Origin of the sequence: Streptomyces sp. 2323.1, assembly GCF_900221035.1 — a bacterium.
GTDB lineage: Bacteria > Actinomycetota > Actinomycetes > Streptomycetales > Streptomycetaceae > Streptomyces > Streptomyces sioyaensis.
In genome coordinates this window covers 7838239-7894149 of the sequence record NZ_LT907981.1, presented here as the reverse complement: position 1 = coordinate 7894149, position 55911 = coordinate 7838239, and the positions used below count along the sequence as shown (strand labels likewise).

At 70.2% G+C, this 55911-nt stretch carries 54 protein-coding genes and 2 pseudogenes (1 of these 56 only partly in view); 23 read left to right on the top strand and 33 right to left on the bottom strand.

Going from position 1 to position 55911, the window contains the following annotated elements; translation table 11 throughout:
- Positions 1 to 227: 227 nt before the first annotated feature.
- Positions 228 to 1622, bottom strand: coding sequence for a tetratricopeptide repeat protein (locus CPH93_RS33825; protein WP_093648382.1), 1395 nt, complete (start codon positions 1620 to 1622; stop codon positions 228 to 230).
- A 306-nt stretch (positions 1623 to 1928) separates the two neighbouring features.
- Between CPH93_RS33825 and CPH93_RS33820 the strand changes: the two genes are divergently transcribed.
- From CPH93_RS33820 to CPH93_RS33810, 3 genes are all read left to right on the top strand, one after another.
- On the top strand, positions 1929 to 3599 hold the full coding sequence (locus CPH93_RS33820; protein WP_231977059.1) for a purine-cytosine permease family protein: 1671 nt from the start codon (positions 1929 to 1931) through the stop codon (positions 3597 to 3599).
- A 266-nt stretch (positions 3600 to 3865) separates the two neighbouring features.
- Entirely contained in the window at positions 3866 to 4105 is a 240-nt protein-coding gene (locus tag CPH93_RS33815; RefSeq protein WP_093481521.1) for a chaplin, read from the top strand.
- 188 nt (positions 4106 to 4293) lie between these two features.
- Positions 4294 to 5025 (top strand): class I SAM-dependent methyltransferase, encoded by a 732-nt coding sequence (locus CPH93_RS33810; protein WP_096215040.1) that lies wholly within the window; start codon positions 4294 to 4296, stop codon positions 5023 to 5025.
- A gap of 48 nt (positions 5026 to 5073) precedes the next feature.
- On the opposite strand, the gene CPH93_RS33805 is transcribed toward CPH93_RS33810, so the two are convergent.
- The 3 genes from CPH93_RS33805 to CPH93_RS33795 form a co-directional block, all read right to left on the bottom strand.
- Entirely contained in the window at positions 5074 to 5988 is a 915-nt protein-coding gene (locus CPH93_RS33805) for an MBL fold metallo-hydrolase (protein WP_093481523.1), read from the bottom strand.
- Positions 5989 to 6267: 279 nt separating this feature from the next.
- Positions 6268 to 6738, bottom strand: coding sequence for an SRPBCC family protein (locus CPH93_RS33800; protein ID WP_096215701.1), 471 nt, complete (start codon positions 6736 to 6738; stop codon positions 6268 to 6270).
- Positions 6735 to 7490, bottom strand: a complete 756-nt coding sequence (locus tag CPH93_RS33795) for an alpha/beta fold hydrolase (protein WP_231977058.1) — start codon at positions 7488 to 7490, stop codon at positions 6735 to 6737. The genes CPH93_RS33800 and CPH93_RS33795 overlap by 4 nt, the downstream gene beginning before the upstream one ends.
- 63 nt (positions 7491 to 7553) lie before the next feature.
- On the opposite strand from CPH93_RS33795, the gene CPH93_RS33790 reads away from it, so the two are divergent.
- Positions 7554 to 8144: a TetR/AcrR family transcriptional regulator gene (locus tag CPH93_RS33790; protein WP_093648390.1), complete on the top strand. Its 591-nt coding sequence runs from the start codon at positions 7554 to 7556 to the stop codon at positions 8142 to 8144.
- Positions 8145 to 8352: 208 nt separating this feature from the next.
- Complete coding sequence (locus CPH93_RS33785; RefSeq protein WP_093481527.1) at positions 8353 to 9030, top strand: hypothetical protein; 678 nt, start codon at positions 8353 to 8355, stop codon at positions 9028 to 9030.
- 363 nt (positions 9031 to 9393) lie between these two features.
- On the opposite strand, the gene CPH93_RS33780 is transcribed toward CPH93_RS33785, so the two are convergent.
- From CPH93_RS33780 to CPH93_RS33770, 3 genes are all read right to left on the bottom strand, one after another.
- On the bottom strand, positions 9394 to 10476 hold the full coding sequence (locus CPH93_RS33780) for a cytochrome d ubiquinol oxidase subunit II (RefSeq protein ID WP_096215039.1): 1083 nt from the start codon (positions 10474 to 10476) through the stop codon (positions 9394 to 9396).
- Positions 10473 to 11993: a cytochrome ubiquinol oxidase subunit I gene (locus CPH93_RS33775; RefSeq protein WP_096215038.1), complete on the bottom strand. Its 1521-nt coding sequence runs from the start codon at positions 11991 to 11993 to the stop codon at positions 10473 to 10475. Before CPH93_RS33775 ends, CPH93_RS33780 begins: the two co-directional genes overlap by 4 nt.
- A 274-nt stretch (positions 11994 to 12267) precedes the next feature.
- Positions 12268 to 12750 (bottom strand): MarR family winged helix-turn-helix transcriptional regulator, encoded by a 483-nt coding sequence (locus tag CPH93_RS33770; RefSeq protein WP_093649013.1) that lies wholly within the window; start codon positions 12748 to 12750, stop codon positions 12268 to 12270.
- A gap of 126 nt (positions 12751 to 12876) precedes the next feature.
- On the opposite strand from CPH93_RS33770, the gene CPH93_RS33765 reads away from it, so the two are divergent.
- Positions 12877 to 13599 carry a dienelactone hydrolase family protein gene (locus CPH93_RS33765; RefSeq protein WP_443031417.1) on the top strand — a complete coding sequence of 241 codons (723 nt, stop codon included), beginning with the start codon at positions 12877 to 12879 and terminating at the stop codon, positions 13597 to 13599.
- A gap of 186 nt (positions 13600 to 13785) precedes the next feature.
- Here CPH93_RS33765 and CPH93_RS33760 read toward each other — a convergent pair whose 3' ends face one another.
- The 5 genes from CPH93_RS33760 to CPH93_RS33740 all read right to left on the bottom strand — a co-directional run bounded on the left by CPH93_RS33760 (position 13786) and on the right by CPH93_RS33740 (position 16910).
- Positions 13786 to 14133: a hypothetical protein gene (locus tag CPH93_RS33760; protein WP_006606957.1), complete on the bottom strand. Its 348-nt coding sequence runs from the start codon at positions 14131 to 14133 to the stop codon at positions 13786 to 13788.
- Between the two features lie 154 nt (positions 14134 to 14287).
- On the bottom strand, positions 14288 to 14452 hold the full coding sequence (locus CPH93_RS33755; protein ID WP_159032195.1) for a hypothetical protein: 165 nt from the start codon (positions 14450 to 14452) through the stop codon (positions 14288 to 14290).
- A 57-nt stretch (positions 14453 to 14509) separates the two neighbouring features.
- Complete coding sequence (locus CPH93_RS33750) at positions 14510 to 14761, bottom strand: non-oxidative hydroxyarylic acid decarboxylases subunit D (protein WP_093481532.1); 252 nt, start codon at positions 14759 to 14761, stop codon at positions 14510 to 14512.
- A 99-nt stretch (positions 14762 to 14860) separates the two neighbouring features.
- A complete protein-coding gene (locus CPH93_RS33745; RefSeq protein WP_096215036.1) occupies positions 14861 to 16288 on the bottom strand; it encodes a non-oxidative hydroxyarylic acid decarboxylases subunit C in 1428 nt (475 codons plus the stop codon).
- A 31-nt stretch (positions 16289 to 16319) separates the two neighbouring features.
- Complete coding sequence (locus CPH93_RS33740; protein ID WP_096215035.1) at positions 16320 to 16910, bottom strand: non-oxidative hydroxyarylic acid decarboxylases subunit B; 591 nt, start codon at positions 16908 to 16910, stop codon at positions 16320 to 16322.
- 242 nt (positions 16911 to 17152) lie between these two features.
- On the opposite strand from CPH93_RS33740, the gene CPH93_RS33735 reads away from it, so the two are divergent.
- Both CPH93_RS33735 and CPH93_RS33730 read left to right on the top strand, forming a co-directional pair.
- A complete protein-coding gene (locus CPH93_RS33735) occupies positions 17153 to 18037 on the top strand; it encodes an AraC family transcriptional regulator (protein WP_096215034.1) in 885 nt (294 codons plus the stop codon).
- 363 nt (positions 18038 to 18400) lie between these two features.
- Complete coding sequence (locus CPH93_RS33730; RefSeq protein ID WP_096215033.1) at positions 18401 to 19732, top strand: M64 family metallopeptidase; 1332 nt, start codon at positions 18401 to 18403, stop codon at positions 19730 to 19732.
- Between the two features lie 296 nt (positions 19733 to 20028).
- Here CPH93_RS33730 and CPH93_RS33725 read toward each other — a convergent pair whose 3' ends face one another.
- On the bottom strand, positions 20029 to 21036 hold the full coding sequence (locus tag CPH93_RS33725; protein WP_096215032.1) for an NADP-dependent oxidoreductase: 1008 nt from the start codon (positions 21034 to 21036) through the stop codon (positions 20029 to 20031).
- 256 nt (positions 21037 to 21292) lie between these two features.
- On the opposite strand from CPH93_RS33725, the pseudogene CPH93_RS33720 reads away from it, so the two are divergent.
- A pseudogene (locus tag CPH93_RS33720) lies at positions 21293 to 21839 on the top strand (DinB family protein).
- Positions 21840 to 21869: 30 nt separating this feature from the next.
- Here CPH93_RS33720 and CPH93_RS33715 read toward each other — a convergent pair.
- Positions 21870 to 23384 (bottom strand): sigma-70 family RNA polymerase sigma factor, encoded by a 1515-nt coding sequence (locus tag CPH93_RS33715; protein ID WP_096215031.1) that lies wholly within the window; start codon positions 23382 to 23384, stop codon positions 21870 to 21872.
- Between the two features lie 366 nt (positions 23385 to 23750).
- Here CPH93_RS33715 and CPH93_RS37110 point away from each other — a divergent pair, with 366 nt between their 5' ends.
- On the top strand, positions 23751 to 24671 hold the full coding sequence (locus CPH93_RS37110) for a CAP domain-containing protein (protein WP_231977056.1): 921 nt from the start codon (positions 23751 to 23753) through the stop codon (positions 24669 to 24671).
- Positions 24672 to 24748: 77 nt separating this feature from the next.
- On the opposite strand, the gene CPH93_RS33705 is transcribed toward CPH93_RS37110, so the two are convergent.
- On the bottom strand, positions 24749 to 25558 hold the full coding sequence (locus CPH93_RS33705) for an alpha/beta hydrolase (protein WP_159395105.1): 810 nt from the start codon (positions 25556 to 25558) through the stop codon (positions 24749 to 24751).
- A gap of 172 nt (positions 25559 to 25730) precedes the next feature.
- On the opposite strand from CPH93_RS33705, the gene CPH93_RS33700 reads away from it, so the two are divergent.
- Complete coding sequence (locus tag CPH93_RS33700; RefSeq protein ID WP_093481543.1) at positions 25731 to 26240, top strand: MarR family winged helix-turn-helix transcriptional regulator; 510 nt, start codon at positions 25731 to 25733, stop codon at positions 26238 to 26240.
- Positions 26241 to 26265: 25 nt separating this feature from the next.
- Here CPH93_RS33700 and CPH93_RS33695 read toward each other — a convergent pair whose 3' ends face one another.
- The 8 genes from CPH93_RS33695 to CPH93_RS33660 all read right to left on the bottom strand — a co-directional run bounded on the left by CPH93_RS33695 (position 26266) and on the right by CPH93_RS33660 (position 34524).
- Positions 26266 to 27525 (bottom strand): amidohydrolase family protein, encoded by a 1260-nt coding sequence (locus CPH93_RS33695; protein ID WP_231977055.1) that lies wholly within the window; start codon positions 27523 to 27525, stop codon positions 26266 to 26268.
- A complete protein-coding gene (locus CPH93_RS33690) occupies positions 27522 to 28049 on the bottom strand; it encodes a nuclear transport factor 2 family protein (RefSeq protein ID WP_093648400.1) in 528 nt (175 codons plus the stop codon). Before CPH93_RS33690 ends, CPH93_RS33695 begins: the two co-directional genes overlap by 4 nt.
- An 85-nt stretch (positions 28050 to 28134) precedes the next feature.
- Complete coding sequence (locus CPH93_RS33685; RefSeq protein ID WP_096215029.1) at positions 28135 to 28800, bottom strand: O-methyltransferase; 666 nt, start codon at positions 28798 to 28800, stop codon at positions 28135 to 28137.
- On the bottom strand, positions 28797 to 29738 hold the full coding sequence (locus CPH93_RS33680; protein ID WP_096215028.1) for a TauD/TfdA family dioxygenase: 942 nt from the start codon (positions 29736 to 29738) through the stop codon (positions 28797 to 28799). The genes CPH93_RS33685 and CPH93_RS33680 overlap by 4 nt, the downstream gene beginning before the upstream one ends.
- Complete coding sequence (locus CPH93_RS33675; RefSeq protein WP_096215027.1) at positions 29735 to 31306, bottom strand: AMP-binding protein; 1572 nt, start codon at positions 31304 to 31306, stop codon at positions 29735 to 29737. The genes CPH93_RS33680 and CPH93_RS33675 overlap by 4 nt, the downstream gene beginning before the upstream one ends.
- Positions 31293 to 31943, bottom strand: coding sequence for a thermostable hemolysin (locus CPH93_RS33670; protein WP_093481550.1), 651 nt, complete (start codon positions 31941 to 31943; stop codon positions 31293 to 31295). Before CPH93_RS33670 ends, CPH93_RS33675 begins: the two co-directional genes overlap by 14 nt.
- Positions 31944 to 31972: 29 nt before the next feature.
- The gene (locus CPH93_RS33665; RefSeq protein WP_159395104.1) at positions 31973 to 32974 is read right to left on the bottom strand and encodes a methyltransferase; all 1002 of its coding nucleotides are present in this window, start codon (positions 32972 to 32974) and stop codon (positions 31973 to 31975) included.
- A gap of 938 nt (positions 32975 to 33912) precedes the next feature.
- A complete protein-coding gene (locus tag CPH93_RS33660) occupies positions 33913 to 34524 on the bottom strand; it encodes a flavodoxin family protein (RefSeq protein WP_093481552.1) in 612 nt (203 codons plus the stop codon).
- A 352-nt stretch (positions 34525 to 34876) separates the two neighbouring features.
- On the opposite strand from CPH93_RS33660, the gene CPH93_RS33655 reads away from it, so the two are divergent.
- Both CPH93_RS33655 and CPH93_RS33650 read left to right on the top strand, forming a co-directional pair.
- A complete protein-coding gene (locus CPH93_RS33655; protein ID WP_096215025.1) occupies positions 34877 to 35179 on the top strand; it encodes a hypothetical protein in 303 nt (100 codons plus the stop codon).
- 199 nt (positions 35180 to 35378) lie between these two features.
- A complete protein-coding gene (locus CPH93_RS33650) occupies positions 35379 to 35690 on the top strand; it encodes a DUF4326 domain-containing protein (protein WP_006606939.1) in 312 nt (103 codons plus the stop codon).
- 64 nt (positions 35691 to 35754) lie between these two features.
- Here CPH93_RS33650 and CPH93_RS33645 read toward each other — a convergent pair whose 3' ends face one another.
- Both CPH93_RS33645 and CPH93_RS33640 read right to left on the bottom strand, forming a co-directional pair.
- Positions 35755 to 36243 (bottom strand): SAM-dependent methyltransferase, encoded by a 489-nt coding sequence (locus CPH93_RS33645; protein WP_096215024.1) that lies wholly within the window; start codon positions 36241 to 36243, stop codon positions 35755 to 35757.
- Between the two features lie 56 nt (positions 36244 to 36299).
- Complete coding sequence (locus tag CPH93_RS33640; protein ID WP_093488331.1) at positions 36300 to 36719, bottom strand: DUF3662 domain-containing protein; 420 nt, start codon at positions 36717 to 36719, stop codon at positions 36300 to 36302.
- Positions 36720 to 36901: 182 nt separating this feature from the next.
- Here CPH93_RS33640 and CPH93_RS33635 point away from each other — a divergent pair, with 182 nt between their 5' ends.
- Complete coding sequence (locus CPH93_RS33635) at positions 36902 to 37468, top strand: GNAT family N-acetyltransferase (RefSeq protein WP_231977506.1); 567 nt, start codon at positions 36902 to 36904, stop codon at positions 37466 to 37468.
- Between the two features lie 161 nt (positions 37469 to 37629).
- On the opposite strand, the gene CPH93_RS33630 is transcribed toward CPH93_RS33635, so the two are convergent.
- Positions 37630 to 38253: a hypothetical protein gene (locus CPH93_RS33630; RefSeq protein WP_159395103.1), complete on the bottom strand. Its 624-nt coding sequence runs from the start codon at positions 38251 to 38253 to the stop codon at positions 37630 to 37632.
- 245 nt (positions 38254 to 38498) lie between these two features.
- On the opposite strand from CPH93_RS33630, the gene fabV reads away from it, so the two are divergent.
- Positions 38499 to 39707, top strand: a complete 1209-nt coding sequence (fabV, locus tag CPH93_RS33625) for an enoyl-[acyl-carrier-protein] reductase FabV (protein ID WP_096215021.1) — start codon at positions 38499 to 38501, stop codon at positions 39705 to 39707.
- 430 nt (positions 39708 to 40137) lie between these two features.
- Here fabV and CPH93_RS33620 read toward each other — a convergent pair whose 3' ends face one another.
- Together CPH93_RS33620 and CPH93_RS33615 are read right to left on the bottom strand one after the other, a co-directional pair.
- Positions 40138 to 40644, bottom strand: a complete 507-nt coding sequence (locus CPH93_RS33620; protein ID WP_096215020.1) for an ATP-binding protein — start codon at positions 40642 to 40644, stop codon at positions 40138 to 40140.
- A 640-nt stretch (positions 40645 to 41284) separates the two neighbouring features.
- A pseudogene (locus CPH93_RS33615) lies at positions 41285 to 43078 on the bottom strand (coagulation factor 5/8 type domain-containing protein).
- Positions 43079 to 43444: 366 nt separating this feature from the next.
- Here CPH93_RS33615 and CPH93_RS33610 point away from each other — a divergent pair.
- Entirely contained in the window at positions 43445 to 44080 is a 636-nt protein-coding gene (locus CPH93_RS33610; RefSeq protein ID WP_096215019.1) for a hypothetical protein, read from the top strand.
- Between the two features lie 4 nt (positions 44081 to 44084).
- Here CPH93_RS33610 and CPH93_RS33605 read toward each other — a convergent pair whose 3' ends face one another.
- Both CPH93_RS33605 and CPH93_RS33600 read right to left on the bottom strand, forming a co-directional pair.
- On the bottom strand, positions 44085 to 45920 hold the full coding sequence (locus CPH93_RS33605; RefSeq protein WP_096215018.1) for a glycoside hydrolase family 15 protein: 1836 nt from the start codon (positions 45918 to 45920) through the stop codon (positions 44085 to 44087).
- Positions 45921 to 46193: 273 nt separating this feature from the next.
- The gene (locus tag CPH93_RS33600) at positions 46194 to 47180 is read right to left on the bottom strand and encodes an ArsR/SmtB family transcription factor (protein ID WP_096215017.1); all 987 of its coding nucleotides are present in this window, start codon (positions 47178 to 47180) and stop codon (positions 46194 to 46196) included.
- Between the two features lie 273 nt (positions 47181 to 47453).
- On the opposite strand from CPH93_RS33600, the gene CPH93_RS33595 reads away from it, so the two are divergent.
- The 5 genes from CPH93_RS33595 (at position 47454) to CPH93_RS33575 (ending at position 52755) form a co-directional block, all read left to right on the top strand.
- A complete protein-coding gene (locus CPH93_RS33595) occupies positions 47454 to 48692 on the top strand; it encodes an alpha/beta hydrolase family protein (protein WP_096215016.1) in 1239 nt (412 codons plus the stop codon).
- Positions 48693 to 48846: 154 nt separating this feature from the next.
- Positions 48847 to 49806: a trypsin-like serine peptidase gene (locus CPH93_RS33590; protein ID WP_096215015.1), complete on the top strand. Its 960-nt coding sequence runs from the start codon at positions 48847 to 48849 to the stop codon at positions 49804 to 49806.
- Positions 49807 to 49938: 132 nt separating this feature from the next.
- Positions 49939 to 50436 (top strand): potassium channel family protein, encoded by a 498-nt coding sequence (locus CPH93_RS33585; protein ID WP_436843532.1) that lies wholly within the window; start codon positions 49939 to 49941, stop codon positions 50434 to 50436.
- Positions 50437 to 50829: 393 nt separating this feature from the next.
- Positions 50830 to 52239, top strand: a complete 1410-nt coding sequence (locus tag CPH93_RS33580; protein ID WP_231977054.1) for a DUF2079 domain-containing protein — start codon at positions 50830 to 50832, stop codon at positions 52237 to 52239.
- 171 nt (positions 52240 to 52410) lie between these two features.
- The gene (locus tag CPH93_RS33575; RefSeq protein ID WP_096215013.1) at positions 52411 to 52755 is read left to right on the top strand and encodes an MmcQ/YjbR family DNA-binding protein; all 345 of its coding nucleotides are present in this window, start codon (positions 52411 to 52413) and stop codon (positions 52753 to 52755) included.
- Between the two features lie 30 nt (positions 52756 to 52785).
- Here CPH93_RS33575 and CPH93_RS36320 read toward each other — a convergent pair whose 3' ends face one another.
- A complete protein-coding gene (locus CPH93_RS36320) occupies positions 52786 to 52944 on the bottom strand; it encodes a hypothetical protein (RefSeq protein ID WP_173909932.1) in 159 nt (52 codons plus the stop codon).
- A gap of 441 nt (positions 52945 to 53385) precedes the next feature.
- Here CPH93_RS36320 and CPH93_RS33570 point away from each other — a divergent pair, with 441 nt between their 5' ends.
- A complete protein-coding gene (locus CPH93_RS33570) occupies positions 53386 to 53850 on the top strand; it encodes a hypothetical protein (RefSeq protein ID WP_231977053.1) in 465 nt (154 codons plus the stop codon).
- Positions 53851 to 53895: 45 nt separating this feature from the next.
- Complete coding sequence (locus CPH93_RS33565) at positions 53896 to 54300, top strand: nitroreductase/quinone reductase family protein (RefSeq protein WP_093481568.1); 405 nt, start codon at positions 53896 to 53898, stop codon at positions 54298 to 54300.
- Positions 54301 to 54388: 88 nt separating this feature from the next.
- Here the strand turns inward: CPH93_RS33565 and hemC are convergent, their stop codons facing one another.
- Entirely contained in the window at positions 54389 to 55324 is a 936-nt protein-coding gene (gene hemC / locus CPH93_RS33560; protein WP_093488339.1) for a hydroxymethylbilane synthase, read from the bottom strand.
- A 285-nt stretch (positions 55325 to 55609) separates the two neighbouring features.
- Positions 55610 to 55911 carry the 3' portion of a class F sortase gene (locus CPH93_RS33555; RefSeq protein ID WP_093481569.1) on the bottom strand. 403 nt of this gene lie beyond the right edge of the window, so only the last 302 of its 705 coding nucleotides appear in the window; the start codon falls outside the window, past its right edge — the gene reads right to left on this strand; its stop codon occupies positions 55610 to 55612.

Sequence of the window (55911 nt, the reverse complement as noted above, 5' to 3'; positions counted from 1 at the left end):
CGCACGCTACCCCTTCTTTTGCTATCAGCGAAGCCCTGACTTCGCACAAAATACGAGAAGGATTGCGCTGGCTCCCCGCAGGTGGGCCGCGGCCGCTCCCCGTCCGCCCGCCTGGGCACACCCCGGCCCTCACCTGGGGCTTCGTGGGGGTACTGCTGTTCATGACCGGCGACGGGGGTGGAGACCGGCTGCTTCTCGTCACACCTCCCCGGCGGGTCACCTCGGGCTCAGGCCGATGCCTGCGCCGCGGCACGCCGGCGGGCGGCCGCGGCTCGCTCCGGGTCTCCGAGTTGGTCCGCCAGCCGGGCCTTGGCGGACCAGTTGTACGGGCAGACCGGGCGCAGCCGGCTCCGTTCGCTGAGCAGGGTCCCGGCAAGTTCGGTGCGGCCTGCGCGCAGGGAGGCCTCGACCAGGGTCCGCTGGATCGCGTCCCGCTGGGCGTGGCTGCCGCCGAAGTCGTTCAGCCGGTGGCGGACGGGCAGCAGCAGATCGGCGGCCCGGCCGTACTCCTGCTGTCCATAGGCGATCAGTGCGCGGCACACGGGCAGGCCGATCCCGGCCGTCATGGCGCCGTTGGCGCCACCGGGCTCCCCCGCCAGCCAGTCTTCCCGTTCCTGGACCAGGCGCTCTGCCCGCGCGATCCGGCCCGCGCCCACATAGGCCATGACCGCATGGGCGTCGTTGAAGGCGTAGTGGGGGCCGTCGTGACGGCTCTCCCAGGCGTCCGCGAGCCGGGCCCATCGGGCGCTCTGTTCCTCCTCGGCCAGATACAGGCGCCACAACAAGGCTGCGGCGTCCAGCAGTTCCATCGCCACGCCCGCCGACCGGTCGTGGTGGAGGGCGGCGTCGTAGATCTCCAGCACCCGGGCGGTGTCGCCGGACTCCAGGGTGAACAGGGCGTAGTGCCACCAGTTGTGGACGGTGAGCAGGCTGCCGTTCGCCCAGTCCTCCGTACGGGCGTCGAGGAAACGGATCCCGTCCGTGAAGCGTCCCCGCATCTCATAGGTGTGCACCACGCTGTGGATCCCCCACACATCGCCCGGGTGCTGCGCGAGAGCCGCCAGGCCGACCTCCTCGGCGCGTGCGTAGTGGCCGGACTCCTCCAGGCCGAAGGCGTACATGCCGAGCAGCGGCCCGTGGTGCGGATCGTCGTCCGGCCAGGCGTCGAGCGCTCCGCCAATACGGTCGCGGAGGCGTTGGGCGTCGCCGGTGAGGAAGTCGTGCTGGTGGCCCGCGAAGAGCGCCAGCGCATCGCGCGGGAAGGCGATGCTGAGCTCCCCGAGGGTGCGGCCGGCGCCGTACAGATCGCCGTCCAGCCATGCCGTCGCGGCGGCGAGATGCATCCGTTCCCGGGGCGTGAGCCGCTCGGTGTCCAGGCCGGAACGGAAGCGGAGGAAGGCGTCCCGTGCCGCGGCCGCGTCCTTCTGCTCGGTTCCCAGCACGCCCAGATACGCGGCCAGCACCTGCCCCATCGCCGACCGCGGCGAGGCGGCCAGTACCGACCGTGCCGTCTCCGCGACCCGGGGCCGGAAGAACATCAGGTCGTCCAGGGCCTGTTCGTACTGGACCACGGCCTCGGCGCCGGTGTCGCTCATCGGGTGTCCGTGTCGGTCCGCTGTCACGGTGACTCCTGCGGGGAGAGTACGGGGGATCCGGGGTGCCGGCCGGTGCACCCGGTTGCCGGCTGCCGCTGGGTTCCTATGGTTACCCACTCCGCGGCAGGAGAGACGGAGCCGTGGCACGTATGACGCCTTTCGTTTGCGTACGGAAGCGAGGGCCGGCCAGGGCCAATTCCCGTCCCCGGCGCCTGCCGGCAGACACCGGACACGGCATGCACCTCGGGTGCTGCCGTGCTCCACGCCCGGCGGAAACACCCGCTTCATCTGCGAGGACCGCGCGGGAAACACGCCCTGCCTACTGTCCCGGCCATGAACTCAGGACCCGATGCGTTGACAGTCCCCGACAGCGGCCGACGGCCCCCGCAGACCGAGGCATCCACCGACGGAGCGGTCAACGAAACGCTGGAGGATTACACCCTCCGGTTCGCGCCGCGCAGTTACCGCCGTTGGACACCGATGGTGGTGGCGACCACCGCGCTGGGCGGCATCGCGTACATGGCCGACTTCTCGATCGGTGCGGGCATCGGGCTCACCCATGGCACCGCGAACGCGCTGACCGCGATCCTCGTTGCCGCCGTGGTCATCTTCGTCACCGGCTTCCCCCTCGCCTACTACGCGGCGCGCTACAACATCGACCTGGACCTCATCACCCGGGGCTCGGGCTTCGGCTACTACGGATCGGTCCTGACCAGCGTCATCTTCGCCAGCTTCACCTTCATCTTCTTCGCCCTCGAAGGCTCGATCATGGCGCAGGGACTGAAGCTGGGCCTCGGCCTGCCGTTGTGGCTGGGGTATGTGGTCTCGACCTGCATGGTGATCCCGCTGGTCATCTACGGGATGAAGGCCCTGAGCAAGCTTCAGGTCTGGACGACGCCCCTCTGGTTGCTGCTGATGGTGGGGCCGCTGCTGTATCTGGTCAGCACCGATCCCGGCACGGTGCACACCTTCCTGTCGTATACGGGCTCCCACGGCGGCAGCGGTATCGACGCCGCCTCGGTGCTGCTGGGTGCAGGCGTGTGTCTGTCCCTGATCGCGCAGATCGGCGAACAGGTCGACTACCTGCGCTTCATGCCGCCCAAGACGGAGCAGAACCGGCGCACATGGTGGACGGCCGTGGTACTGGCCGGCCCCGGGTGGGTGGTGCTCGGCGCACTCAAGCAGGCCATCGGGGTCTTCCTCGCCGTCTACATCCTCGCAAAGGCGGGCCCGGCCTCGGCCACCGAGCCGATCCACCAATTCACCGGTGCCTTCGCGGCCATGATGCCGACCTGGCTGGTCATCCCGCTGGCGGTGGTCCTGGTCGTGATCAGCCAGATCAAAATCAACGTGACCAACGCCTACTCCGGTTCGCTGGCCTGGACGAACTCGTTCACCCGGGTCACCAAGCACTATCCGGGCCGGATGATGTTCGTCCTCGCCAACCTGGCCTGTGCGCTCCTGCTGATGGAAGCGGACATGTTCAGCTTCCTCAACAACATCCTCGGGTTCTATGCCAACTGCGCCATCGCCTGGATCGTCACCGTCGCCACCGACATCATGGTCAACAAGTACCTGCTGAAACTCTCCCCGCAGGCCCCCGAGTTCCGCCGCGGCATGCTCTACGCGGTCAATCCCGTCGGCGTGGTGTCCTTCACCGCCGCGTCCGGCCTGTCGATCGCCCTGTACTTCCACGCGCTCGGGGACGCGCTCCAGCCCTACTCCCCCGTCGCGGCCGCCCTGATCGCCTTCGTCCTCACCCCGGTGCTGGCCGTCCTGACCAAGGGCCGGTTCTACCTGCGGCGCACCACGGACGGAATCGACGCCCCGCTGCTGGACGCGGACGGCAACCCCAGCTCGGCCACGTACGCATGCCATGTGTGCCGGCAGGAATTCGAGCGCCCGGACCTCGCCGCCTGCCCCACCCATGACGGGGTGGTCTGCTCGCTGTGCCTGAGCACCGACCGGACCGGCGCCCATGTACTGCCCGCAGCCCCGGCCTGACGCGGGAAACGCGCCCGGGTGCCGACTCCGGCGGGACGACGCGGACCAACTCGTTCCGCCGCCACCTCAGTTGTCCACCCGGCCCCCGGCCGTCAACACAGGCGGCCATATCACCTAAAAGTCTGCTCTTCGGGCGTGGCGTCTCTGGAGGACGGGCCGGCGGGGAACGACAGCCCTTGTACGGGCGGCTCCCAGCCGTGGCGTCGATGCCTTCAGGGGTGCGACGCCAGGGGCCGCCGTTCCTCCACCAGTAAGGAGACGGATCGATGGCTCACCGGATCAAAAGCGCCCTCGTCACCGCCGGCACCTGCGCCCTCGTCCTCGGCGGCGCCGGTCTGGCCACCGCCGACAGTGTTGCCTCGGGGGCAGCATCCGACTCACCCGGCATCGTTTCCGGAAATTCCGTCCAAGTCCCCGTCCACGTTCCGGTCAACCTCTGCAACAACACCATCAGCGTGATCGGAGCGCTCAACCCCGCTTTCGGTACGCCCTGCTTCGGCGGCTGACGCCCGACGGACAGGTGTCGGCCGAGGCATCAGCCGACCTCGGCACCGTGCCGGCCGAAGTGACCATGGCCCCCGGTGATGTCACCGGGGGCCACGTGATGCGGGGGCCGGGGTCATCGCCCGGGAATACGGTGCGCGGCGGGCGCACCCCACGCGGCCCGGGGCCGTCCGGCTCTATGCTGAAGACAATGTTTGCACCTCAGGGCCCCACCCTCCGTGAGCTCGCCGTCCAGGCGCTGTCCTCCGTCGAGCGCGGATACGACCTGCTCGCCCCGAAGTTCGACCGCACTCCGTTCCGGACCCCGGATGCGGTGCTGACCCCGGTTTCCCGCGCGCTGCACGGGCTCGGGCCGTTCGACAGCGGTCTCGACCTGTGCTGCGGGACCGGCGCGGGCATGGACGTACTGCGGCAGGTCTGCCGGGAGCGGGTCACCGGTGTCGACATCAGCGCGGGAATGCTCGCTGCGGGCCGGGCCCGTGCAGGGGCGCCGGCGACCGCACCGCGGGTCGAGTGGGTACGTGCAGACGCCCGGGCCCTTCCCTTCGCGCCGGTCTTCGACCTCGCGGTGAGCTTCGGCGCGTTCGGACATTTCCTGCCCCGCGAGCGGCCGGAGCTGTTCGCGCAGGTCCACTCGGTGTTGCGCCCCGGCGGCCGGTTCGTCTTCCCGATCGCGGCTCCCGCCCGGCCGGGGTCGCTGGGCTACTGGACGCTGCTGGCTTTCGACGCGGCGATGCGGGTCCGCAATGCGCTGTGGCACCCGAGCTTCGTCATGTACTACCGGACGTTCCGGCTCGCCGACGTGCGTACGGAGCTGACCCGGACCGGATTCGATGTGGAGCTGCAGGCGCTGCCGGAGCTCGGCCGGCGCCCCGACGGTAGCCCGCGGTGCCGGCTGGTGGTGGCCACCCGGTCCCGGTGACCGTACGGCGGCGCCTCCCGCCCGTGGGCCCGGCGAGGGCCCGTACCCTCACCAGCGCACCGCGGTGAAGTCGACGGGCTGCGGCTCCAGCTTCGCGGTACGGGCCGCCAGCCCGGCGAGACGGCGGGCCATGTCCGCCGCGGGGAGCCGCTTGCGGTCGCCGTGGCCGGGCAGCACCCACTCGAAGCGCAGCCGAGGGGCGGTCCGCGCCAGGGAGGCGGCCAGTTCCACGATCGAGTACCAGGTGACGGAGGCGGCCACCTCCAGGTCGGCGGTGGTGCGCGACCAGTAGAAGCTGTCCCCGGTGAAGCAGTACCGCTCATCGGCGAGGTAGAGCACGCTGCCGCGCGTATGGCCGGGAAGCGGATACGCCAGGACCCCGGCGCCGATCTCGACCGGCTCGGTGCCCCGTATGACGCGGTCCGCGTCCGGTGCGGCATCGAGATCGCCCTCGTGGATCCACAGCCGGGCCCCGAACCGGTCGGCGTAGCGGCGGCCGTGTGCGGCGTGGTCCTGGTGGGTGAGCAGGACGTCGGTGATGGCGCCCAACGCCTCGTAACGGGCGGCCAGTTGCTCGCTCCAACGGGGAGTGTCGATCATCATCGTGGTTCCGTCGCCGCGGTGCAGCAGATAGGCGTTGGCGCCTGCCGTATGGCGGGAATTGTGGCCGCAGAGATGGACGGCGTCGTCCAGGGCGAGCGGAAACGGGTCGAGATCGGGGCTGAGGCGCTGGCCGGAATGCCGGATCGACCGGGTGTGGCAGGCGAAGGCGGCCGCATACAGCTGCCGGGCCTCCGCGTCGCTCTGCGGCTGCCGCATCACTTCTGCGCGCCCGTTCTTCTCGCTGATCACATCGGGGGCGAGTTGCCGGGCGACATCGCAGTTGGTGCAGCGTTCGTCGACGTACCAGTCCCCGCCGGGCCCCTCGTCCGGTGCCGTTTCGGCTAACAGGTCGTTCGTCATGACGGTCCGTCCTTCTGGTCGGGGTGGGCAGATGAGTGAGCGGCCGATGCGCGCTGTCCTCAGGACTACCCCGCCGGGGACCGAAATCGGAAGAGCGGGCGAACCTTGTGCTTTGTGGGCCGAACGTCTCTTCCGGCCCGGCGATCGGACCCGGGCGACCGGGTACTTTATGGAGATATAGCAGGCCAGGAGGTCCGGAGGTTCGACGTGCCCGGCCCCGCTGGACCCGTGTCGGTCCGGACGCCCCGCCACCGGCACATAGCGGGGCGACCGTACGGTTCAGGCTGCCGCCCGGAGCGTGGCAGCGAGCCGGTGGAGGGTCACACGCATGGCGGCGCGATTGCGGGCGGCGCGCCGGGCGGGCGGGGTTCCGGTGAAGAGCAGTCCCAGCGTCTCGGCGACCCGGCGACGCCATCCGCGGCGACGCTGGTCGACCCAGTATTCGGTGACGTGGGTCCCCTCCCCCGCCGGGGTCAGGCGGTAGCCCCAGCGCGCCACGGGCAGGCCGAAGGTGGTGACGTCGAAGGCGAACTCCCGGCCGGGGTCGGCGACGACGATCCGGCACGTGGTGAACCAGACCCAGCAGGCCTTGCGGTTGATCCCCACGAAGCGCTCCCCGCGGGGCCACACCCCGATGACCTCCGGGCTCCACTCCGTCATCCGCCGGACGTCCGCGAGAGCCGCGTAGACGGTCTGCGGCGGGAACGGAACCTCCAGGGACTCCTGCACGCTCCACACCCGGGCGGTCACCGGCGGCCCTCCCACACCGGCGAGCCGTGCGTCCGGGCCGTGACGACCGCCGCGGCATCGCGGACGAGACCGGCGACGGCCCCCGTGTCGGCGAGGCTGGTGACGTGTCCGCACCTGGGCAGCAGGAGCAGCCGGCCGTCGTGGCAGGCCTTGAGGAAGTCCCGTTCGTCGCGGCGGAAGTGGTCGCGCTCGCCGTTGACCAGCCAGACGGGGCCCGGATACGCGGCGAGCGACGCGAGGGTGTCCGTCTCGCACACGGCCTGGATGGCGCTCGACGCGGTCCCGGAGCTCAGGCCCCCGGCGACCAGGGCCTCTCCCGCGGGGCCGGGGAGGGCGCGGCGGAAGGCGAATGCGCTGAGCCGATCGGCCCGTCGGGGATATCTGGCTGCCAGCCGGCCCGCTGCCTTGTAGGCGGCGGCGAACAGACCGCTCGGCTGTGTGGAACAGCCCATCGCGACCAGGCCGAGGACCCGGTCCGGGTGGGCTCCGGCGGTGGCCGTGGCGACGAAGCCGCCCAGGGACAGCCCTACGAGCAGCGCCCGGCCACCGAGTTCGTCGATGGCGTCGGCAACCGCCGCCACGGCGCCGGCGACGGTGAAGGGCTCACCTCGCCGGCTGCCGTGGCCGGGCAGATCGGGTGCCGCGGTGGGGTGGTCTTTTCCGATGGCTTGGATCACGGGTTGCCACATCGCGCCGCTCACACGCAGACCGTGCACGAACACGAGGGGCACCCCGGCTTCTTGGGACTCCATGTGCGGCACGCTACCTGAAACGCAACGCAACGTTGCGTTGTTTTTCGATGCTAATCTCTCCCCATGAGCGAGGAGCGGCACGGAACACGACCAAGCGGCGGCCCACGGAAGGCGCAGGAGATCTTCGACGCCACCCTGGATCTGCTCGCGGAGAAGGGCTACGAGGGCCTGACCATCGAGGGGGTCGCCCAGCACTCCGGCGTCAACAAGACCACGATCTACCGCTGGTGGCCGTCCAAGGGCGCGCTCCTGGGCGCCGCACTCATCGGCGCCCGCCAACTCGACCTCGCACCGCCCGACACCGGGAGCCTCCAAGGGGACCTGGAGGCCCTGCTGCACACCATCGCGACCCTGCTCACCACGCCGCCGGCCTCCGACATCGCCGTCGCCGTGCTGGGCGCCGCCACGCACAGCGCCGAGCTCGGCGCCCACGTGAAGGACTTCTTCGCCGACCGGATCGCCCGCGAGGAACCCGTCTTCACCCGGGCCATGGAGCGCGGCGAACTCCCGGCAGACGCGGACCCGATGCTCCTGGTGGACCTGCTGGCCGGGGCCGCCTGGATCCGTGTCGTACTCCGCCAACTCCCGCTGGAGAAGGACTTCGTGTCGCGCACCGTGCGCACCGTCCTGCAGGGCGCACGCGCCGCCGATTGAGGCCGCGACACGCCACCCGCCCGTGGCGCCAGCGTACCTGACGTTACCTCCGGTACGCCCTTATACGTCACCTGTTCGATCATCAACTACAACTTTGCCAATTATTTGTGTAGTTGACGGAGATTTCACTCCAGGCTCAAACCCAACAGCGACGAACTCCACACCGGACTCGTCGCTTCCACGAGGCTGGGCGAGAGGCAACAGCAAGATGACGAACAACAGAGTGACCCGTCGCGGAGGCCGGCTGATGGCGCTGACCACGGCGTCACTGGGGCTGGTTGCGGCGATGGCCATGCCGGCCGCCGCCGCGGACGACGGGCCCGCCCGGGAGCAGCTCATAGCCGACTGTGCTTCCGGTGAAGGCAAGTGCAGCTTCAACGAGCCGACGCTCGGCAAGGCGTATCTCGGAGACTTCCGTCAGGTCTCCAACTCGCTCTACAACTGCAGCACTTCGGATGCCACGCAGTCGATGGGCTGGGCGGACACTGTGGGCTCCACGGACTCCGCCGGAGTGTCCGTCACGGCCGGCGGAAAGATCGCCGGTCTGATCGACCTGAGCGTCACCGCGACCTACAACCACACCTGGTCGAGCTCGCACACCGAGAACAGCTCCCTGAACATGACGGTCAAGCCCGGTGAGGTGGGCTGGATCTCCCGCGCCCAGGTCATGCAGACCGTCTCCGGCACCTGGCAGACGCACTACGACAGCCCGAAGTGGGGCCACTACTTCTGGTTCGTACCGGACAAGGTCACCGGCCCCGCGGCCAACGGGACGGACGGTAAGAGCAATGCCGTGACCGTCAAGACCCGCAAGATGACCACTGCGGAGAAGAAGTCCTGCTCGGCGGGCGCGAAGAAGGGGCGGGCGTTCGTGGTGAAGCGCTGACCACGGTGCAGGAGAGCGGCTGAACGGACGCGCGGCCTCGCGCATCCTGCAGGGGCAGCTCGATCGCTCCGCCCGGCCGCAGTGCCTCCCGGCGCCCCATGGGCCGGGAGGCACACTCCTGTATGACGCCGCGCGAAGAGCCGTCTGCACGCCCTCCGTTCGGGGGCACCTGACACCCACTGCCACCCGCCTCACCCGGCTCACCGCCCCGTCGGCCCGACCGACATCCGCGGGCGCCGCCGAACCCCAAGTCCGCACAGAAACCGGGGAGTTCGCGTAGGCACGCCGCCCGGGTGCGTGGCACGGCTTCCCCGGCGCGGAGGAGCCTCAGTCCTGCGACTCCCTGCGCGCTGTGCCGCGTAGTCAGTGGTGCCCGGTCGGGTCCTCGCTGGTCGGGTCCTCTCCGGTCGGATCCTCGTGGTCCGGTTCGGTGCGCAGGTCGGCGTCGGAGAGTGGTTCCAGTTCGCCGTGGGTGTCCAGCCAGTACAGCAGGGCCAGGGCCGGGCCCACGACCAGCGCGGCCACCAGGGTGACCAGGCCGAGCCAGCGGAGGCTGCTGGCGGCTGCGGCGCCGTCGGCCACGGTGAGGGAGGTGGGGATGAGGTAGGGGCGCTGGGCGGCGCCCCAGGCGAGGACCGCCGCCGCGACGACGCCGACGGCGGTGATCCGGGGCCAGGCGCCGGTCCGCCGGAGCAGGAGCCATCCGGTGGCGAGGGAGCAGACTCCGGCCAGGATGACGAGGCCGAGGCCGACGCCGTGGGTGAGTCCGTGCCATACGTGCGGGGCGTCGCTGCGGGTGACGGTCAGCATGATCGCCGCCAGGACGGCGAGCGCGACCAGACTGCCCAGGGCCCGCCACCGGAAGTAGCCGACCAGATCCGGGGTCCCGAAGCGGACGGCGTCACCCGCCAGGAACACGGCGCCGAGGAAGGCGGTCGACACGATGGCGATCAGCCCGAAGAGGATGGACGTCGGGTTGGACCAGGCGTGGGCCGAGGCCTCCGTTCCGGGTACCGCCCGGCCCGAGGCGATACCGCCGACGGCCGCGCCGAGGAAGAACGGGGTGAGGAGCGAGGAGATGGCGAAGACGGCACCATACAGGCGTCGCCCGGCGATCCGGCGGAGCGGTTTGCGCAGTGCGAAGCCGGCGCCGCGCAGCACCAGGCCGATGGCGGCAAGGGCCAACGGCAGCCACATCGCGGAGAACACCGTCTGGAAGAAGACCGGAAAGCCGGTCCACATGAGGACGAAGATGAAGACGAGCCAGACGTTGTTCACCTCCCATACGGGGGCCATGGCGTGGTCGATCAGCCATCGGGGGCGCTTGCCGCGCTCGGCGCCGCCGGCCGTCAGGTCCCAGAACCCGGCTCCGTAATCGGTGCCGCCGGCGCAGGCGTAGGCGGCCACGGCGAGCAGCAGCACCACGGCGATGACCGCGGGCATCATCGCGGGCCGTCCCCGGTGGGTCCTGACCCGGTGTCTTCGGTGGGTCCTGCCCCAGTGTCATCAGCAGGTCCTGACCCTGCGTCACCGGACTGCGGCAGGCCGGCCGGTACGCCTGCGCGGGGGCCGTAAGGGGTGTCGGTCTCCGGTGCCTCGCGCCGCTCCCCCGGCGGCCGGTGCCCGTCGGCGAGACGCCAGCCCGCGCGCATTTTGAGCAGCACGGCGAGCAGCGAGCCGAAGATGAAGACGTACACCACGACCACCAGGCCCAGCATGATCCACAGACTGCTGGAGCGGGTCGCCGTCACCGCCTCGCCGATCCGCATGTGCTGGTAGACGATCCAGGGCTGGCGCCCCACTTCGGCGGTGATCCACCCGCATTCGACGGCAACGACGGAGGCGACGCCCGCGCAGGCCGCGCCGCGGAAGAACCACGGTGAGGCGGGCAGCCGGCGCCGCCGCAGCCGGCACCAGCCGTACCAGAGCGCGAGCAGGATCAGCAGCGAGCCGAGGACGACCATGAGGTCGAAGGCCCAGTGGACGATGGTCGCCTGGGTGGCCGTCGGCCGGTCGCTCGCCGGGACGGAGGTCAGTCCGGTCACCTTGGTATCGGGGGTGAACCCGGCCAGAATGGAGTCGAATTGGGGGATCTTGATGCCGCCGGAGATGCTGCCGTCCGGGTGCAGACGGCCGAAGATGTATTCCGGTACCCGGGTGTCGGTCCGCCAGACGATCTCGGTCGCGGCGAACTTCACCGGCTGCTTGTGGAAGACCGACCGGGCCAGCGAGTCCCCCAGGAGGAACTGCACGGGGGTGAACACCGCGGCGAGGGTGAAGGGGACGGTGAAGCCGAGGCGGTGGTAGCGGTCGCGGCGGCCGCGCAGCCAGCCGACCGCGTAGACCCCGGCGACGGTGTACCCCGCAGTGATGAGCATCGCCACGACGAAGTGCCAGTACTGCGGCCCGAACATCGGGGTGAAGATCGCCGACCAGACCTGGACGTGCACCGGTTTTCCGGCGGCGTCGAGGGTGAAGCCCTGGGGGGTGTTCATCCACGAGTTGGCCGCCAGGATGCCGAACGCGCCGAGCAGGGCGACCACCGGCAAGGGCAGGCCGAGCAGGAAGTGGGTGCGGGGTTTCAGCCGCCGCCAGCCGTAGAGATAGATGGCGATCAGCACCGCTTCGAGGAAGAAGGCCCACGCCTCGACCCCGAATCCGATGCCGAAGACGCCGCCCCACTTGCCCATCAGGCCCGGCCAGAGCAGCCCGAACTCGAAGGACAGCACGGTGCCGGTGACGACACCGACGGCGAACTGCACGGCCATGACCGCCGACCAGCGGCGGGCGAGGAGCAGGGCGGCGGGGTCGTTACGGCGCAGACCGCGGCGGTGCATCACCAGGGTGATCAGCGGCAGCGCCACACCGAACGGCACCAGAATGATGTGGCAGGCCAACGTGAAGGCCATGAGCTCCCTGGCCGGGAGCAGTTGAGCCGGAGCGTCCGCCAGCAGTGGGACCATGGTGTGTGCATGCCTCCATGCCTGTGCTGCCCGGGACGCCGGGGAAGGGCGGCCCCGGCGTGGCCGCCCGTGCCGCCGGCTGGTCACAGCATCACCGGCGGGCGTGGGAGCGCACGTACCGAGGGCGCACGTTGCGCCGTTGAGTCGAGGATCTTCCCTCGGGCGGCGGAGCGGGGCGGCGGAGCGGGTTCCCGAACCCGGAGGGCTACGGCGCACCGTCCTCGGCGGGAGCGTCCGACGAGGTGGCCCTGCTGGTTGTGGGGGTGACGCGGGGTCAGGAGACCCGGGTGTGGTGGTCCAGCAAGCGGGTGAGCAACTGCACGAGCTGGTCGCGTTCGGCCGGACTCAGTGGCGCGAGCAGTTCGTCCTGGAGGCCGTCCAGGACCTTGTCGAGGCGGGGTAGGCGACGACGGCCCCGGGCGGAGATCGTGATGATGTTGCGGCGCCGGTCGTCGGGGTCCGGCACCCGCTCGACGAGGTCGCGCTCGGCCAGTTCGTTGAGCACGCCGACCATGTCGCTGCGGTAGATGCCGGTGCGCCGGCTCAGCTCCGCCTGGCTGCCCGGCCCGTACTCCTGCAGTGAGGCGAGCACGGCGTAGTGCCACTTGCGGGCGTCGACCTGGGCCAGCCCCTCATTGATCAGCCGGTCCGACCGCGCGGTCAGCTGCGACAACAGTCGGCTCGCCTGCCGCCGCAGCCTGCCGGGCGTCTTGCGCGCGCCGTCGTCGGGCAGGTCCGCGGCTTCGGCTCTGGTCATGGCGCCCATCTTACTCATTGCGTTAGTCCGACTAACGATGTACGGTCACTCACGCCGAAAACGTTAGTGCAATGAACGTTAATTCGGTGAACGCCAAGGAAAGGAAGACCCGCTATTCCCAGCAAGATGGTGCAGATTCCCACCACGGACGGCCAGGCCGACGCCTTCGCCGCATTCCCCGACCACGGCGAGCAGCACCCAGGGGTGCTGATGTACGCGGACGCCTTCGGCATCCGGCCCGTGCTGCGCGAGATGGCCCGCGAACTGGCCGGGCACGGGTACTACGTGCTCGTCCCCAACTTCTTCTACCGGCACGGCCCGGCACCGCTGATCGAACTTCCCGAGCACATCGGAGAAGACGTCCGGCCCGCGGTCGTCGCCCAGGTGATGCCCTTGATCGAGGCGCACACCACCGAACGTGTCCTGAGCGACGCCGACGCCTACCTGAGGTTCCTCACCACCCAGCCCGAGGTCGGCGCCGGACCGGTCGCGGTGACCGGCTACTGCATCGGCGGCCTCCTGGCGATGCGCACCGCCGCGGCCCACCCCGGCCAGGTGGCCGCCGTCGCCGGATTCCACGGCCCCGTGGGCGCCGACGGGTCCGACAGCCTCGCCAAGCTCACCGCCCAGGTCCACCTCGGCCACGCCGAAACCGACATGACGCCCGAGGCCCTCGGCGAGCTCAACCAGGCCCTGGACGCCGCGGGTGTCGTCTACACCTCCGAGATCTACCCCGGCACCGTCCACGGCTTCACCCTGTCCGACACCGACGCCTTCAACCCCGCCGCACTGCAGCTTCACTGGGACCGCCTGCTCCCCCTCCTCGGCCGCACCCTGGCCAACGGCTGAGGCTCCGGCCCGGAAGCCGAACCCGAAGTGCACGGCTCCGCGGTGCGGAGGGGCGGTTCGGGACGATCGCCCGCCGCCACACCGCGGGCGCCCCGCACGGGAAACCGGCGGGGGCGACAGTCCCTGACTGCCGCCTCCGCCCAGCAGAGCCAACGCTCCCCTGGTATCCCTCAACCCTTCCCGGCGCTATGCCGTCTCGTGCGCGGCGGTTCCGTTGATCTTCTCGATCGCCTGCCGGGCCTGCTCCTGTGGGGAACGGGTGGGCAGGGGCGACACCGTCGTGGTCGCCACGGCGGGCTGCGCCCGCTCCTGTGCGACCGTCTTGGCATGAGTGGGCTGAGCGGCCGGCGGACGTATGCGCAACCGCTGACTGGCGGCCTCGTCCAGAGTCACCGGGCGCTTCCAACGGGCAGCGAGCCGGGCGGCGTCCTGACCGAGCGCGGCGACGTCCTCCCACTGCAGGCGAACCACCAAGGAGAGCTCGGCGTCTCCGTCCGGCAATGCCTGGATCGGCGGGATACCGGGGTGAGTCATGGTGTCCTCCTCGCGTCGTGAACCAGTGCCGCTAAGGCACGGATATCGAAAGATACGGAGGCACACCCGATGCCGTTCAATACCTGTCACGAGAAGGCAAAAACCGGGAGCGGACCTTCCTGCCGTACGAGGAGGACACCGGCAGGGGGGTTGGTCACCGCCCCCTCGGCACCGACGTCGCCGACGGCACATAGTGGTTGATCAGATTGCCGTCGCCGTGGGGCTGCGTACGGTGGGACTCGGGGTGATCGAGCCGCGACCGTCCACCCCACCACGTCCTCTTCAACAGGTATGCCATGCGTGCCACTTGCTGCTTCATCAGAGCCTCCTTCTGGATCTTCTCGCTCCCCAGCATGCAACAGCCTGCGGCCCTGCGCTACGGACCGATATGGGGTGTGGTCCGCAGTGGCGGGACGGCGGGGACTTCGGAGGCCTGGTGGATGTCGTCGGGGGTCAGTTTGAAGCTGTCGGGGTAGGCGTCGCGCCGGGTGCGGCGGGCGGGTTCGCTGGTGCGCCAGCAGTAGAGGCACTGCCCGCACTGCAGAACCTCCCAGACACCGGGGACGGGCGAGCTGAAGAGGCGCTCGATGACGGGGTGCGCACAGCGGGGGCAGGAGTCTGAGGACATGAGGGCCTTTCCTTGGAAGTTTGGAAGTGGGGTGCGTGGGGCGCGAGTTGAGACCAAAATCGCGATCGGTTGAGCCCGCCCCCCTTCCCGCGTCCGATGTCAGCGATGGCGGCCGCTGAGCGTTCGGAGCTTGTCCAGCCAGGCGGCCGTTTCGGGCAGGTCGTGGACCTGGTTGCCGTAGGTGCCGCGGCGGTCGGAACCGACGGGGGTGGTGGCGTCGATGAGGAGCTTGTCGACGATGCCGGCGGGCTGTGCCTGCGGGGCCAGTTCGAGGATCGGCATATGGGGGACCTGGACGAGGTCGCCGGCCGGGTTCATCTTGGTGGACAGCGCCCACATCACCTGCGGCAGGTTGAACGGGTCGACGTCCTCGTCGACGACGATGACGGTGGCGGCGTAGCCCAGGCCGTGCGGCGTGGTCAGCACGCGCATGCCGACGGCCTTGGCGAAGCCGCCGTAACGCTTCTTCGTCGAGACGATGACGACCAGACCGTGGGTGTACATCGCGTTGACCGCCTGGACCTCGGGAAAGTCCTTCTTCAGCTGCTCGTACAGCGGTACGCAGGTGTTGGCGGCGATCAGGTAGTCGACCTCGGTCCACGGCATCCCGAGGTAGAGATGCTCGAAGACCGGGTCGGTGCGGTAGGAGATCTTGTCGATGCGGAGGACGGTCATCTTGCGGCCGCCGGAGTAGTGACCGGTGAACTCACCGAAGGGGCCCTCGATTTCGCGCTTGCGGCCCTCGATGACGCCCTCGATGACCACTTCCGCTCCCCACGGCACCGGAAGGCCGGTCAGTGGCGCCCTGGCGATCGGTGCCGGTGCGCCGCGCAGGGCGCCGGCCAGCTCGTACTCGTTCTCGTCGTACGCCATCGGGGTCGAGGCGACGATGGAGATGACCGGGTCGTTGCCGACGGCGAGCGCGACCGGCAGGTCCTCGCCGCGCTCCTCGGCCGTCCGCAGATGCTGCGCGATGTCGTGCATCGGCACCGGCTGCAGCGCGAGCTTGCGCCGGCCCTTGACCTCCATGCGGTAGATGCCGACATTCTGCTTGCCGCTGTGGTCGGGGTCGTCGGGGTCCTTCGAGACGACCGCGGCCTTGTCGAGGTAGAAGCCGCCGTCGCCGTCGTTGAGGCGGAAGAGCGGCAGCACCTTGAACAGGTCGGCCTCCTCGCCGTCCATGGTGTTCTCGGCCCACGGTGGAGCGTCCCGCCACTCGGGCGCGACGGGGAACCGGGCCCAGCGGCGGGTGAATTCCGCCACCTGTTCCTTGGTGCCGGTCTCCTTCGGCAGGCCCAGGGCCAGGGCGTGATTGGCCCACGAGCCGTGCACGTTCATCGCGATCCGGGCGTCGGTGAAGCCCTGGACCCGGTCGAAGTACAGCGCCGGGGCCGCGTCGCCCAGGCGCGGGGCCGCGTTGGCCGCGGCGGCTATGTCCGGCTCGGGCCTGACCTCTTCGGTGATGTGCAGCAGCTGTCCCTCCTTGTCGAGGGTCTCCAGAAAGCTGCGCAGGTCGTCGTATGCCATGGGATCTCCTCGGTGGGACGGGGATACGGGGTCAGGCGGTGGGCCTGAGCGCGCGGGCGGCGCGGATGCCGTCCCACCGCCGGGCGGCAGGCGCGGGCAGGCCGAACTGGTCGAGGAGGCGGGACGTGAGGTGGTCGACAAGGTCGTCCACCGACTGCGGGTGGTGGTAGAAGGCGGGCATGGGCGGGACCATCTGCACGCCCTGACGTGTCAGCGCGAGCATGTTCTCCAGATGGATCTCGCTCAGCGGGGTCTCCCGCGGTCCGAGCACCAGCCGGCGGCGCTCCTTGAGCACCACATCCGCCGCGCGCCCCAGCAGTCCGTCGGCGTAACCGGCCCGGATGCCCGCCAGCGTCTTCATCGAGCACGGCACGATCACCATGCCGTCCGTCCGGAAGGAGCCGGATGAGATCGTCGCGCCCTGGTCCTCGGGGCGGTGGGTGACCTCGGCGAGTGCGCTCACCTCGGCGACGGAGCGGCCGGTCTCCAGCTCGATGGTGGTGCGGGCCCAGCGGGAGAGGACGAGATGGGTCTCGACGTCGGGCAGTGCGGCCAGGGCCTCCAGCAGCCGGACGCCGAAGACGGCACCCGTCGCTCCGGTCATGCCCACGATCAATCGCACAGTGGTCAGCTCCCTCGGTTCGTCGAATGGCCCGGCGGCCGCGCGGCAGGCCGACAGGCCGGAGGCCGGACGGCAGGGCGCACGGCCCGTCGGGGCTCCGTGGATGTTTCGGTCATTCGCCCCCTCACCGCATCGTCACAACGGGTTTGTGTGGCGTCCGCCCGTACGTGGTCCGACCGGTTCCGTCAGCTCTCACGCTAGGCGCGTGACACCCCTTCGGAGCGGTACGCTGAGGACAGATCATGGACACAAACGGACACGCTGAGGTCACCGAGGTCCCCTTCCGGTCTTCGGCGGGAGCCCCGCCGGGCGCGGAGGTCCTCGACTTCACCGAGTTGCTCGCCCGCGCCCGCGGGCACGGCATCGTCCCGTACGCCCCCAAGCGCCTGGCTTTCCATGAGCTGATCTCGGTGCGCACCGGCACGCTGCGCTGTTCCGTGGACTTCACCGAACACGAGCTGACCCCGGGCAGCTGGCTGTGGGTGCGCCCCGGCCAGATCAGCCAGTACCGCTCCGACCTCACCGAGGCCGAGGGCACCGTCGTCCTCTTCCTGCCGGGCTTTCTGGCTCCCGCGACCGTGGACACCGCCCGTGTCGACCAGCGCAACTGGCAGCTGCCGCTGACCCCCGGGGGCGCGGAAGGCGATGCCGTACGCCGCGTCCTGGAGCTGCTGGAGAGCGAGCACCGGCGGCCGGCCGCGCTGCCGCTGGAGGTGCACATCGACGTGGTCCGCCATCTGCTGGCCGTGCTCGTGCTGCGGCTGGCCCATCTGCACGGGGCGCAGGCCGGCGACGAGGCGGGCAGTGAGCCGTTCCGGCGCTTCCAGCAGGCGGTGGAGCGCGATTTCGCCCGCACACACCGGGTCGAGGACTACGCCCGGCAGCTGGGCTACAGCGTCCGTACCCTCACCCGCGCGACCCGCGAGGCCGCCGGGTGCGGCGCCAAGCGCTTCATCGACGACCGGGTCCTCCTGGAGGCCAAGCGACTGCTGGTGCACACCGACCGCACCGCCACCGCCATCGGCGACCGGCTCGGCTTCCCCGATGCCACGGTCTTCACCAAGTTCTTCCGGCAGCGGGCCGGGGAGACCCCGACTGCCTTCCGCACCCGGGCGCGGGGGAGCTGAGCGGGAGGCCGGCACCAGGCTCCGGGCATCGGGCTCCGGACTTCGACGCGCTGGCCTGCTGCCTAGACCACCTGCCGACGGTCCTGCTGGGCAGCCCCGCGGCGTAGAGCTGCTGAATCCATCGGACGCGGTCGACGGCACCGTCCTCGACCCGCAGACGGTCGCCCACGCCTAATGGCGAGTTCGCCGCTCGGGCTCCCTACCCCCCGTGCCTTACCTGCGCGTGCCCTTCCGGAACTCCTCCCTTCAGAACGCCACTTGCGCACCATCCGTTGCCCCGCGCCACCGGAGCCTCTACGTTGAGCGCGCCTGAATTCGGCTTCAACCCGCCGCCGGTGCGGCGGGATCCGGGAGGAACCCCCCATGCACAGATGTGCCTCCAGACGCAGTCCCATACGCACCACGGTGTCCGTCGGTATCGTCGCGGTGGCGGTGGCCGCCGCGACAGCCGCCGCGGCCATCGCCCAGGGCGCCACCCCGGCACCGCCCTCGCACGGACAACGTACGCAGCAGGTCGAGTACTTCACCGGCGACTCCGGGCACCCCCGGCACACTCGCGTCCCGGTCTCCAAGCCCCTCTCCCCGTCCGAACGGTCCGCGATCGCCGCCGGGGACGGTGACGTCACGCCGATCGTCCGCAACGGCGCCGTCGGCAGCAAGCTCGATGTCGTCTTCGTCGGCGACGGCTACACCGCCGCCCAGCAGGAGGACTTCCACGCGGACGTCCGCGCCAAATGGGCCAAGATGACCGCCGTCGAGCCGTACGCCTCGTACACCGGCCTGTTCAACGTCTGGGCCGTCGACGCCGTCTCGCACGACTCCGGTGTCTCCGGGGACCCGACCAAGGACGTGGTGCGGGACACCGCCCTGAACTCAGCCTTCTTCTGCGAAGGCACCGAGCGGCTGCTGTGCGTGGACACCGGCAAGGTCGAGTCGTACGCCGCCAAGGCCCCGGCCGCCGACCTCGTCGTGGTGCTCTCCAACTCCACCAAGTACGGCGGTGCGGGCTACAACGACATCTCCTCGCAGGTCGGTTACGACGGGATCGCCACCGCGTCCTCCGACAACGACCGGTCCGACCAGATCGCGGTGCACGAGACCGGTCATTCGCTCGGCAAGCTCGCCGACGAGTACGCATACGGCGAGTCCGGAACCTACTCCGGCCCCGAGCCCGCCCAGGCCAACCTCAGCACGCTCTCCGCGGACCAGATGACCGCCCAGCGGCAGAAGTGGTACCGCTGGATGGGCCAGAAGTCGCCGGACGGCGGCGCGGTCGGGGCATTCGAGGGCGGCGGCTACTACGAGCACGGACTCAACCGCCCCACCGACAACTCGATCATGCGGTCGCTCGGCCGGCAGTTCAACCTCCCCGGCCGCGAGGCGATGATCGCGGGCTTCTACCGCTATGCGAGCGTGCTGAGCAGTCCGGTGCCCACCGGTCGGGCGGTGCCCCGCGGGGCTCGTATCCGCGTCGCGTTGCCCGCTTCCGCGCGGGTGAGGTGGTACGTCGACGGCCACGAGCGCAAGGCCGCGCGCGGCAAGCACACGGTCGTCCCGCGAGCCCTCGGCGTCCCGGCCGACGGCCGGCCCCACACGGTCACTGCCAGGGCCATCGACCGTACGGGCGCCGTCCGCGACCCGGCGGTGCGCAAGCTGCTGTCCCGCTCGCTGACTTGGCGGGTTGCCACGTATTAGGACAGCTGCGGGGTGGCGCGGGGCAGGCCGCTGTGAGTGGCCTGCCCCGTGCGGCGTGAAAGCGGTCTCCGGCGGTGGGAGACGGGGCGGGCGAGGAAAGGGCGGTGGGCGGGGCGGATCCTGGGAGGGCCGGTCCGCGAGGGCGGAGCCGCTGGCGCGGCATCCGTGCGGCCGGCACTGCCTCCACCGCCCCGGACCCGTCGGGGCGGACCACGCCGCACCGGACGACACCGCGTTGGTGGACGTCAACGGCAGTCATCTGCACGGGGTGTTCGCCGCCAGGTGAGCCGCCGCGGTCAGAGGCGCACCACCATCTTTCCGGTGTTCCGGCCGTCCATCAGCCCGAGGAAGGCCTCGACCGCGCTGCCGATGCCGTCTTCGACCGTCTCACGGAAGCTGATCTTCCCTTCGGCCAGCCAGCCGCCCATCTCGTCGGCGAACCGCGGTTGCAGGTCCGCGTGGTCGATCACCTCGAAACCACGCAGGGTGAGCCGCTTCTTCACCAGCTCGACCATGTTGCGCGGCCCCGACGGGAGCTCGGTGCCGTGGTATCCGGAGATCGCGCCGCACAGCGCGGCCCGGCCGTTCCTGTTCAGGGCGTCGATGGCGGCTTCCAGATGGTCTCCGCCGACATTGTCGAAGTACACGTCGATGCCGTCCGGGGCCGCCTTCGCGAGCTGTGTGCGGACCGGTCCGGCCTTGTAGTTGAAGGCGGCGGTGAAGCCGAGTGCACCGGTCAGATAGGCCACTTTGGCGTCGGAACCGGCGCTGCCGATCACCGCCTTCGCGCCGCGCAGCCGCGCGATCTGACCGGCCAGACTGCCCACCGCACCGGCCGCACCGGAGACGAAGACCGTCTCCCCCGCGCGCAGTCCCGCGATCTCGGTCAGCCCGACGTAGGCGCTCAGGCCGGGCATTCCGAGCACGCCGAGAAACGCCGAGTCCGCAACGCCGTTGACGCGCCGCAAGAGGGTGAAGCGCTCGGCCGGCGCGACCGCACCGGTACGCCAGCCGAGAGCACTGAGCACCAGGTCACCCGGAGACAGCCCGGCCGCCCGCGACTCGACGACCTCACCGACGGCCCCGCCCGTCATCGGCCGGTCCAACCGGTAGGCCAGGTCACCGGTCTGCTCGGTACTCATCAGCGCCCGCATATAGGGGTCGACAGACAGGAAGGTGTTGCGGACCCTCACCTCACCCTCCGCCGGTGCGGGTAACTCCCGTGTCACGAGACGGAAATCCTCCGGCGCCGGGCGTCCCACGGGGCGTGCGGTCAGGTGCCACTCCTGCACGGTGCTGGTCATGCGCCGCTCTCCTGAGGTCGTTGGGCAACTCTTCGGTAGCGACAGCGCGGCCGGGCCCCGGATCATTCCGACGGCCTTCGGGGGCAGTTTCGCTGCTGTCGTGGTCAGTACCGACGGCCGACGTGGTCCGTACCGACCGCCGACGTGTCCGTACCGACGGCCGTAGTCAGCTCCGACTGCCGCCGTGACCAGCTCCGACGGCCATTGTCAGTGCTGCCTGGCAGACTCGGTTCCCTCACGAGCAGGAGGGCAGATCATGACCGGCCAGGACGCTCCCCGGCATTACGCGCCACGGTGGAACGGCGATACCCGCAGCCCGGCGCCCGCCGTCGGAGGCGAGCGCGAGACGCTCGGCGCGGTCCTGGACTGGCACCGGGACACCTTCGCGCTCAAGTGCGCCGGTCTGCCGCCGGAGTTGCTCTCCCAGCGGGCGATACCGCCGTCCACGCTGTCCCTGCACGGGCTGGTGCGGCACCTCGCGGGCGTGGAGCGATGGTGGTTCCGCATCCAGTTCGCCGGCGAGGACCTCCTTGCTCCACTACTCCGACGAGGATCCCGACCAGGACTTCGGCGACCTCGACGGCGATGTGGACGAGGCCTTCGCCGTCTGGCGGGCGGAGTGCGCCCATTCCCGGCGGATCACGGCGGCAGCCGGGTCGCTGGACGAGACGGGGATCCGCAAGAGGACCGGGGAGCCGATATCGCTGCGCCGCATCCTGATCGACATGATCGCCGAGTACGCCCGGCACAACGGCCATGCGGATCTGCTGCGTGAGCAGCTCGACGGGTCGACGGGGGTGTGACCCTGCCGGCTCAGCGGCCGGCAGGGGCGGTCAGCGCGGTGCGGCGAGGTCCTGGGTCCACCACGGCCCGCCCGCGCCCTGGACGACGCCGACCCCGACCGCGGTGTAGGTGCAGTTGAGCAGGTTGTCGCGGTGCATGCTGTCGCCCATCCAGTCGTTCACCGCCGCGGCCGCGGTGCGCGGGCCGCGGTCGAGGTTCTCGCCCCAGCTGCTCCAGCGGAATCCGGCGGCGGTGATCCGGTCGTCCGGGCCCTTGCCCTCCGGGGTGTCGTGCTCGTAGTACTGGCGTGCCGCCATGTCGGCGGAGTGCCGCTGGGCCGCGGTGTGGAGTCTGCGGTCGATGCGCAATGGCCCGCAACCGGCCCGGGCGCGCCGGGCGTTGACGAGTGCGGTGACCTGTTCCTCCAGGTCCGGCGGTGTGGCCGACGGGGTGGGGGTGTGCGGGGCGGACGGAGTGGGGGACGGGCTCGCCGAGCGCGACGGCGTGGGGGGCGGCGTGGGCGTGGGGCTCGGGGACGGGCTGTGCGTGGCCACGGTCCGTTGCGCCTTCGGCTTGTCCTTCCGTGCTTCCTGGGGCGTACCGCCGGACCACCACACGGCGGCGAGGACGGCCGCGGCGAGGGCGGCGGTGCCCGTGACGGCCGTGCCCTTGGTCACCCGGCGCAGGCCCGGCGGCCGCGTGGGCGAAGGGTGCGCGCCCCCTCCAGCAACCCCGTGGTGTGCGGGTGCCGCGGTCGCCTGCGTCGTCGCGGCGGTGGGGGCCGACAGGCCCGAGGGCGGGGTGAGATGGGCGGGCAGCGGCAGCATGGCGAGACCGGCCAGCAGGCCCTCGGCGGGCAGCAGGTCCCTCCAGTGGCCGGAGCAGGCGGCGCACTGGCGGGCATGGCGGGCTATTCGCTTGCGCCACAGAGCGCAGGGTTCGTTGTCCCAGGTGGCGGTCAGCTGAGCCAGGTCGGGGCATGGGGGATCCGCCGAGAGGGCGCGGACCACCACGCGTCCGGCCTCCAGCTGCTGTTTCATGCGCTGCACACGGACCGCCGCATGACGTGAGTCCATCCCGACGGCGGCCACCAGCTCCGGTCTGGTGATCTCTCCGGCGGCCTCCAGCCACCAAAGGGAGAGCAGCGAGCGGTCCGCCTCGTCCAGCCACCGGGTGGCCGCGGCCACTTCGCGGCGCTGGCCGGACAGCCCCAATTGCAGAATCGTCAGGTCCACGAAGTCGGCGGAGCGGTCGGCCCGTTCCGGCGCCTGGTCGAGGCCGACGACGGGTGCCTTCTGGGCGCTGGTCCACCGGCGGCGGACCTGGTTCATGGCGATCGCCACCAGCCAGGAGCGGAACGACGCCGGTTCCCGCAGATCCGTCAGCGACTCCAGGACGCGCAGCATGGTCTCCTGCACCACATCGTCCACGTCCGCATGGCCGTCCAGCGCCCGCCCCACGACGTTGTAGATCAGCGGCAGGTGCGCGGCGACCAGCTGCTCCCGGGCCTGTTCGTCCCCGGCCTGGGCAGCCTCGACGGCCGCCGTCCCGTTGTCCTGCTTCACGCCTTTTCGTTCCTGTTCATCCGTGCGTACCCATGGCCCCCGCACCCAGGTGACCCGGTGGGCGCACCCTGATAACAGAAAAACCTACGTGGATCCGGAAATCCGCGTGCGCCCGCCCACCCCGGCGACCGGTCCGCACGGCGATCGCCCGGCCGCGCCACCTCGGACGCGACGCCGTCCCGGCCCGCAGCGGTATCCCGCACACGCTCCCGAAAAAACTTTTCGCAGTTTCCGTTATCGGGGTCCGCACCCGTGCTCTCCCATGTGTCGGACCACAGGGACGACGGATCTCACCGGGCCAACCGGCCCACGGATCCGGCCGGCCCCGCGGCCCGGCCGAACCTGACCCCCACAGGAAACGGAACCATGAACAACGACCACCGCCAGACGGAGTTCCACGATCACGCCCCGACCGGGGACGGCCGCCGGGCGACGGATTCCGCCGCGCACCGGCGTTCCGGCGCCTCCGATGCCGGCCGCCCGGGCGGGCGGCACGGACGCCGCAGCGGTCTGCACCGCGGCGGCAGTCACGCCCGGCGGAACACCACGGTGCTGGCCGTGGCGGCCGTGATCGTCGTAGGCGGGTCCTGTGTGCTGCTGATACGCCCCGGCTCCGGGGCCGACCAGGCGCTCGCCGCCAATCAGTCCGCGCCGGAGGTGCCCACGGCGACCGCGTCCCCGTCCAAGGCGCCGAGCACCTCGCACTCCCCCAAGACCCACAAGCCCTCCGCCTCGCCGTCCAAGTCCGTACGGCACAGCAAGCGACCCGCCTCGCCCCGGCCGCACCCCAGCCGCTCCAGCCACGGCACGGGCAGTTCCGGGGGTACGACGGGCACGCCCCGCGTCGAGTCCGGAACGGGGGGCGGCGCGCCCGGCGGGACGCAGACCGCGACCGGGACCGCCGCACGGTTCGCGCAGAAGATCGTGCAGCTGGTCAACGCCCAGCGGGCGCAGCACGGTTGCGGTCCGCTCACCGTGGACTCGCATCTGCAGACCGCCGCGCAGAAGCACTCCGACGACATGGCCGCCCGCAACTACTACGAGCACAACACGCCCGAGGGCGTCGACCCCGGCACCCGTATGACCAACGCCGGTTTCCCGTGGAGCAGTTGGGCCGAGAACATCTTCAAGAGCCCCAAGGACCCGGCCACCGCGATGGACGGCTGGATGAAGAGCCCGGGCCACCGGGACAACATCCTCAACTGCTCGTACAAGTCCACCGGAGTGGGCGTCAACCTCAGCGCCAACGGCCCGTGGTGGACGCAGGACTTCGCCACCCACTCCTGACCCCACCGCTGCGGCTCACCCCGGCGGACCGGAGCCGATCCGGTCCGGTCCGCCGGGGCCCCGCGGCCTCGCACGAGTCAGCCGCCCGCCGGGGCGAAGGTACGGCCGAGGAAGCCGTCCAGGCTGCGGCGGGCGGCGTCGCCGTGCGGGCCGGCGAAGATCTCGGCGGCGTGCAGGGCACCGGGCAGGACCTCGACCTCGGCCTCGGGGAAGCCGCGGGCGACCTCGCGCAGCCGCCCCTCGTCGGAGAGCGGATCGTCGGCGGTCCCCAGGAGCAGGAGCTCACCGTCGTAGGACGAGCCGTTCCCGGCGGTGTAGCCGCCCAGTGAGGCGAGCGGGCTGATGCCCGCGACGCCGGCCGGACGCGCGGCGCGGTCCGTCAGCATGCCGAGCATCAGCGTGCCGCCCATACAACCGCCCACCCAGGCCACGCCGGTGGCGCCGTGCGCGCGCAGCAGGCGGGTCGCATCCGAGATGGTCCGGCGGCGGTCCGTTCCCCAGTCGAAGGTGACGACGTGGTAGCCGTCGGCGGCGAGGCGCTTGGCCTCGGCCGCCCATTCGCAGGCGTCGCCCCAGGAGATGGGGGCGAAGACCACACCGCGCGGGCCGGCGCCCAGGGTGACGAGCCGGCCGCTGCCCGGGGAGCCGGGCAGACGGTACGCGCCGGCCCGCCGGACGCCGTGGAAGCACTTCGGCAGCTGGGCGGGGGCGGCGGTGAACTCTGGCATTCCGACGGTTCCTTCCTCGGCGGAGCGACGGTTTTCCGCCATCGCGCTCCCCTGTGCGGCCGTGTCCGGGGCGCGGTCGGCACAGGCAGAGGCACAGGTCAGAGCCATGGCCAGGATCGCCGCCATGGCCAGGGCACGCCTCGACTCACGTAGGGACATGCGAGAAGCATAGAGAGAAAGCATTGTGAAAAGCTATATTGAAAGGTAGATGGAAAGCTTTTCACGGTGTCCACATCTGGCACTCACACAGTCTCCCCAGGTCAGAACATGCCTGCGCGGAGGGTGAGATACCTTTGTATGGAGCAATCGGGCAGAGGGAAGGCGGCTCACGATGGAGCCTGACCACGTAGACGAGATCATCTCGGCTTGGGGACACGAGCTGCCCGAAATCGCCGGTCTCCCGCTGGAACTGGCCAAACGCACCGCCCTCCTGGTGTCGGCCTTCGACATCGCCGCCGGCGCCGAGCTGGAGAAGCTGGGGCTCACCCAGGCCGAGTACGGCGTGCTCGCCACCCTTCGGCGCATCGGCGCCCCGTACCGCCTCAAGCCGACCGACCTGACGCACGCCCTGCTGCTGTCCTCCGGTGGCACCAGCAATGTCATCAAGCGCCTGGTGGCGGCCGGCTATGTCACCCGCGCGGCGGCCGAGGACGATGCGCGCAGCAGCTGGGTGCAGCTGACGCCGAGCGGGGTGAAGACCGCCGAGGCCGCGGTGCGCGCCACCACCGCCGTGCACGCCCGGCTCGTCGACCGGATCCCGGAGCGCACCGCAAAGGCGCTCAGCGAACAGCTGCGCATCGCGCTCGCCGCCATCGAGGAAGGCGTGCTGATCCGCCGCTGACGCCGGGCCGCCGGCGGCGGAGGTCTCAGCGGACGGCCAGCCGGTCGCGTACGCCTTCCGCCTGTGCCAGCAGCCGGGGCAGCCCGGGGTAGCGCAGCGCTCCCGCGCGCTTGACGACCCGCCCGGCGACCAGGACGGTATCGACGTCGGCGCGGTCCATCGACGACACGACGGCCGCGACGGCGTCGTGCACCGGCGCCACACCGGGGCGGTCGGCCCGCAGCACCAGCAGATCGGCCTGCTTGCCCGGGGTGACGGAGCCGATCCGGTCCGCCATGCCGAGCGCCTCGGCGCCGCCGAGGGTGGCGAACTCCAGGACGTCGCGCGCCGTGAGCAGGGGCGCCTCGGGGCCGGCATGGCCGTGCAGCGCGGCGAAGCGGCCGATCTGGAAGGCCGCCCGCATCTGCGTGAACATATCGCTCGGCGCGGCGACTTCGACGTCCACGCTGAGGCTGGGCCGCAAACCGGCGGCCGTCGCCGCGGCGAACGGGGGCAGCCCGTGTCCCATCGTCATTTCGATGGCGGGCGCGACCGACAGCGCGCCGCCGCTGTCGTGGATGAGGCGCAGTTCGCCGGGCTCCATGCCGGTGCCGTGGATGAAGACCGTGCCGGGGCGCAGGACGCCGAGACGGCGCAGCCGGGAGACCGGGCTGCCGCCGCGGACGTGCAGGGCGGTCGGCAGGTCGAGTTCCCGGGCCAGCGCCCAGCCGCGCCGGGTGCTCTGGTCGCTGCCGGCCTCGGCGTTGAGCGCCATGGTCACCAGGCTGTCCTTGTGGTGCAGCCGGTCCCGTACCCGTCGGGCGTCGTCCGCCGTACCGTGTCCGTAGGCGAAGACGCTGCGCAGGCCGGAGGAGGTGAGCGCATCGAGGAGGGCGTCGGTGTGTTCCTCGGTGGGCTTGGCGACGTTGGAGATGTCCTGGACGGTGGTCACCCCCGCGTCCAGGGCGCCGAGGGCGCTCAGCAGATTCCCCAGATGGAGATCGTCGGCGGTGAGCTGCGGTGCCAGGGTGTGCAGGACGGTCGCGAAGTACTGGTCGAGGGTCTGGTCGGCGCCGCTGCCGCGCAGCGCCGCCTGCCACATGTGCCGGTGGGTGTCGACGAAGCCGGGGAGCACCAGGCATCCGCGGGCGTCGATCCGCTCGCTCACGTCCGTGGCGTCGAGGCCCGGGCGGACGGCGGTGATCCGGTCGTCCTCCACCAGGATGTCGGCGGAAGGCAGTTCACCGGTGGCCGGGTCCATGGTGAGGACCCGGCCACCGGTGATCAGCGTACGTGCAGTGGTCACGCGGCTCCCCACCCCTGGGGCGGGTCAAGCCGGCCCATCTGGAGGTTCCAGTACTCGGTGTTGCGCCGGCAGCGGCCGTCGGGGGCGAAGAGCAGGATGTTGGTCTCCAGGAAGGTGACCCAGTGCTCGCCGTCGGGGTTGATGGCGGGCGCCCGCAGGGTGACCCAGAGTTCGACGGCCGCCCGGTTGCCGGTGACGACCGGGGTGCCGTGGCGGCCGGTCATCTCGCTCTGGCCGGCGGTGATGTCGCGCCAGTAGCGGCCGATGGCGTCGCGGCCGCGGAAGGTCTGCGCGGCCACGCCCGGCACCGCCTCGTACACGGCGTCGGGGGTGAACAGCCGGACCGCGGCGGTGTCGTTCTTGGTCCGCCAGGCCTCCAGATAGGCGTCGGTCCAGCAGGAGACATCGGCGGCGGTCAGCCGGCCGGACGGCTCGGCGGCGTGTGCGGCCGGCGCCACGGCCGCCAGGGGCAGCGCGGCGAGGCCGGCCCGGAGCAGGGTGCGGCGCTGGGTACGGGGGTTCACAGGTGGTCGGTGCCCTTTCCTTGTGGACGACGGTGGCGCGGAGCCGGTGGGTGCGCGCTCCGGCCCGGGAGCAGTGTCCCGTTCACTACAGGCGGAGGGAGAGTTCGACACCGTCTCCGAGCGGAAGCTGCTGGGAGAGGTAGCCGTTGCCGGTGTTACGGACATGGTCGGTGAACTCGGGCGGCAGCATCGGCAGGTTGTCGGAGACGATCAGCGTGCCGGACCGCAGGGCGGGTTCGAGCACCTTGAGGACGGGGAGGTAGAGCTCCTTCCATCCGTCGAGCAGCAGCAGGTCGATGCTTGCGGGGAGGTCGGCGAGCTGTTCGCGGGCGTCGCCGATCCTGATCTCGGTCCAGGCGTCGAGCCCCGCGCGCGCCAGGTGGTCATGGGCGCGGGCCGCCTTTCCGGGATGCAGCTCCGATCCGATGATGCGGCCGTGCTGGTTGTCGCGCAGGGCCGCCGCCGCGTAGATCGTCGAGGCGCCGAAGGAGGTGCCGAACTCCACGACGAGGGCCGGGCGCAGGCTCCGTACGAGCTGGTAGAGGAAGGTGCCGACCTGCGGGTGCACCGGCAGCGCGGCCTGGGCGCACAGCTCGGCGGCCTCCTGGGCGGTCGGTGGCTGCGGCCAGTCGGCCGCGGTGGCGTAGGCGCGCTCCATCACGTCCCGGTCGCTCTTCTCGGCCGTCCGGGCGATCTCGTCCAGGACGGCTGCGACGCGCGGGTCGTCGAGTCCGGCGGGTGCGTCGGTCATGCCTGTGCCCTCCCGTCCCGGGCGGCGGTCAGCAGCGCCGGTTCGAGGTAGCTCTGGGCGTTGTAGATGGTCCGGTCGGTGTCGAGGATCTCGCGCCGGCCGTGCATCACCCGGGTGTTGTCGATCAGCGCCACATCGCCGTCCTGCCAGTCGAGTTCCTCGGTCAGCGAGTCGGTCAGCCGGCGGAATTCGGCGAGGAGTTCCTCGGGTATCTCCGTGCCGTCGGCGAAGGTGATCCGCGGCGCTTCGTAGTTGTACGAGGGGCCGAAGACGCTGTTGGCCCAGGAGAGCCGGCTGCCGAAGAGGGTGGGGTGGGCGGCGCCGGTGCGGTAGGCGTAGTGGATCGAGCCGTCGTCGTTGAGCTGGAGGGTGGTGGACACATTGCCGCCCACCAGCTCCTTCATGTCGTCGAAGGTGACCTGGTCGGGGTCCTTACGGCCTTCCGACTGGTGGCAGACGAACGCCTTCCACTTGGGCTCCTCCACCCGGCGGCTGTACATGATGTCCTTGACGCCGAAGACCGCTCGGGCGGTGTCGCTCGCCTCGTCCCACACGCGGTAGCCGTCGCAGACGGTGGTCTGCGAGCCGCTGGCCGCGGCCTTCTCGCACAGGAACCAGGTGAGGTCGGGGCCGAAGGGGCTGTTGCCGTTCTCCAGATGGAGGCCGACGGCTCCGGTGCCCGCGTCCACCTTCTGGGCGACGGAGCCGCCGTGGAAGGAGCGCGCCGGGTCGAGGGTGATCCGGCTGGAGTGCGCCTTCACGAACGAGGTGAACGCCTCCAGGTCGGTGTCGAAGCCCCGGAAGAGCAGAAAACCGGCGTCGGCGAGCAGCCCGGTGACCCATGCGGGGTCCAGTGCACCGAGCGACCGGCCCCCGGCGGGCAGGACGAGCCGGCCGGTGGCACCGCCGTAGGGCCGGACGTCAGCGATCGTGGTCATGCGTCTGCTCCTTGGTGGTCGTACAGCGTTCCGTTGGACAGGGCGGCGCGGATGGCCGCCCGCATGGGCCGTCCGGTGACGGTGAAGAACCTGCGGTAGAGCCGCTCGTCGGCGACGGCGAGGTGCGGTACGGCGACCCGCTCCACCTCGGACAGCTGCGCCGCGCCGAACTCCCGGACGGCCTCCCCGGCCGCGGCGAGGTCGGTGGACTCCTCGACGAGGAAGAGTCCGTGGAGGGCGTCGAGTCCGTCGCCGAACACCGCGACCGCGCGGACGAAGGGGAGTTGGGCGTACTGCGCCTCGACCCACTCGGGTGCCACATTGCGGCCGGCCGCGGTGATGATGACGTTCTTCTTGCGTCCGGTGATGCTGATGAATCCGTCCTCGTCGATCCGGGCCAGATCGCCGGTACGGAGCCAGCCGTCGGCGTCGAGGATCAGGCTGGAGGGGTCGTCGCGGGTGTAGCCGGCGAACAACGAGGTGCTGTTGATGAGGAGTTCACCGTCGTCGGCGATCCGGACGCGGACGTGCGGCAGCGGTCGGCCGACGGTCCCGGGGCGGCGCGCGGCCGGGGTGTTCCAGCTGACCACGGAGCTGTTCTCGGACAGGCCGTACCCCTCGTGGACGGGGAGGCCGTGGTCCGCCAGCCGGCGCAGCAGCTCGGGGTGGACGGGCGCCCCGCCGCAGCAGAGCAGCGGCGCTGTGTCGCTGCCGAACAGGGCCTTGGCCACCTCCTGTCCGCTCTTCGCGGCCTCGTCCGCGGCGGTGGCGAAGGCGTCGACCAGCGCGGGCGTGGCGACCATCGCGGTGGGCCGGGCGGCCGCCACATACGGCAGCATGTCGGCGGCGGCCGCCGCGGCGGTGCCGACCAGGGCCTTGCCGGGCGGCGTCAGGACGAGCGTCCCGCCATCGAGCAGCACCATGTACAGGCCGGTGACCTGCTCGATGAGCAGGCTGAACGGCACGACGGAGAGATAGCGGGCGAAGGCCCCGCGGGGCATCACCGACCGCAGTGAGCCCAGCAGTTCGTTCAGGGCCGCCGCCCGGATCCGTACCCCTTTGGGACGCGAGGTCGTCCCGGAGGTGTGGATGACCTTGCACTCCCAGTCCGCACCGCCGGCCCCGGCCCCGCGCAGCACCAGCGGCGCGGACGGCACCGGCCCGTAGGTGCTCAGCGGCAGCACCGTGCAGTCCGGGCGCAGGACCCTCCCCCTCCCCCACTGGTTGAGACGTTCCTGCCCGGCGGCGTCCACCACGCACAGATCGGTCTCCTCCAGCAGACCGGCGGCCTGCTCGGCGGAGAAGGCGAGCGGGACCGGCACCTCGATGGCGTGCGCCGCGATCAGGGCGAGGTCGGCGATGACGAATTCGGGGGTGTTGCCGCAGACCACGCCGACGCGTGGCGGCCGGCCGTCCCCGTGGCCGATCCGTTCGACGAGGTCCGCGGCCCGGCGCGTCACTTCCCGGTAGGTGAGGGTGCGCGCCACTGCACCGTCCGCCCCCAGCACCTCGATCAGCGGACGCGTCGATTCGCCGCATCCGACCAGGCTCTGCTCAATGCCCAGCATGGCCGGCCACCTCCATGGCGCTGATGCTCAGTTGGAGATCGGTGACGGAGTAGCGCCCGGTGGCGTCGGAGAAGAGCCGGTCCAGGGCGTTCAGTGCGATGACACCGACCTGGGGTTCATGGTCGTAGTACGAGCCCCAGCGGGCCGCCTCCTCGGGAGACAGCCGGCGGGGGTCGGCGGGGCCGAACGGCACGAAGCAGATGCCGGTCCGGCCCAGCGTGGTGATCAGGCTCCGGGTGACGGTGCACAGGATGTACTCCATGCCCAGGCACCAGGCGATGATCGGGGTGGCTCTGATCAGTTCGCGGCCGACCGAGGAGCGGCGGGTGGCCAGCGCCCCCACTTCCACCACCCGCCTGCGGTCCACCGAGACCCCGAGACGGGCCAGTGCGGCGTCCTCGACGCTGGTGTCGAGGTACCGCTCGGAGAACAGCTCCCGGTCGCTGCCGAAGGTGAGCCCCGCGCAGGCCAGTGGTGCCGCGGGCTCCTCGGTCCCGCCGGCGGCCGGGCGGGCGACGATGAATGAGTCGGGCCGGGGCGCCACATCGGCGCCGTATGCCTGGGCGTACACCTCACGAGCGAGGTCCGCGGCGTCCAGCCATGAGCTGGTCGACCGGTGTGCCAGATCGATCTGCACGGTGCTCCCCCCTTCCCCGGCTGCCGGCTCTACTTGGTGCCGACGACCAGAGAGACGGAAGAGGGCAGCGCGATCCGCTCGACGCCCGACAGGCCCGCGTCGGTCAGCCAGCCGGAGATCTCCGGCAGGCTGTAGGTACGGTCGCCGGAGCAGGCGTACATCGCCAGGGAGAAGGCGGCGTTGTGCTCGTCCAGCTGCTCACCGCGGACGTCTTCGAGCACCACGATCCGGCCGCCGGGCCGCAGCGCCTTGGCGGCCCGCGCGATCAGGTCCCGGTTCTCCTCGTCGGTGTGGTTGTGCACGATCTCGAAGAGGAAGACCACGTCATAGCCGGTGCCGAGGTCGCCGCTGAGGAAGCTGCCGCGCTGCAGGGTGATCCGGTCGGCCAGGCCCGCCTTCGCTATCGCGGCGCCGGTGTCGGCGAGCGCCTCGGGCAGGTCGAGGATGGTGGCGGAGAGCTCGGGGTGCCGCTCGCACATGGCCATGGAGTGCAGTCCGTGCGAACCCCCCAGGTCCAGGAGGCGCCGGGCCCCTTCGGGCATCGGGACGGCGTCGACGATGGACTGCACGGTCAGCCGCGACTTGATCCGCATGTAGGCGGAGAAGTCCCGCCCGGCCTCGGGCTTGTCGGCCCAGCGCTCCCACAGGGACTGGGCGGGCTTGCCGTCGCGTACGGCCTGCGGCAGCTCCCACATGACGTTGGTGAGTTCGTACGCCCACAGCAGCGCCGGGGTGAAGTCGTACTCGGCGTCCTTGCCCAGCCAGCGTTCGGCGAGCGGGCCGTTGCGGTAGCGCCCGTCCTCCAGGGCGAGCCAGCCCAGGACGGCGGCGACATCGGCCACCGCGCGGGTGCCGTCCGTGCTCGCGCCGATCGCCGCGGCCAGCTCGTCGAGGGTCTTGGGGCCCTCCTCCAGGGCCGTGAAGATACCGAGCTTGGCGGCGGAGGTGAGGGCCGCATAGCGGATGGTGGACCCGATCACCTCATCGATCGGGTTGCCGGCCAGCTCGGCGTCGGTGGTGGTCTTGAACATGGCTGATCTCCTCGGAATGGCAGGGGAGCGCCGCGCAGAGAGTACGCGGCAGGGCATGCCGTGCTCGCGGAGGCCCGCGGGCACGGTGAAGGTGGTGGGACCGCCGTACGGGGACGAGCTTCAGCCGGCCGGGACCGGAGGGAACGGGACGCCCCGGGGCGGGCCGGCTCCGGCCGCGCCCGGAAGGCGCAGCGGAGGGTGTTCCGGGCCGTGGAACTGTGGAGCTGTGTGCGTCACCCGGTGGGGCGGGCCCGCCGGGCGATGTTCAGCTGGTGGAGTGCGCCGCTGTCCGGCGCCGGTACCCCGCCCCGTAACGGCACGGGAGAAGCCGGCCGCCCGGACGTCGCGGCACCTGCGGCCTCATGGCCCCGGCGCTTCCTCGCCGGCGTGGCGTACGAAGCCGCTGCGAAGCCGGGCAGTCGTGTCCTCGGCCGGTGTGCGGTCGGTAAGGAGTGGTTCGGTCGAGGCCGGTGGCAGCGGTATGACGGAGCCGGTGCGGCAGCGAGGCGGCGGCTTCGGCCCCGGCGGGTCCGGCGCGGCGGGCGCAGACCGCGGGCGTCCACGACGGCCCGGCAGGAGCACGCGGGACCACATCCGTTGCCGCCGCGAGCGGCTGACGGTGTGTCTCATCCTGCTGTTCCCCGGGACCGGGTGGGTGCGACGGAGGGCGGGCTCGGCCCGCAGGATTCCGCAGCGGGAGGTGGAGGCACGGAGCGAACCGTCCGCGCCACAGGCCGGGGCGACCGGGCCACGGCGCCCGCACCGGAATGGCATGAACTGCCCCGCCCCCCTGGGCAGTTGCCGCATAGCGCACCCGGCGGCAGGGTGCGCCGCTGCGGACCACCTCCGTGGAGACGTCCGCAGGGCGCACCTGCCTCTGACCGCTGTTCATCGGGCCCCCCTCCCGTCGCAGCTGCCTCAGTACGGTCCGCCAGGCGTCAGCCGGACACCTCGTCGAACTCGACGGCCGCGCGGCCGGCCCGGTGGATGTGGGCGGTCTCGGCGATCCGGCGGCCGAGGGCCTCGGCGGTGCGCAGGTCGCTGGCGCAGGGGGTGACGTCGGCCCCCTCGTCGTTGTTCGACTGGGACATGGCACCCAGCCAGCTGCCGAGCCGGTTGAGGTCCTCGGGGCTTCCGGTGGAGGTGTTCCAGCCGCCGTACTCCGCGAGGCCGACCCAGACCATGCCGTGCTGGGCGGCGAACAGCGCGATGTCGATCAGTGCGTTGAGCTTGTCACCCGCCATGTTGCCGCTGTTGGTGAAGCCGCCGGCGATCTTGTTCTTCCAGCGCATGTTGTCGCCCCAGACCGCACTGGTGGCTTCGACGAAGGCACGGAAGACGGCGCTGCTGCCACCCATGTAGGTCGGCGTGCCGAAGATCAACGCGTCGGACTCCTGCAGCACCTCCCACAGTTCGTCGTTCAGCTCGGCAAGGGAGACCAGGCGTACCTGGGTGTCGGGAACCTTCTCGGCGCCGGCCGCGACGGCCGCCGCCTGCTTTGCGGTGTGGCCGTAGCCGCTGTGGTACGCCACCGCAACCTTGATCTGCATACTTCTCCCCCACCCGGGACGATCCAGTGTTTTAGCTTTCACTAAAGCTGTCCAGAAAGCTTTAGGCGCTGGTTACGCTATCCATCGACCCACTTCCAAGGCAAGCGTCTCCGGCTAACACCCTGAGAAGAACCGGCGAACGCCCAAGTCGGCCAACTTCGGAGTGACGCTCCGTCAATTGCTGTTTTGGGCATGGGTTTTCGCCACATCCAGGCAGGGCGAGCCGCCTGGTCGACCCCGAACTCCCTATGTGACCCACATCACGTCACGAGGTGTCATACGCCGAAGGGGCCGCATCCGTGTGCAGGGTGTCGGGCCCGCAAGGGGTCCGGAACACGGGGAAGGAAATCACGTGCGAAACAGGCGAATTCTCAGCACCGCACTCGCTGCCGCGACCCTCACGGTCCTCGCGCTGGGCGGCGCCGCTCAGGCCCATGCGAGCTCCGCCACGGAGGCCGCCGCACCGGTGGCCCAGGCGCAGCACCCGGCCAAGCCGATGGACGGCCCGCCCGGAACCGTGTGGACCGGCAAGAAGTTCTGGACCCTCAGCGGCTGCCAGGCCGCCGGCACCGACCTGGTCAGCAGCGGCAAGTGGGCCGATCCGTTCTGCGATGGCGGGGGCCTCCAGTGGGACCTGTGGGCCCGCCCGCTGTAAGCCGCCGGCACCGCCCGGCAGCACACCGGTAGTCACCGGGTGCAGCGCTCAAGAGGAGGCGGCCCGCCCCCGCATGGTCGAGGTCACGTGGGGGCGGGCCGCTGTGAGAACAACCGGTGAGACCCAGGAGGTCGGCACCTGCCGTCGACCTGCGCGGGGGCGCGCTGCCGGATGCCGCGGACGGCGAGAGAATGACGGCATGAAGCGCACGACAGTCGTCAATCTCAAGGGCCATCGGGACGATCCGGAGTACGCCGACGTGGTCTACGTCGGGCGGGCGATGAACCGGGGCGGCTGGCACCTCAAGGCCTCACCACTGGCCAGCCCCTTCCGGCCGGGCCCGGACGGGACGCGCGAGGAGGTCCTGGCGAAGTACCGCGCCCATCTGCTGGCGCGCCCCGATCTGCTCGCTCTGCTGCCCGGCCTGCGCGGCCGCCGGCTCGGCTGCTGGTGCCTTCCGGAGCCGTGCCATGCCCAGGTGATCGCCGAGATCGCCGACTCGATGGAGTGAGCCCGGCGGACGGCCGACGGGACCGGGCCGTGGTGCAAGCGACCCACGGCGCGGCCCCGGGCTGTCAGTAGTACTGAGCCACCAGTTCCGTCGCCCACTGCGGCTGCCGGAGCTCTCCGCGGGGGCCGAACTCGTGGAGATAGGGCTTGATGTCGAGCACCGGGGTGCCGTCCACCGCGTCCAGGCCGAGGACGTGCAGGTCCATGCCGTCGACCTTCACCAGCGTGCAGCGCGAGACGCCCAGCCGGTTGGGACGGTCCTTGCTCCGCTGCGCGAAGATGCCGACCGCCGGCCAGTCGGGGTTACCGCGCGGATGCCGGGCACCGGTCTCGATCTCGTCGTCGGGCACCCGGTGGAAGTGGAAGACCACCTCCAGGTGGGAGAAGTCCGCCAGCCCGGACAGCGACTCCTCGCCGTAGACCGCGCCGTCCAGCCGGATCACGGCGGGCACCTCTCCCCAGTGGTCGTCGGTCAGTTCACCCCGCAGGCTCACCACCTGGCCGATGGGCTGCAGGGTGACCTCCTCGAACTGAGGGCGTGCGGTCCGGTCCATTCAGGCCTCCAAAGGATATTCGGGACACCCAGTCTGCCTCGGCAGCGTCGGACGGATCAGGTGAACCCCACCGCTGGTGACGTGTGTTGGGGTCCGGCGGCATCTGCGGGGACGTGCGCCAGGGCGGCGCTCGACACGCGGTAGCGGCCGTTCGGCACCTCGGCGGCGGTGACGTGGACGGTGAGCGGGCCCGCCCATTCGTAGTCGCGCTCGACGGCGTGCCGGGCCAGCACATCGGTCAGCTGACGCCCCACCTCCCCGCCGCGTGCGGCGAGTTCGTCATGCACTTCCTTCGCGAGTTCGACGGTGTAGTCGTTGGGTACCAGGACTCGGTGCTGGCTGCACACGACGGCGTGCTCATCGCACTCCCGCCGCAGGTCATCGCACAACTGGACCGGGTCGGTGTGGAAGATCTTGGCCAGCAGCGCGCTCTCGCAGTCCTCCACCGCACATTCCAAACGCCTCAGCAATCCCATGACGGCCGCCTGCCCGATGGGCGCCATGGACATGCGGAAATGCCGTTCCGCGATCACCTCGGGCACGGCCGACGCGACTGGCCGGGCGGGCGTCACCGGCCCCGTGGCGCGACCGGCCGGGCGGGAACCGGAAATGCCTTGGTCTCCGTTGTACGGGCAGTCACAATGGGCGTGTGCCGATCATGACATGTCCTGAAGCCGATGTCCCGCCCGCGCTGCGTACCCAGGTGTCGGAGCTCAGGGACGAGGCCTGGCCCCCGGACTCCGCGTCGGCGCCCAGTACCTTCGCCCACGACCCGGCGTTGCGGCCGGTGTCGATGCTGCTCGTCGAGGGCTCCTCGGTGCTCGCCGCACTCGACATCCTCCGCAAGGAGATCGTCCACGACGGACGGCGGTTCCGGGCCGCGGGGCTGAGCACGGTGGTGACCCGCCTGGCCACGCGCGGCCAGGGCCACGGCCGCCGGCTGGTGACGGCTGCCCGTACGGAGATGGCCGCCATGGAGCTGGACCTCGGCCTGTTCACCTGCGACCGGCCGCTGCAGCCTTTCTACGAGAGCGCGGGCTGGCAGCAGCTGCCCGGCGCGGTGCTGATCGGCGGTACGCCGTCGGATCCCTTCCCCAGCGACCGGCCCGGCTTCGACAAGGTCACCATGGCCGGCTTCTTCTCGCCCGTCGGGCTGCGTCATCGTTCCTCCTTCCTGCACTCCCGCATCGAGTTGTATCCGGGGGAGATCGACAGGCTGTGGTGAGGAGGGGCGGGCCGGCTGGGGGCCGCCTGAGTGGGGGTCCGCCCGGCTGGGGAACATTGCGTTCAAACAGCAGGAAATCTGGCTGAGTAGCGCATGCGATGACTTTGGCCCGACGCGGGCCGGGAAAGGACGACGGAAAGACCCTGCCGCCGGCGCGGCCGTCAGCTGATGAGGTCCTGCGGGCGGAGGTAGCCCGCGGACCGCTCGTGTTCGCCGAACCAGCGCTCTGCGGCGCGCGAGCGGGCGGCCTCGATCAGCGCACTGCCGTAGTGGCGGGTCGCGAACACCGGGATGCCGATGCGGTAGCGCCGGTCGGATACGCCCGCCACACCGGACCGCTCCTCGACGGTGAGCGGGGCCAGCGCCGGGTCCGACTGCGGCACCCCGCCGGCGGGACACAGCTCCAGACTCATCAGCCGGTGACCCGAGTTGCCGGTCCCTTGGCTGCACCAGAACAGGCCCACGGCATCGAGCGCGTCCCACGGGAGGACCGCATGCTCCGTCTTGCTGCGCCACCACCACACGCCGGTCGCGTCGAACGCCAGGTAAGCGTTGCGGTCCGTCCATCCGACCCACGCCATGAACGCCCCGGCCCCGCCCAGCACCAGGAACCAGAGCACCGCGAACACCCAGGTGCCGACGCCGTATCCGTAGACCACACAGGAGACCGACATCGCCAGGCCGAGGGCGAGAGCGGCAACGGCACCGGGAGCGGTGCGGCGCATCCGCTGCTTGCCGAAGGGGAACATGGCGGCGTCAGGGGCAGGTGTACGTCCGGTGATCATGAACGGAGTGTACGGAGCCGTGGAATCCGCTTCGACGGCGGTCCGGGTCCTGCCGTCCCGGGCAGGCACGCGAGGCAATGCCGGGCCGCCCGACGCCGCGCGGGGAAAACCTCCAAAACCGCCCCCGCATTACTGTGCCCGCCAAACGATCATGCGTGGCAGCCGGGGCGCAGACTGGCAGGGTGCGGTACGTGCTCCGGCAGCGGCCCGCCGCTTTGTCCGCGACGACCCGAAGGACGTGTGTCATGAGCGAACGTGTCATCACCCCGCGCAGCCGCGGTTTCCTGTTCCTCGACTCCCACCCGGCCGGCTGCGCACGCCTGGTGGAGGACATGTGGCAGGCCACCCCCGCACCCGAGCGCGCCCCGGACGGCGCTCCGGTGGCCCTCGTCGTGGGTTCCTCGGCCGGCTACGGGCTGGCCGCGACGATCGCCGGCCTCGCCCGGGCGGGGATCCGCGGCATCGGTGTCTGCTTCGAGAAGGCCCCCACCGAGCGGCGCACCGCCACCGCCGGCTGGTACCGCACCGCCGCCACCGCGGAACTCGCCCGCCGGCACGGTCACGAGATGGTGTTCCTCAACGGCGACGCGTTCTCCGACGAGATGAAGGACCAGGTCGCCGACCTCCTCCGGGAGCGCTTCGGCCGCCTGGACCATCTGGTCTACTCGGTAGCCGCACCGCGGCGCACCGACCCGGACACCGGTGCCGTCTACGCGTCCGTCCTCAAGCCCATCGGCGAGGCCTATCGCACCAAGACGCTCGTCTTCGACGGGGAGGGCACGCCGGAGGTCAAGGTGGTGGAGACCCCGCCGGCCGAGGCGGACGACATCGCGCAGACGGTCGCGGTGATGGGCGGTGCGGACTGGGAGCGGTGGGTCGACCATCTCGCCGACCGCGGTCTGCTCGCCGACGGTTTCACCACGGCCGCCCTGTCCTACATCGGATCCCCTCTGACGGACGGCATCTACCGGCAGGGCACCATCGGGGCCGCCAAGTCCCATCTGGAGGCGACCGCCCGTACGCTCAATGAGCGCCTGGACAAGCTGGTCGGCGGGCGCGCGGTGACCTCCGTCAACGGGGCCGCGGTCACCCAGTCCTCCACCGCCATCCCGGGGATCGCGCTCTATGTGGGCCTGCTACGCGGCGCCCTCGGCGAGGCCATGGTTCCGCCGATCGCCCAGCTGGCCGATCTGTGGGACCAGCTCACGGGCGCCCGCCCGCTGGAGGTCGACGAGGACGGCCGGGTGCGGCTCGACGCCTGGGAGCTCAACAGCGCGGTCCAGGCCGCCGTCACGGAGCGGTGGGAGACGGCCACCAACGAGACCATCAGTCATCTCGCCGACCTCGACTGGTTCCATGCCGAGGTCCAGCGGCTCTACGGCTTCGCGGTGCCCGGCGTCGACTACACCGCCCCGACGGCCACCCAGGTCCCCTGGCCGGAGGCCACTGTCTGACCGGGTAGAGTCCCCGCCCATGGTTTCGTCGTCGGCATCCCCCGGGCGGAATGCAGCCCTCATCCATGAGGGAATCCCGGAAGCCCCGTCACGGCGAGGGCGCGGTGTTCCCGGTGCGGAACGGTCAGGAGATGAGCGGGAAAGGGGTTCGTTCGCAGGCGGGTCCGGCGGAATGAACTGACGCTCGCTCAGAAACAGAATTCACTGGTCGCGACATCGATGCAGCATTGTGACAGCTGCTCTGGGGAACCGGGCGACCCGGCCGAGCTGCTGACCGGTCCGGGATTCGGCCGACTACGGCACCGTTCACTCGGCGTCGAATTCACCGGCAGGAATTCGGGGGGCTGGACACCGCCGTCGTCCATGCCGGTTTCTCCGCTCCGGAGACCTCGGCCGAGGGCGACCCTGCCGGATGGCGGCGATCAGCCGGTCAGCCCGGGTGGCCGCCGCGCCGGACGGCGGTGCTCGCAGGCCGCGGCGCGGCGGCCGCGCCCTGACCGGGCCCCGTCCGCCACTCCTGGCGGGGGATGGTCGCGGTCACGGTCTTCCCGTGCGGCCCCCTGCTGACCTCCACGGTTGTCGCGATGCGACAGACCATCGACCAGCCGAATCCGCCGCCTTCTCCGGTGACGTCGGGGGTACGCGGGCGGGGCAGCACGGGGCTGTCATCACCCACGGACACCACGATCGATGCCGGATCTGCCAGCAGCCGCAGCGTGCAGCTCTTACCGCCCGCGTGCCGTACGGCATTGGTGACCAGTTCGGAGACGACCAGGATCACCGCTTCCCGTGTGTCCCTTTCCACGGAGGGCTCCAGGCGCGCCATGTACGTGCCCACGAGGTGCCGTGCGGGTCCGACGGCGTCGGAGCGGCAGTCCAGTTGAAGCTCCAGCACCGGCGACGCGGTAACCGTGCGTGGAGCCTCGGCGGTGCTCATGATAAAGCTCACCTCGTTCGCGTCGACTTGCCTTCAGGCCGGAAAGCGTGCCCTCTTCCCGGGGTATCAACCACATATTTTCCATGTCGGACGAAATGGCATGCTCGTCGCGAAGGTTCGGAAAGATCAGCTCGAACCCGGTCCTGCCCTTGCGGGTCAGGACAGCCATGGCACTGCGGAACACCCTGAGGGCCCGGCAGCCGTACGGCGCATCAGCTCACCGACACGACCCCATTCCTTCCTTGTGATGCGGGCGCCGAAAGAGATGAGCGCCTCAGACAGCACGGAAGAAGGGGAACCACTGCCATCATCCTCCGGATAACCGCTTGCCCATATCCGCCGTAAGCAATCGGGAAATCCCCTGGTTTGCTTCACGGACAGAGGGGTACAAGAACGCCCCTTCCTGTCGTCCCACGACCGCAGTCAGGGCAGCTGCGCAGCGCCCCACCTGCTCCCGAAGCACTCCGCCCCCACCACGGACGGGCGCCGAATTCGGAAGAAACGCACATCACCGTAAATAACTGCTATGTCTCACTATCCGGGATTGCCCGTGCCCGGTAGGCGCCGCTGCATCCGCTCCTCCCCCCCCCCCCGCAAGGCCGGCAAGACTCATGAGGCCACCGGGGTCAGGAGTCGGGGCTCACGGATAGGAGATCACCGTGGACGGCACCGTCGAGGTACCAGACGTGGGAGCGCCGATGCCGTTCACGACATGCTCGTACTGGCCTTTGCCTCCGAGGGAGACCACCAGCAGGTTGTGGAGCCGCACACCCGGCGTGCCCGGTGCCTCGAAGCCGTGGTCCTGGCGGATGGTGGGATCCACGTTGTAGTAGCAGTAGCTGCCCAGGCCCCACGCCTCGTGCGTGGCCACCCCGTCGGCGATCTTGTACGCGGCGTACCCCTTGGTGCTGCCGTTCTGCACCGCGGCCTGGTTGGGCGCGTCATACGCCTTCTCGTTCTGGAAGAAGACCGTCCGCCCCCGCTCGCCGCGCCACTCCACGTCGTACTTGTTGAAGTGCTCGACGAAGAGACCGGTCATCAGTACGTCGTCGCCGTTGACGCGGACCCCGTAGTCGGCCCGGTTCGTCTCCCAGCCCACACCGTCCCCGTGGTCGGCCCGCCAGACCCAGGTGTGATCGACGATGGTGTGGTTGCTGTTGATCACCATGCTGGTCGTGGCCTTGCCGGGGCCCGCCCCGCCGATCCGGAGGAACACGTCCTGCACGGTCGTCGGATTGCCGGCGTGATCAGCGGATGCCCCCTCGGGGCCGACCTCCAGCAGCGTGGCCGAGTTGACCGGGCCGGCATCGATGAGGAACCCGGCGAGCCGCACACCGTCGACGTCGGCGACCTTCATCGCCGTCACACCGTTGTCCGGGACGAGGGTCGCGTACCCCAGGCCCAGCACCACGGCGTTCGCGCGCTGCACCGCGAGGGGCCGGTCGACGTGGTAGATCCCGGGTGTGAGCAACAGGTGGAGGCCCTGGGCCAGCGCGGCATTGAGCGTCGCGGCGTCGACGCCGGGCTTGGCGACGTAGAACCGGTCAAGGGGGACGGACTAGCCCCTCGGTGTGCCGTTGCCCCAGGTGGTGCCGCGGGCGTGGGCGCGCTTCTCAGGGAGGAAGACCTTGTAGTCGGCCCCGTCGAGATAGAGGAAGGGCTTTTCGCGAGAGACCGGGGTGGTGTCGAGCGTGGTGTACGGCGGGTCGGGGAAACTCTGCGCGGGGGCTCCCTCGACTCCTGAGAACACCATGTTCCAGACGGCGCCGGCCCAGCCGCCCACCGAGCTGTCGCGGGTGTACCACTGCTGCTGCGAGTAGGGGCTCACCGTGCCGTCGATCCGGCTGTCGGCGATATAGCCGCCACTGGCCCAGCCGTAACCGTCGGGCGCCAGGTTCAGTCCGCCCTTGACGTGCATCCGCCGGAAGGGTGCCGCCTGCGCCACGGCCCACCGGTTGGTGCCGTTGGCCGGACGGAGGGCGAGGTTCTCTGCGGAACGCCAGAAGTTCTGGGTGGCATTGCCGTGGAACCACCCGGCGTCGACGGTCACATCGCCGAGGAACGTCGTGTCGTCGGGCGAGAGTCCGAGTCCCGCGATCGAGGTGTAGAAGCCGAGCTGGGCGTTCAGGCCGCTGTAGGTGCCCGGCTTGAAGAGCAGCGCGTAGCGCCCGTCGCCGAACTGGGCGCTCTCCTGCCGCTTGAAGATCTCGTCGAGTTTGCCCTGGATACCGGGCGTACCGGGATCGAAGACCAGCACATTCGGGCCGAGGTCGCCCCCGCCCGGCAGCGCGCCGGCGGACGGCGCCGCGGAGGCACGGGCGGGCAGGAGGGGCAAACCTGCGGCGGGGAGCGCGGCTGCCATCGCGGCCAGCACGCTACGGCGTGCGGGCCTCGGCGTACGGGGAGCGGTGGCGTCTGCGGGGGGTGTGGGCATAGCAGCTCTCCTGATTCAGGAAGTGAACGGTCGACGTTCATGGGAGCGCTCTCTTGCCCGATGCATGTTCATCCTGTGTGACGGGGGCGTCAAGAGTTCTGACGGAGAATCGACGCGGGAAGCTGACTTCACCTCAATTGACCACCGCTGTAGTGCAGTTGGTCCCAATATCACGGTGCTTCCGCAGCAGGCGGTGCGTTCACCGGATGTCGGCAGGACGGGGGCGAGGACGCTCGCTCATCCCCACCGCCCGACGTGAACCCGGCCAGATCGGCGGCGGCCGGAGATGAGCGGCCGACCCCAGTAATGCGATCATGTCCGGGGGCGCCGGGCCCCGCCCCGAGGACGACGGAGCGCCAGCAGCACATGCACGAGCAAAAGCAGAACCAGGCCGCACAGCGGAAGAGCACGGACCGCAACAAGGGCCGGGCGACACCGCAGCCGGAGCGCAAGCGCACCTGGCGGATCCTCGGGTGGGCAATCGGTCTCTTCGTGGCCGTCGAGGCGGCCTTCTGGGGCGTCACGTTCACCGGAGACCTGGCGCTTGCCACCGGCCTCTCCGGCACCCCGGGCAGCTACAAGGTGGCGCACTGCTACGACGCGGACGACAGTCGCCGCAATTCCCGGTACGTGTGCAACGGCACCTTCACCGCGGACGACGACCCCGACGACGTGTCTCATCAGCAACTGGACGACGCCGATGACAATTACGCGGACGGTGCGGCCATCACCATGCGCCGAAGCTCGGACGCAGAGACGTACCAGGCCACCGGTCTGGGGCCGGCGCTGTCCCTGGGCTGGAAGCTGGGCCTGACCCTGAGCGTGCTGGCCTTCTGCCTGTTCCAGGCCTTCGACTCCCCGAAGGATCAGCAGCGCACCATCAGGTCATGGCGTGACACGGTGGCCGAGGTGCTGGCAATGGTGGCCGTCGCCGGTGTCGTGATAGCCGTGCTGGACGGTGCCGTTGCCCTGGTGGCGTGGGCGGGAGGTTTCCACGCCTGACGGATCAGCCCAGGGCCCGGTCGAGGTTGAAGGCGGCGCTGATGAGGGCCAAGTGGGTAAAGGCCTGCGGGAAGTTGCCGATCTGTTCGCCGGTGTGGCCGATTTCTTCGGCGTACAGCCCGAGGTGATTGCCGTAGGTGAGCATCTTCTCGAAGGCGAGGCGGGCCTCGTCGACCCGGCCGGCGCGGGAGAGCGCTTCGACGTACCAGAACGAGCAGATCGAGAAGGTGCCTTCCTCGCCCCGCAGCCCGTCCGGACTGTGGCGTGGGTCGTAGCGGTAGACCAGGGAATCGGAGACCAGTTCCTCGCCCAAGGCGTCCAAAGTGGAGAGCCATTTCGGATCCGTGGGAGAGATGAACTTGGCCAGCGGCATCATCAGCACCGAGGCGTCGAGGACATCGTCGCCCTCGTGCTGCACAAATGCCTTCCGCTCGGGCGACCAGCCACGCTCCATGATCCGCCGGTAGATCGCGTCGCGGGCCCGTGACCAGCGGAGCATGTCCGCGGGCAGGCCCCGGTGGGTGGCGATCCGTATCGCGCGTTCGATGGCGACCCAGCACATCAGCTGCGAGTAGAGGAAGTTCTGGATTTTGCCGCGGGTCTCCCAGATGCCTTCGTCCGGCTGATCCCAGTTGTCACAGACCCAGTTGACCAGAGTGCCCACGGTGTCCCAGTGCTCGCTGGACAGCGGCTCTCCCCATTTGTCGTAGAGGTAGAGGGAGTCGATAAGGGCACCGTAGATATCCAGTTGGAGCTGGTTGACGGCGCTGTTGCCGATCCGTACGGGGGACGAGCCCAAATGGCCCTCCAGATGGCGGAGTTCGCTCTCCGGCAGATCGCTGCGGCCGTCGATGCCGTACATGATCTGCAAGGGGGCGTCGGGGCCGCCTCGGGGGGAAATGTTCTCGGACAGGAAGTGCACAAAGGATTTGGCCTCGTCGGTGAAGCCCAGCCTGAGCAGTGCATAGATGCAGAACGCGGAGTCGCGCACCCACGCATAGCGGTAGTCCCAATTGCGCTCGCCGCCGACCTGTTCGGGCAGGCTGGTCGTGGGAGCGGCCACGATGGCGCCGGTCGGCGCGTACGTGAGGAGCTTGAGGGTGAGTGCGGAGCGGTGCACCATCTCCCGCCAGCGTCCCCGGTAACGGGATTTCGACAGCCAGCGGCGCCAATAGTGCACGGTGGCGCCGAACAGTTCCTCCGCCTCCATGACCGGGCAGGCTCGCAGCTCCACGCCGTCGCCGATCCGGTCGAGCGCGAACACCGCGGTGTCCCCCTCGCTCAGCGTGAACGAGGAACGGGCGTCGGGCCCATCGATCTCGACCGGAACGCTGGACGTCAGCGCGAGGGAAAGCCTCGGGGACTCGAAGACCGTATGGCCCTGCCGGGCATGCACGGTGTGGGTACTGCGCCCGTAATCGAAGCGGGGAGCGACCCGGGCACTGAACGGCAGCGATCCGCGGACACACAGCACCCGCCGGATCAGCCGGTGACGGTCCGCCTCACGGGAGTCGTCGACGATCGGCATGAAATCCTGGACCTCACCCACACCGTTGTCCGCGAAGAATCGCGTGATCAGGATATTGGTGTCGGGGAAGTAGAACTGCTTCGTCCGCGCGGGCACCTCCGGGGCCAGTTCGAAGGCCCCGCCACGATCGGCGTCCAGGATCGCGGCGAAAACACTGGGTGCATCGAATCGAGTACAGCAATACCAGTCGATGGTGCCGTTGGTACCGACGAGCGCAGCGGTCCGCATATCGCCGATCAGACCGTGTTCGGCGATGGGCGTATAGCGCAGTGCATCGGCCTTGCTGGGGCGGAGACTCACACCGGCGGTCATCAGACCTCCCCCGGCACTGAGGAGCAGAAGCAGCGGATCACAGTGGATCAACCAGTGGATTCAGGTTACCTCCCGGTGGTTGCGGGCGGCGAGCGAGCGGGTGCCGGGTGGATACGGGTGGCGTCGGCACCCGAATCCACCCGTCGCGCACGGGCTCCGCCATCGGGATCGGCAACCGCAGCGGCAGCGCCTGCCGCTCGCGGGCTTCACCATCGGCCTCGACCGGCCGCGCCCGCGCAAGAGATACGGTGAGTGACGGGCCGTCGCGCACGGTCAGCCATACGCGTTCCCCCCTCCACTGTGTCGCTGCACCAGCAGGCTCCCCAGGGCGGTGCGCCGGTGCAGGACCGACCGGCCCGCGCGGACCGTGGTGATCAGACCGGCCCCGCGCAGCGCGGTGGCGTGGGCGGAAGCGGTGGCATTGCTGACGGCCAGCCGCCGGGCGAGCCCACTGGTGGTGTGTTCCTCGGCGAGCAGAAGCAGCATCTCCACACGGGTCCGCCCGAGCACCGCGGCGAGCGCCTGGTCCGCGTCTTCCGCCCCGTCCGGCGGAAGCGGCAGGCCCGGGCCGGCCGGATAGGTCACGGTCACGGGGCGGTCGGGCAGGTCGGAAAGGAGGGGGTGGCCGGTCCAGTGGAAGGTGGGCATCAGGAGTACCCCGCGCCCGCCCAGCCTGACCTCCCGCTCGACGGGCGCCGCCAACTCCCAGACGTCCCCGTGCAGTCGGGTACCGGGAACGAGGTCGGTGAGCGCGGCGCCGATACCGTGCTCGGCCACGGCCAGCGCATGACGGGTGAACTCCGTCCGGTGCAGGTCCTGCACCAGCGGCCACACGGGGCGCAGTGCCGTCTCGAAGGCCGCGTGCTGGGCGCGCCGGAGAGGTTCCCAGGCGCCGGCCTCGCCCCGGTACAGCGCGCGGATCCAGGACGGTGCCGGGGACGGCTGCCCGGCGTAGGCCCGCCGGAGCTCGGCGCGGACCACGTCCGGTGGAGTGGCCCGCATCGTCTCCCACCCCTCCGTCAGTGTGCCGTTGAAGATGTCGAGGAAGAGGGGTGGCACCGTCCCGGGGACCACGTCCTTGAGGGGCAGGACGGCGAGCGGCAAGGACCGGAGCAGCCGCCGTCGCCAGCGGCCGAAGAGCACCTCGTCCTCCGGAAGGGCCATCTTCATCAGGGCCACATTCAGCTCCAGCAACGGGGCCGGCCGGGGCGCGAACCGGACCTGGGCGAAGTCGGCCGCCGTGAAATGGATCCGGATCACTACTCCCCCTCGTGGCACTGCGCCATCGTTCAGGGCAGGGCCTAAACGATGGTCTGCCCTCCCCGCCGCATGCCAGCCTCCAGGTCATGCCCCCTTCCGTCATTCACTCAGGGGGCCGCCGCACGGCGCAAGTACGACGTCACAGCACCACGAGTACGACGTCACAGACACAAGGGGAGAGTCATGTTCCGCAAGAAGGCAGGCAACACTGAACCGGCAGACCGCTCCTCGGTAGTTGAGCGGCGCCACACTGTCGCCCCCGGGGACACGGGCGTGGCCGAGGTGGGCCGACGGACCGTCACCTCGGCGGCCGCCGCGGCCGCCCTACTGCTCGTCGGCGGCGGCTTCGCCCGCGCACAGTCCGCGAACCCGGCACGCCCCGCACCCACCACGGACGACGTCACCCTGCGACTGCCGGCGCCGAGCGGCCCGCACCGCATCGGGGTCACCATGCTGTATCTGGTCGACCGCTCCCGGCGCGATCCATGGGAGCCCCTCCCCGTACGGGAGGTCATGGTCTCGGTGTTCTATCCGGCCCGCACCGTCCGCGGCTGTCCGATCGCGCCGCAGATGGCCGCGGGTGCCGCCGCGGCTCTCCCCCACATCGACCCGCTCTTCCACCGGGAGTTGCCGACGACCGGGGTGAACTGGGCGGCCACCCGCACCCACGCGCACACGGGTGCGCCCGCACAGCCCGTACGACGACCGGTGCTGCTGTACAGCCCGGGCGGGGGTGACCCGCGCACCCTGGGCACCGGGCTCGCCGAGGAGCTGGCGAGCCGCGGCTACGTGGTGGTGACCATCGACCACCCCGGCGATGGCAGCGAGGTCGAGTTCCCCCACGCGAGGACGGGAAGACAGCAGGTCCGCCGCACCGTGTTCCGGGGCGACCCCCGGACGGACCCGAAGGTATTCCGCACCATGGTCGGCACCCGGATCGCGGACACCCGGTTCGTGCTGGACCAGCTGGCGGTGCTGGCAGCCGGCCGGAACCCGGACGCACTGGGGCGCCCGTTGCCGGAGGCCCTCGGTCACGCGCTGGATCTGCGACGGGTCGGCATGTACGGTCACTCGGCCGGCGGCACTACCGCGGCCCAGACGATGTACGAGGACCGGCGGATCGGCGCGGCGATCGATCTGGAGGGCTTCCTTGACTACGCGCCGGAGAAGCCGGGCCAGGAGGGAAAGCTCCTCCCGGTCGCCCACTACGGAGTGGACCGGCCGCTGCTCCTGATGGGCACCGACGGATTCCCCGAAAAGCAGGCGCTGGAGCCCTCCTGGTCGGCCATGCTCGCCCATCCTCGGAGCCACACCCGCCGACGGCAGCTCAGCAATGCCACCCACGGGGTGTTCACCGACTACGCCGTCTTCGCCCCCCAGTTGCAGGCCGCCGGGCTGATGACGACAGTCGAGCGGGACTCCCTGATCGGGGCGATCGATCCGGCGGTATCGGTGCCCATGGTGCGCAGCGCGGTGCACTCCTTCTTCGCCCGGCATCTCCCGTCGCACTGACCACACTCGGCACTCGGTACTCGCTAATCAGCACCTCATCGGCACGTAGTCCGGCCCCGTCTCTCGCCAGGCGCCTCCCCGCCGTAGGACCATGGCACGCCCGCTCACGCACGTCCCTCGTGCCGTACGCCGTGCCCTCTGGAGGACTCGGACCATGAGCAGACCGATTGCTGTACGCGGCCGCTTCGCCCCGCTGCTCACCACCCTGCTTCTCGGACTGTCGCTCGCCCTCCCGCCCGGAACGCCTGCGCACGCGGCGGGTACGGCGGGCGGCCCCGGACCCGCGGCTGCCGCCGCCGACACCTACTGGACGGCCCAGCGGATGAAGGCGGCTCAACCAGCCGTCGTCACCCGGACTTCAGGAGCCACGCGCCCGGCGACGGACCCGCCACCGCCGAGCCACCCGTTCGACGGCCTCCCCCAGGTGGGGACCTTCTTCTGGACGGACGGGAGCAACACCGGCCGGTTCTGCGGCGGAACGGTCGTCCGCAGTCCGCACCGCGACCTCGCGGTCAGTGCCGCACACTGTCTGCGCTCGCCCGACCCTAAGCGCCATCTGTCGTTCGTGCCGCAGTATCACGACGGCCTGAAACCGCACGGGATCTACCCCGTCGACCGCATCTACCTCGACCAGCGGTATTACGACCTCGGCACGAATGGCGGGGCCCGCTGGGACTATGCCGTCGTGCGGCTCACAGCACGGGAGGACGGCGCCGAGGTCCAGGACGTCACCGGCGGCTTCGACCTCCTCCCGTACCCGGGGTACGACCACCAGAACGTACGCCTCATCGGCTATCCCGGTAACAGCGACACCACCCACCCCAAACCACTGGACTGCAACTCCTCCACCCACCGGTACACCAGCACGGACCCGGCCGCCCCCGGCGACTTCCTGGAAATTGCCTGCGCGGGCTATATCGGCGGCACGTCCGGCGGCCCCTTCCTGGTACGGGACTTCAGCGGATACGCCCTGATCGGCGTCATCGGCGGCTACCACACCGGCGGTGACTTCCCGGATGTCTCGTACAGCTCGTACTTCACCGTCGACGCGTTGGCGCTTTATGTGCATGCCGTCCACGGCGACCCCCCTGCCACTCCCCGCCAAAGCCAATGAAACGAAGTGAGCGCGCTTCCTGACCAACACGGGAACCGGAAGCGACATATCCGGGTATGAAGACGGCTCCTGTTAATGTCAGCGATGGCCGAAAGCCGGTTTCCACCAGGCCGCAGTGGAAGGTGACGCCCGTTGGTGCCGTCGTTTCTCTTGTCCGTACTGAATCGCCTCTTCGGTAATGAGGCGTGGCGCCGGCTTCATGCACAGGCGGCGCTCTGGGTCACGCTGGTCATGACCGCGGTGCTGCTCGGGGGCGCCGCTCTGGTCGTGGTCGCCGAATCCGGTGCGCCGCACGCCAATATCACGTCCTTTCCCACGGGATTGTGGTGGTCGATCGAGACGGCCACGACCGTGGGCTATGGGGATTTCTATCCGGTCACGTTATGGGGCCGCATCATCGCTGCCCTGCTGATGCTCAGCGCCATTACGGCCTTCGGTGTCATCACGGCTGCCCTGGCGACCTGGTTCGTCGGCCGCGCGGAGCAGGATCTGGTCCGTCTGGGCAAGACCGTGGGAAGCCATGCCCGCGAGGACGCGGAGGCACTCCGCTCGGAGCTGCACACCCTGCATGAGCGCTTCGACCACGTCGAGAATCTGATCCGGGACAGAGGCCCGCACTCCACCACCTGAGCCGAACCGGCACGGCCCGCAACCACCCACCGCCCCGTCTCCTCCACCCTTTCCAGACCCGCTCCCGTCGCTCCGCCGCAATTCCCCGCTCCCTTTCCCTACCTCGTCGAACTGGCCCGGTGGGACGCGGGGTTACACTCACGTTCGGTGCGTTCCGGCGGTCGTACCGCCGTCCGAGCGGGCCGGGCTCACCTCACTCCGTCGCTCCGCCGGGGCGAGCACACCGTGTTCTTTTCCGAGTCGATGACGGTGGGTGCGATGGTGGAGACAGTGGAGCGGCTCAGGGGCCCGTGGGCCGAGCGAATACCCTCGGACCGGAAACTCTCGGACTTCGGCACCGCGCTCGGAAAACGTCTGCCCGGCCCACAGACAATGGGCTGGACCGTGACCGCGGTGTTTTTTGCTGTGTACACCCTGGTGTCGCTGCTGCGGAACGATCGCATGCTCAACGCCGGTTACGACCTGGGGATATTCGAGCAGGCCATCCGCGCCTATGCGCACGGTCAGGCCCCGGTCGTGGAACTCAAGGGCCCGGGCTTCAATCTCCTCGGCGACCACTTCCACCCCATTCTGGTGCTCGTCGCCCCGCTGTACCGGCTCTTCCCCAGCTCGGTCACACTGCTCGTGGTGCAGGCCGCCCTGATGGCGCTGGCCTGCTACCCCCTCACCCGCTGGGCGCACCGCGCCGTCGGACCGGTCACCGGTCTGGCCGTGGGCTGCGGACTGGGCGCCTCATGGGGCCTGGTCACGGGAGTCACCAAGGACTTCCATGAAATCTGCTTCGCGGTGCCCCTGCTCGCTTTCAGTGTGACCGCGCTCGGGCACCGGCGTTGGCGGGCGGCCGCCGCCTGGGCGCTGCCCCTCCTCTTGGTGAAGGAAGACCTCGGACTCACGCTCGCCGCCATCGGTGGCTATATCGCATGGCAGGGACTGCGCGAACGCCGTACGCAGGAAACGACGCGGCGGGGCTCCCCGCTTCTGCTCGGCCTGGCCGTCGTATGCATCGGTGCAGCGGGGACGGCGGTCGAAATTCTCGTTCTGCTGCCTGCCATGAATCCCCGTGGCGGCTTCGACTACTGGCATCAGATGCCGGGAGAGGCCTCGACGGCCGGAAGTGCCGTCGGTATCGCGGCTCTCGGACTGCACCTGTTCTGGCCGCCCATGAAATGGCTGCTGCTGTTCATGCTCGCCGCGCCCACCGCATTCTTCGGCCTGCGCTCTCCCCTGACGCTGCTGTGTGTGCCCACGCTCGCCTGGCGGCTGCTGGCCGGCAACGAGCACTACTGGCAGCCGAATTTCCACTACAACGCAATCCTGATGCCCCTCGTGTTCGCCGGTTTCGTCGATGTGCTCCACCGGCGGACGGATCTGGTGCCGCCTCCCCGGCGCCGCCGGCTCCTCACCTTCTCCGCCGCATTCACCGCGGTCACCGCCGCGGTGTACCCGCTCCACGACCTGGTGCTCCCCTGGGCATGGCGCACCCCGGCCCATGTCCGTACGGCGGAGCGGCTGCTGGCGCGCATCCCCGACGGCGACACCGTCGCCGCGTCGAACCGGCTGGCCCCGATGCTGACGGGACGCACCACCGTCAGCCTGGTCTGCTTCGGCACCGGCTCCGATCCCGCGGCACCGACCGCCCTCCCGGCCGATCCCCCGCGCTGGGTGGTCTCGGACCGTCATGATCCGACCGTCAAGACGCCCTGCCCGGTGGCGCAAACCCAGCGCATGCTGCGTCTCTATCGCGCGCACGGCTACGTCCAGATGGCGGAGGAGGACGGGATCACGTTGCTGCGCAGGCCGTAGCGACTCGGGGCCCTCCGTAAGTCGTAGCGGCCCGGGGGCCAGCCGTAGCGGCTCAGGGCACTCCGCAGGGCCGTCCGGCGCGCCGGTCCGATCCCTCCGCGCCACGCACTCCCTCATGAACGGCCCCACCGAGAGCTGCCCATGATTGGTGCCGCCGCCTAAAGTGGTGGCGTGATCGATTCCGCTGATGTCCGCCGTATCGCCCTTTCCCTGCCCGAGACGGTGGAGAAAGAGGCCTGGGAGATGCCCACCTTCCGGGTCGCCGGGAAGATGTTCCTCACCGTCCCCGACGACGAGACATCGGTCGCCGTGCGATGCCCCATTCATGAGCGGCAGGAATTGATCGCGGCGGAACCGGAAAAGTTCTGGGTGCCGCCCCACGAGGCCGGTTCCCATTGGGTGCGAGTACGGCTGTCCGCATTGGAAGACATGGACGAACTGCGGGACATCCTCGTGGACTCATGGAAGCAAGCGGCTCCGACGCGGCTCTTGGATGCCTTTCCCGGAATTGGCTAGGCAGCAGCCGGCGACAGGGCGAACGATGCGTCATTCGCGACGGCGGAGATCGCTCCAGTCCAGTGCCTGGGACGCCGTCAGCTGCGAATGCTCCGCGGCCGCACGGGCTTCGGCGAGGATATCGCCATGCTCCTCGACGAGCTCTTCGTAGATAGGGGTGTGGCTGGAGGGGTGCGTGGACGTGGTCATCTCGGTAATCCCATTCCCTTGTGATTCTTCGGCTGCGGCTCGGTAGGTTCTTGCCGCCCTGAGAACAAGGGAGCACCACGGTGAATATGCGGTGCGCAAAGGGAGGTTTTCCCCACATGCGCCGCTCCCCCGTGCGGCGCTGGACATCGTGTCATGACCGCGGCGACCACGCAAAGATCAGCTCGCCCCCTGAGACCGGTGGTGATGACACGCATCGTCCCTGCACAGAGCCGGTATGACGGCGCCGTGGCGGGTCCAGCCGGAGCATCAAGTGAAGCAGATAACAGTGACCGGCTGAGTGCCCCGATGCGTCGCCTTCCCGTCTTCGAGCTCCGGGAGCGCGCGGATTGGCGAGAACCATGCCCCATCAGGGCTTCCTCAGTGAGGATGAGTCCATGCCGCGAACCGTGAGAGTCATCGGGAGCCACAGGAGGCGGTGTCGTGAGTGAGGGGGATCTCGTGGGTGAGTCGCTGTACGTGAGATTTCAGGGGACCCGGCGCAGTCCCCGGGGCCACTTCCCCGGAATCTTCGCCCTCGCCAACGGCCTGGCGCGGGAGGGCAGGCTGAGCGAGGAGCAGTACCGCTTCTGGCGCGCCGGGAACGACTGGTACGACGCCCACTACACCAACCCCTCCCACGTCGATCCCACCGTCTACGACCGCGACCTGAACCCCGGGGCGGTGGCATGGTTCAAGACCTCCGCCGTGCGGCTCATCGAGCGGGTGGACGGCTACTTGGAGCTTCTCGCCGCGCATGACGTGGACTGCGAACGGGTGGAGTCCGCCGACCCCGGAAAGATCATTTACGAGGACGACGAGCAGGTCGTTGTCGTGCCGTGGCAAAGCGACAGCCCGCGCGGCATGGTCAGGCAGCCGAACGGCCCCGAAGAGACACCTCCCGCCTGACGGGGGATCATGAAAGGTGTCCGCGGGAACGGGAGGCCAGCCACCATGTCGCGCTACCAAGAGATCAAGTATCGGGCCGTCACCTCGTTCCAGAGGAGGATCGGCAACCCCCTCCTCTCCCGGCTGCCGCGCCAGACCCTGCTGGAAACGAAGGGGCGCAAGTCCGGACTGCCCCGGCGGACTCCGATCGGTGGCCGCCGCATCGGGCGTGAGTTCTGGTTCGTCTCGGAGTACGGCGACAGGTCGCAGTACGTGCGGAACATCCGGGCGCATCCGCAGGTCCGGGTCCGGATCAAGGGGCGGTGGTATGCCGGCACGGCGCATCCGGTCCCACACGACGATGCCCGCGCCCGGCTCAAGACCTTGCCGCGCCTCAACAGTGCTGCCGTACGTGCGGTCGGCACCCAGCTACTGACGTTCCGGGTCGACCTCATCGACGGACCGGGCTGATCCCCCTCGGTCTCGCCGCTGCCCTCGTGCACGACGGAAGCCGAGACGACGGAAGCTGTGCACGACGAGGCAGCCGTGCACCACAGCCTCAGTGCGCGATGCCGTCGATCAGCTCGCGGGCGCCCTGCCGCAGCAGGGCGACGGCCACGGACGTACCGAGCGTCTCCGGGGTGAGCGGGCCGGCCCATTCGTGTGCGTTGAGGACCGTCTTGCCGTCCGGGGTGAAGACACAGGCGCGCAGGGACAGTTCGCCGCGGCGGTCGGTCCTGGCGTAGCCGGCGATCGGGCTGTTGCAGTGGCCCTGCAGGACGTGCAGCAGCATGCGCTCGGCGGTGGTCTCCTGGAACGTCCGGGGGTGGCCGAGACCGCTGACGGCGTCAATGGTCTCGGTGTCGTCCTGACGGCACTGGAGGGCCAGGACACCCGCTCCGACGGGCGGACACATCTCGTCCACCGACAGGATCTGGGTGATCACATCCGTACGGCCGATGCGTTCGAGACCGGAGACGGCCAGCAGCAGCGCGTCTGCCTCCCCGGCCGCGAGCTTCTCCATGCGGCGGTTGGCGTTGCCGCGCATCGGCACACACTGCAGATGCGGATGGGAGGCCGCGAGCTGGGCGATCCGACGGACCGAGGAGGTACCGATCCGGGTGCCGTCGGGCAGCTCGTCGAGGGTGAGCCCGCCGGGGTGGATCAGCGCGTCACGGACGTCATCGCGCTCCAGGAAGGCAGCGAACGTCGTACCGGCCGGCAGCGGGCGGTCGCCCGGGATGTCCTTGACGCAGTGCACCGCGAGGTCCGCGTCGCCGGCCAGCAGGGCGGCGTCCACCTCCTTGGTGAACGCTCCCTTCCCCTCGACCTGGGAGAGCGCGCCCATCCAGCGGTCGCCGGTCGTCTTGACCGGGATGACCTCCGTGGCGATGCCGGGGTGCAGCGTGCCGAGTTCGGCGCGGACGCGCTCCACCTGGGCCAGAGCCATGGGCGAATCGCGCGAGACGATACGGATCAGTTCAGGGGCGGACATGTGCTCACGATAGACCGTCAGAAACCGTGCGACGGCCACAGCAGGCCCGGCTCGACCCGTTCTCCAGCCCCGCGGTACGGTCCCACCATGTCCCGGGCAACCGAAGCCCGAGCTCCCCGGGGTGATCCGAAAGACACGCCCTAGTCCCGGCGCGAAGGCCCGGTCACCGAGCACGGCCGCGCTCCGCCCGGGCTTGGGCCATGACGAAGCCCAGGCCGACGACGAGGTCGGCCTGGGCCTGCCGTGCGGTGCCCGGGTGGTCTCCGGAGTGCGAGGAGAGCCCGCTCAGGCGTGTCGGTACGAGGCGAGGTGGGCGAACACCACAATGTTGTCGACGTAGTCCTTGACCTTCCTGTCGTAGGCGCCGCCGCAAGTGATCACGCGGAGCTGCGCGGTGGAAGCGTCGGCGTAGACCCGGTCGTTGGGGAAGTTCGCCTTGCTGAAGGTCTCCACGGAGTCGACCTTGAAGGTCGCGACGACACCGTCCTCGCGAGTGATGTTGATCGAGGCGCCCTGCTTGAGTGACTCGAGTTGCAGGAACACCGCCGGTCCGGTCTTGGTGTCCACGTGACCGGCGATGATCGCGG

Coding starts and splice junctions, on each gene's coding strand:
- CPH93_RS33640 (WP_093488331.1), bottom strand. CDS start 36,719: ATGGGATTGCTGAGGCGTTTGGAATGTGCGGTGGAGGACTGCGAGAGC.
- CPH93_RS33790 (WP_093648390.1), top strand. CDS start 7,554: ATGAGCGAGGAGCGGCACGGAACACGACCAAGCGGCGGCCCACGGAAG.
- CPH93_RS33630 (WP_159395103.1), bottom strand. CDS start 38,253: ATGATCACCGGACGTACACCTGCCCCTGACGCCGCCATGTTCCCCTTC.
- CPH93_RS33775 (WP_096215038.1), bottom strand. CDS start 11,993: ATGGTCCCACTGCTGGCGGACGCTCCGGCTCAACTGCTCCCGGCCAGG.
- CPH93_RS33605 (WP_096215018.1), bottom strand. CDS start 45,920: ATGACCGCCGGTGTGAGTCTCCGCCCCAGCAAGGCCGATGCACTGCGC.
- CPH93_RS33750 (WP_093481532.1), bottom strand. CDS start 14,761: ATGTCCTCAGACTCCTGCCCCCGCTGTGCGCACCCCGTCATCGAGCGC.
- CPH93_RS33760 (WP_006606957.1), bottom strand. CDS start 14,133: ATGACTCACCCCGGTATCCCGCCGATCCAGGCATTGCCGGACGGAGAC.
- CPH93_RS33685 (WP_096215029.1), bottom strand. CDS start 28,800: ATGACCGACGCACCCGCCGGACTCGACGACCCGCGCGTCGCAGCCGTC.
- CPH93_RS33635 (WP_231977506.1), top strand. CDS start 36,902: ATGACATGTCCTGAAGCCGATGTCCCGCCCGCGCTGCGTACCCAGGTG.
- CPH93_RS33780 (WP_096215039.1), bottom strand. CDS start 10,476: ATGATGCCCGCGGTCATCGCCGTGGTGCTGCTGCTCGCCGTGGCCGCC.
- hemC (WP_093488339.1), bottom strand. CDS start 55,324: ATGTCCGCCCCTGAACTGATCCGTATCGTCTCGCGCGATTCGCCCATG.
- CPH93_RS33665 (WP_159395104.1), bottom strand. CDS start 32,974: ATGTTCAAGACCACCACCGACGCCGAGCTGGCCGGCAACCCGATCGAT.
- CPH93_RS33705 (WP_159395105.1), bottom strand. CDS start 25,558: ATGTCCCTACGTGAGTCGAGGCGTGCCCTGGCCATGGCGGCGATCCTG.
- CPH93_RS33620 (WP_096215020.1), bottom strand. CDS start 40,644: ATGAGCACCGCCGAGGCTCCACGCACGGTTACCGCGTCGCCGGTGCTG.
- CPH93_RS33680 (WP_096215028.1), bottom strand. CDS start 29,738: ATGACCACGATCGCTGACGTCCGGCCCTACGGCGGTGCCACCGGCCGG.
- CPH93_RS33735 (WP_096215034.1), top strand. CDS start 17,153: ATGGACACAAACGGACACGCTGAGGTCACCGAGGTCCCCTTCCGGTCT.
- CPH93_RS33745 (WP_096215036.1), bottom strand. CDS start 16,288: ATGGCATACGACGACCTGCGCAGCTTTCTGGAGACCCTCGACAAGGAG.
- CPH93_RS33755 (WP_159032195.1), bottom strand. CDS start 14,452: ATGAAGCAGCAAGTGGCACGCATGGCATACCTGTTGAAGAGGACGTGG.
- CPH93_RS33805 (WP_093481523.1), bottom strand. CDS start 5,988: ATGACGAACGACCTGTTAGCCGAAACGGCACCGGACGAGGGGCCCGGC.
- CPH93_RS33565 (WP_093481568.1), top strand. CDS start 53,896: ATGTCGCGCTACCAAGAGATCAAGTATCGGGCCGTCACCTCGTTCCAG.
- CPH93_RS33650 (WP_006606939.1), top strand. CDS start 35,379: ATGAAGCGCACGACAGTCGTCAATCTCAAGGGCCATCGGGACGATCCG.
- CPH93_RS33660 (WP_093481552.1), bottom strand. CDS start 34,524: ATGCAGATCAAGGTTGCGGTGGCGTACCACAGCGGCTACGGCCACACC.
- CPH93_RS33675 (WP_096215027.1), bottom strand. CDS start 31,306: ATGCTGGGCATTGAGCAGAGCCTGGTCGGATGCGGCGAATCGACGCGT.
- CPH93_RS33730 (WP_096215033.1), top strand. CDS start 18,401: ATGCACAGATGTGCCTCCAGACGCAGTCCCATACGCACCACGGTGTCC.
- CPH93_RS33725 (WP_096215032.1), bottom strand. CDS start 21,036: ATGACCAGCACCGTGCAGGAGTGGCACCTGACCGCACGCCCCGTGGGA.
- CPH93_RS33810 (WP_096215040.1), top strand. CDS start 4,294: ATGTTTGCACCTCAGGGCCCCACCCTCCGTGAGCTCGCCGTCCAGGCG.
- CPH93_RS33815 (WP_093481521.1), top strand. CDS start 3,866: ATGGCTCACCGGATCAAAAGCGCCCTCGTCACCGCCGGCACCTGCGCC.
- CPH93_RS33765 (WP_443031417.1), top strand. CDS start 12,877: ATGGTGCAGATTCCCACCACGGACGGCCAGGCCGACGCCTTCGCCGCA.
- CPH93_RS33795 (WP_231977058.1), bottom strand. CDS start 7,490: ATGGAGTCCCAAGAAGCCGGGGTGCCCCTCGTGTTCGTGCACGGTCTG.
- CPH93_RS33590 (WP_096215015.1), top strand. CDS start 48,847: ATGAGCAGACCGATTGCTGTACGCGGCCGCTTCGCCCCGCTGCTCACC.
- CPH93_RS37110 (WP_231977056.1), top strand. CDS start 23,751: ATGAACAACGACCACCGCCAGACGGAGTTCCACGATCACGCCCCGACC.
- CPH93_RS33820 (WP_231977059.1), top strand. CDS start 1,929: ATGAACTCAGGACCCGATGCGTTGACAGTCCCCGACAGCGGCCGACGG.
- CPH93_RS33700 (WP_093481543.1), top strand. CDS start 25,731: ATGGAGCCTGACCACGTAGACGAGATCATCTCGGCTTGGGGACACGAG.
- CPH93_RS33770 (WP_093649013.1), bottom strand. CDS start 12,750: ATGACCAGAGCCGAAGCCGCGGACCTGCCCGACGACGGCGCGCGCAAG.
- fabV (WP_096215021.1), top strand. CDS start 38,499: ATGAGCGAACGTGTCATCACCCCGCGCAGCCGCGGTTTCCTGTTCCTC.
- CPH93_RS33645 (WP_096215024.1), bottom strand. CDS start 36,243: ATGGACCGGACCGCACGCCCTCAGTTCGAGGAGGTCACCCTGCAGCCC.
- CPH93_RS36320 (WP_173909932.1), bottom strand. CDS start 52,944: ATGACCACGTCCACGCACCCCTCCAGCCACACCCCTATCTACGAAGAG.
- CPH93_RS33785 (WP_093481527.1), top strand. CDS start 8,353: ATGACGAACAACAGAGTGACCCGTCGCGGAGGCCGGCTGATGGCGCTG.
- CPH93_RS33610 (WP_096215019.1), top strand. CDS start 43,445: ATGCACGAGCAAAAGCAGAACCAGGCCGCACAGCGGAAGAGCACGGAC.